Below are 41,449 nucleotides of genomic sequence, written 5' to 3' on the forward strand. Positions count from 1 at the left end.
CTGACCAAGAGCGCGGCGATGCGGGAGGTGGCCCGGCGTACGGGTGCGGAGCTCACGTTGGCCGCGGGGGACTCGCTCCTCGACGCGGATCTTCTGCTGGCGGCGGATCAGTCGTGGCGGCCGGGGCATGGGGAGCTGGCCGACGCGAACTGGTCGGCGCCGATGGTCAAGGCGCTGCCTGAGAGGGGGGTGCTGGCGGGGGAGCGGATCCTGCGGGAGTTCCTGCACAGGGTGGGAGCACCGCGCTGACGTTGCTGCGGGCCGGGGGTGGGTGACGCTCACCCGCGCCGGCGGGGTGCCGCTGCGCCCGCCCTCCCCCACTCTCGGCTTCGCTCGAGCGGGGGGACCCCCATCGCCCCAGCGGCATGACTGCCCGCAGCTACGCTGGTGTCAGGTGCACGACTGCCCGCAGCTGCGCGGGTGTCAGGTGTTCGCCTGCGGCGGCCCGTGCCCGGGCGGCGGATCGCGCGCAGGATGACGAACGTCAGGACCGCCAGCGCCGCGACCGCGAGGACCACCTTCGAGTAGGCCGACACGATCGTCGTCACCTCGTGCCAGTTGCCGCCCAGCAGATAGCCCGCCAGGACGAAGGCCGTGTTCCAGAGCGCGCTGCCCAGCGTCGTCAGCCCGACGAAGAGCGGGAGCCGCATGCGTTCCACGCCCGCCGGTACCGAGATCAGGGAGCGGAAGACCGGGATCATGCGGCCGAAGAACACCGCCTTCGTGCCGTGGCGCAGGAACCACGCCTCCGTGCGTTCGATGTCCGCCGCCTTGACCAGCGGCAGGCGCGCGGCGAGGGCGACCGTGCGGTCGCGGCCGAGCAGTGCGCCCACGCCGTACAGCGCGAGCGCACCGGTCACCGAGCCGGCCGTGGTCCACAGCAGCACGGAGAGCAAGCCCATCCGCCCGCTGCTCGCGGCGAAGCCCGCCAGCGGCAGGATCACCTCGCTGGGGAGCGGCGGGAAGAGGTTCTCCAGCGCGATGGCGAGCCCGGCGCCGGGGGCGCCGAGGGCGTCCATCATGTCGTTGACCCATGCCGGCCCGGTCTGCGCGTTCGCTGTCATACCGCCGACGCTAGGGAACCGGAGCTGAAGAGAACCTGAGGCCGGGCGTCAGCCGCAGCAGCCTCCGCCGCAGCAGCCGCCTCCGCCGCCCGCGGACGGGGCCGGGGAGGGGGCCGAGGTGGTGCCGCCGACGGCGACCGTGGAGAGGAGTTTGACCGTGTCGTCGTGGCCCGCGGGGCAGGACGCGGGGGCTGAGGACTCGGCCATGGGGCGGCTCAGTTCGAAGGTGTCGCCGCAGGTCCGGCAGCGGTACTCGTAGCGAGGCATGGGCAAAGGTTAACGCCGTCAGTGGGCGCCGGCGCCGCGTTCCTCGCGGATCTGGGCGACCACCTGGGCCACGGTGGCGCGCACCGCTTCCGTCTCGGTAAGGAAGTGCCAGTAGTCGGGGTGTCGGCCCTCCAGACCGGCGACGGCCTGTTCCAGCCGGGCCACGGCGGCGTCCAGGGGGCGGGCGTGGCGCGGGTCGGGGGTGTTGCGGCCGGCCATGGCGAGGCGCTGGGCGTCGCGGATGGCGAAGCGGGTGCGCTCGATCTCCTGGTCGGGGTCCTTCTGCACGGCGTTCAGCCGGCGCAGGCGGTCTCCGGCGGCGGACACGGCCTCGTCGGTGGTGTTCAGCAGCGCCCGCACGGTCGACAGCAGGGCGGTGGCGTCCGCCCAGCGCTGTTCGTCCCGTGCGGTACGGGCCTCGGCGAGCTTGATCTCGGCCTGGCGGACGTTCTCGCCGGCGACGCCGGGGACGCGCTGGAGGTCCTGCCAGCAGGCCACCGTGAAGCGGCGGCGCAGCTCGCTGAGGATCGGCTCGACCTGCTCGGAGCGGGTGGTGAGAGCCTGGGCGCGGGTGCGCAGGGAGACCAGCCGGTGGTCGATCTCGGCGGCCCGCTCCGGCAGCCGCTCGGCCTCCACCCGGACCGCTTCGGCCTCGCGGGTGACGCGTTCGGCCCGCTCCAGGGTCTGCGGTACGCCGTGCTGGCCGGCGCCCTGGTTCAGCTTGGTCAGTTCCGGGGAGAGGGCGGCGAGCCGGGCGGCGAGGTCGTCGGCCTTCAGCCCGGCGCCGCGGGCGGTGTCGAGGGCGTTGGAGGCGGCGAGCAGCGCCTGCCGGGCGCGTTCGACGGCGGGCGCCAGCCGGGCCAGCTGGGTCTCCGCCTTGCCGAGGAGGGGGCCGAGCCCCTCGGCGAAACGGTCCAGGTCCTGCTTCGCCCGGGCGAGCTCGTCCTTGGCGGCGGTCAGCTCGCCGCGGGCCCGGGAGGCGGCCGAGGCGTCGAGGTCGTCGTGGTCGAGGTCGTGGGCGTCGACGGCGCTGATGTAGCGGTGGCTGGCCTCGTCGATGCGCCGGCCGAGCGCCTCGAAGTCGGCGACGGCGCGGCGGGCGGCGGGGGAGTCGTCGACCGCGTTGATCGTCTCGATGGAGATGCGCAGGTCGCGCTGGGCGGTGTCGAGCTCGTAGAACGCGGCCGCCGCGGCGTCCTTGGCGGCCTGGGCCTCGGCCCGCTGGTTCTCGGCCCGCCCGCCGAACCAGCGCCGGGTGCCGCCGCCGGCGAACGCGGCCGGCAGCGCCAGCGCGGCGAGGAGCGGCAGCGCCATCAGCGTGAGGACGTCGCGCACGGCTGGAGGCGGAACAAGTCCGCGCGTGCGGCGCACGCGCGGCGTCGACGGCGAGTACGGCTGCGCTGGTGTCGCCGTCACATCCCTCTCCCGTACTGTCGTTCGCCCTGCCCGGTGTCATTCTCCCACCGGTACAAGACGAACACACGGGTCGGTCAGTTCGCCGTACGGACGGTGAGTTTGCCGTCGCCGGTGCGGGCGGTGACCTCGTGGGAGCTGGAGTCGTCGCGCGGCACGGACACCTGCTCGGCGCCGTCACCGGTGTCGGTGTCCACGCGGTAGGCGGCGCGGGGCAGCTCGATGGTCAGGGAGCCGTCACCGGTGCGGGAGTCCACCAGGTCGGGCACGGCGCCGAGTTCGAGGCGGACCGAGCCGTCGCCGGTCTGTGCGCGCACCGTGCGGGAGGAGACCTCCGCGCGCACCGAACCGTCGCCGGTGCGCAGCTCCAGGGGCCCGGAGGTGTCCGTGACATGGACGGACCCGTCCGTCGTACGGATGCTGAGCGCGTCGCGGAAGCCCCGCGCCCGTACGCTGCCGTCGCCGTCCTCGACCTTCACGGCGATGCCGCGGGGCACCTCGATGCGGTGCTTGGCGGAGCAGTCGGCCACGATGCCGGAGCAGTTCACCCGCAGCGTCAGCCGGTCGTCCTTCATGGACCAGGTGACCTCGGGGTCCTCGCCGACGGCGACGGTGCCCTGGAACCAGCGGGTGACCTCGACCTTCCCCGGCTCCTGATCGTCGGCGGCGACGATGTCGAGTGCGGAGTCGTCGGAGTCGACGGTGAGGGTGCGGCCCTGAAGGCCGAACGCCCGGCGGTCGGGGTCCTTGTCGTCCGCGGCCGAGGCCCCGCAGGCGGTGACGCCCGCGATCAGCAGCACGGAGACCCCGGCGAGTGCCAGCCGGGCGGCGCCGGTGCCGTGGGTGAGGCCGGCGGTGCGGCGGCTTGCGGTGGTGCGGCGGCTTGCGGCGGTACGGGACGTGCGGCTCGTGCGGGCCATGACGAATCTCCCCCTGGGGCGGACGACGGGCGCCTTCCAGCGCTCTTCGACCGTACGGATCCGGGGCCCGGCGGAGGATCCGGGCCGCTCCCGGATCCGGGGTGGGGATAACCCCAGGGAGAGCCGGACGCGGCCCCCCGATACGGGTTTGCCGGACCGTGCCCCGGGCAAGGTAGGCTGTCGACTCGTCCTGGGCACACGAAGTCCGGGCCCGGGTGCGTAGCTCAGGGGTAGAGCGCCTGCCTTACAAGCAGGATGTCGGCGGTTCGAAACCGTCCGCGCCCACACCGGCCGAAGGCCCCCTACGTGAGCACGTAAGGGGCCTTCCGCTGTTACGGCCCGTCCTGTGCCGCGTCCGCTACGGCCCGTCCTGTGCCGCGTCCGCTACGGCCCGTCCTGTGCCGCGTCCGCCGTGTCCTCGTGGGCGTGCTTCAACTGGGAGCGGGCGTGCACCCGGTCTGCGCCGGTGAGTTCGGCCCAGTAGCGGTGGGTGCTGACGAACACCGCGAGTTCGTGCTCGCGGCGGCGGAGCTTGTCCACCTCGGCCTGTTCGTCCTCGGTCCAGCCGGGCGAGGCGGGGCGCTCGATCTTGCGCCAGCCGCCCTCGTCGCTGAAGCCGTCGAGGGGTTCGACCGACCAGGGGAGTCGCTTCAGCAGGGCCGACAGCTCGGCCCGGACCTGATGCAGTTCCTCCTGACCGGCGAGGAGGTCACTCGGAAAGTCATAGGTCGCAGCCACAGCCCAATGATACGCCTGTTCGATTTTGGGTGGCGAGTTACTCGGGGGTCCGGTCCGGGGTTCACCCGATCGTGGATCGGGCGGCCGTCAGGGGCCAGACTGGGGGCATGTGCCGGAGTATCAAGACCCTGCGTCCGCCCGCGTTGCCCGAGGAGGCCACGGAGGAGGAGATCCGTGCCGCCGCGCTGCAGTTCGTGAGGAAGGTGTCCGGCTTCCGGGCGCCGGCCGCCCACAACCGCGAGGTGTTCGACCGGGCCGTGGACGCGATCGCCGAAGCCACCGCCGAACTCCTGGACGGCCTGGAGGTGCGCGGCGCCCCCGCCCGGCAGGCGGGCTAGCCGGCCCCGCGCGGGCGGGCCGGGGCAGTCCCCCGCCCGGCCTTCCCCGTGGCTACGACGCCTCGGACGTCCGTGGGCGCCTGCGCATCAGGAACGCCGCCCCCGCGCCCGCCCCGAACAGCGCGCCCACCGACACCGCCGTCGCGAGCCAGGTCGCGCCCAGCCAGTGGGCGCCGAAGTAGCCGAGGGCCACGCTGTACGCGGCCCAGGTCAGGCCCGCGAGGGCGGACCAGGGCAGGAAGTCGCGGGCGCGGCGGTGGGCGGCGCCCGCGCCGAGGGAGACGACCGAGCGGCCGGCGGGGGCGAAGCGGGCGAGCACGACGAGCGCGCCGCCGCCCCGGGCCAGTGCGGCGCCGAGACGTTCCTGCGCACCGGTCAGGCGCCGGGAGCGGGCTATCGCCCGGTCCAGCCGGGCGCCGCCGCGCCAGGCGAGGCGGTAGGCGACGAGATCGCCCAGGACCGAGGCCGTGGCGGCGCACAGTGTGAGGACCAGGATGTCCGGCACGTCGGTCGCGGTGCCCGCGGCAGCAGCCGTGGCCGCGGTGATCACCAGGACGCCGCTGGGCAGTACGGGCAGGAACACGTCGAGCAGAACCGAGAGGGCCACCACCGCGTAGATCCATGGGCTGCCGATCAGCGACCCGAAACTCTCCACCCGAACTCCCCATGGCTCCCCCGTGGGCCAGACCGTGCCGGCCTGTCGCGGGGGAGCGGCAGAAGGGGCAGGAGTGGCCGATGACAGCCATACAGCGTACGCGTGGCGGGTGACAGAAGGGTCACGGGGGGTTCGCGCGTCGGGTGCCGAAAGTTCAGCGCCCGGTCATCGGAGTCCTGTCACGAGGGCGGGGTACGCCCCGGAATCAGGCGGCGACGGGCGAGTTGTCCGTCCGCCGCTCCTCCTGCGCCGACGTGCGGCGGGCGAGCAGGCGGTCCAGGCCGAAGGCGCCGGAGCCCGTGAAGATCAGCAGGAACATGGCCCAGCAGTACATCGCCGCGCCCTCGCCGTTGTTCTCGATCGGCCACAGCCCCTCGGGCTGGTGGACCTTGAAGTACGCGTAGGCCATCGCCCCGGACGAGATGAACGCGGCGGCGCGGGTGCCGAGGCCGAGCAGCACGAGCGTGCCGCCGACCAACTCGATGACGGCGGCGTACCAGTTGGGCCAGGCCCCGGTCTCGACGGTGCCGCCGTTGCCGTCCACACCGTCGAGCGCGCCGAACAGGGCGACGGCGCCGTGGCAGGCGAACAGCAGGCCGACCACTATGCGGAACAGCCCGAGGGCGTAGGGCTGCGCGCTGTTGAGGCGTTCGGTCATGTGGGGGGTCTCCTTCGGTCAGGCCGGCCCGGGTGGCCGGTCCGGGGGAACACCGGAGTCCCGCCCACGTTAGGGGGACCTAACCTTTACTTGCAAGTTCAAGATTCGCCACGTGCAGGTTCCTGCCACGGCCGGATCCGTCCCGGCCTGGACACCCCTTCAGTACGGCCATGACCCCCTCCCCGTGTTCAGTGCTGTGACCGAACGCACACCCGTCGCTGTCGTCAGCGGCTCAACTCCGTTTCCCGCACGGTCCTCAGCCGCGCCTTCGCGTCCCCCGTCTTTTCCGCGTGCTCCAGGCGCAGCACCGCCGAACGCCCCCGCGTCGTCAGTGTCATGAGCTGATTGCCGAACCAAGGTCCGCCCGTCTTGCGCCACTTGACCGGGGGCCGTCCGCAGTCGCCGTGCCGGGCGAAGAGGCGGCCCAGCAGACGCGCGGGGGCGCTCCAGCCGAAGCGGAAGCCGAGCCGTATCGACAGCGGAATGGAGTTGTGGACGGGCGAACAGGTCAGCTGCACCACCCGCGCCTGCGGCTCGCGGCCCCCGGGCCAGCGCGGCTCGGCGACATACGCGTGGTGGACGTCGCCGGACAGCACGCACACCGTCGCCGGCGCGTCCGGGCCCGCACCGGTCTCGGCGATCAGCTCCGCCAGGTCGGCGAAGGACTCCGGGAAGGCCGACCAGTGCTCCAGGTCCGCCGCCCGCCGCAGTTTCTCGCCCAGCCGCGCCCAGCGCGGGCCCTTGGCGCCGTGGCACAGCACGGAGCTCCACGCCTCGACGTCGTGCACGAGGTGCGGAAGCAGCCAGGGCAGGGACGTGCCGACGAGGAGGTGGTCGTAGGAGCCGCGGCCCTCGCGTGCCTGCGTGCGCAGCCACTCCCACTCGCCCGGGTCGAGCATCGAGCGCTTGCCCTCCTCCAGGACGCGGGCCGCGCGGCTGTCCACCATCAGCAGCCGCACCCGGCCGAAGTCGCGCCGGTAGCTCCAGCGCACGGTGGCGGCGTCCGCCTCGGCGGCGGAGGCGAAGGCGCGCAGCGCGTCGGTGCCGTCGCGGTTCTCGCGCACGGCCGTGAACACCGGGTCGGCGGCCAGCTCGGCGGGGGAGAGGTTGCCCACGTGCTGGTGCACCCAGTAGGACATCAGCCCGCTGAGCACCCGCTCCCGCCACCAGGAGGTGGCGCGCATGTCCTCGACCCAGGACTCGGAGGTGTTCCAGTCGTCGATCACGTCGTGGTCGTCGAAGATCATGCACGTGGGGACGGTGGACAGCAGCCAGCGCACGTGCGGGTCGAGCCAGGACTCGTAGTAGAGGTGGGTGTACTCCTCGTAGTCCGCCACCTGGTCGCCCGGCGGGTCGCTCAGGTCGCGGCGGGCGGCGAGCCAGGCGCGCGTGGCGTCGGAGGTCTCGTCGGCGTACACCTGGTCACCGAGGAGCAGCAGCACGTCGGGCCGTTCGCCGCCCGGGTCGGCGGCGATGCGCGCGGCCAGGGCGTCGAGCGCGTCGGGGCCGACGGGGTCGGGCTCGCCGGCGGGCGGGGAGGCCCAGCGGCAGGATCCGAAGGCGATGCGCGCACCGTCGCCGGGGCCCGGTGTGGCGATGACCGAGGGCGGCAGGGACGGAAACGGCTCCTCGGGCAGCGGCCACACCCGGGTGTCGTCGACGAACACCTCGTACGGCGTGGCCGTGCCCGGGGTCAGGCCGGTCACCGGGACGAGCGCGTAGTGGTGACCGGCGACCTGGAAGGTCGTGGCGCTGCCGCCGCTGCCGTCGGCGCAGCGCACCTCGGCGGTGCCCGGGCGGCTCGTCTCGATCCAGACGGTCGCGGACGAACCGTCGATGTACCTCAGCAGCGGTCCGAGGCGCAAGTCGGCCATGGTGACCCCTTCCTCCGTCGCTGCGTACGGTACGCAGCGACGGAGGCCGACGGGGAGATCCCGGCGACGAGCCGTTTCGCGCGCCCCGCGGTCAGCAGCTCGCGAGGTGGCTCTGCAGGGCGGACTTCTCGGCGGAGTCGACGGACAGGCCGTAGTAGTACTTCACCTGCACCCAGGCGCGGACGTAGATGCAGCGGTACGCCGAGCGCGACGGCATCCAGGTGGCCGGGTCCTGGTCGCCCTTGGCCTGGTTGACGTTGTCGGTGACTGCGATCAGCTGCGGGCGGGTCAGGTCGTTGGCGAAGGACTGGCGGCGGGAGGTGGTCCAGGAGTCGGCACCGGAGTCCCAGGCCTCGGCCAACGGCACCAGGTGGTCGATGTCGACGTCGGAGGCGGCGTACCAGGTGGCGCCGTCGTAGGGGGAGTACCAGCTGCCGCTGGTGGCGGCGCAGGAGGAGTCGGTGACGACGCCCGAGCCGTCGCGCTTGAGGACGGTCTCGCGGGTGTTGCAGGTGCCGCTGACGGTGGTCCAGTGCGGGAAGAGGTCGCGGTTGTAGCCGGTGCGGTCCTCGGTGGCCACGGTGAGGCTGGCGAGATAGCTGCGGGCGGTGGTGGCGCTGACCGGGGTGGGGAGAGCGGCGGAGGCGGTCGGGCCGTTGAACAGCCCGACGGAGGCTATGAGTCCGGTGAGCGCCGCGAGTATGCTCAGGCGTCGACGCGCGTAGAACTTCGGCATGCGAACTCCCTTGTGAGGTGGGGGCGTTGAGGTGCGAGCAGGGGAATGCTCGCCACGCCGCATGACGGGGAGGGGTGTGTCCGGTAAGAAGCTAGTGACGCGTTCATGACACGTCCATGGTTCAGGTGTGGTTCAGCTGTGAAATTTCTCGCGCGGGGGCCGGCGCGGGCCTCGCGTACCATGGAGGGCGCAGAAGGGGAGTAGCTCTTCGCCGGACCGTCGACATACTGCTCAGCTCGCCTGAGCCGGCGCCCGGAGGCGGACCTCGGCAGGACCGGGGTCGGCCAGCGAGACCTTCGGCAAGCAGTGCACGCCCGTGCCGTACGGCAGGGGCACCGAGTGTGCTGCCGTGCCGAGGTGTCCGCGTCATGACCGCACAGCACTCTCGGTGGGGCAGCCCCGACCGATTGAGGAACCGTTGATCAGCCTGACCGTGACGGCCGTCGTCTTCGGCGTCGTCTTCCTCGCCGAACTGCCCGACAAGACCGCGCTCGCCGGACTCGTCCTCGGCACCCGCTACCGCGCCTCCTACGTCTTCGCCGGTGTCGCCGCCGCCTTCGCGCTGCACGTCGCCCTCGCGGTGGCCGCCGGAAGCGTGCTGACGCTGCTGCCGCAGCAGATCGTGCACGCGCTCACCGGTGTGCTGTTCCTGGCCGGTGCGGCGATGCTGCTGCTGAAGAAGGACGAGGACGAGGGGGAGGTGCGCAAGCCGGAGAACCAGAGCTTCTGGAAGGTCTCCGGGGCGGGGTTCATGCTGATCCTCGTCGCCGAGTTCGGTGATCTGACGCAGATCATGACGGCGAACCTCGCCGCCAGGTACGACGACCCGCTCTCGGTGGGCCTCGGCGCGGTGCTGGCGCTGTGGGCGGTGGCCGGGCTGGGCATCGTCGGCGGGAAGGCGCTGATGAAGCGGGTTCCGCTGCGGCTGATCACGCAGATCGCGGCGCTGCTGATGCTGGGGCTCGGGGTGTGGAGCCTGTGGGAGGCGATCGCCGGGTGACGTGCGCTCCGCGGAGGGGCCGGCCGTCGGTCGGCGGAAGCCTGCGTGAACGGTTGGCGAAGCCGGTGGCGCCGGGACCGGATCGTTTTGTACCGTGGATGAACAAAGTGGCTCCCGCCCGTTTTCCCTGACCGGCGGGCGGGGCCGCCTTGTCCCTCCGGGGGAGCGCCGTCGCGTTCCTCCACCTACGCGTTTGGGAGTTGCTGCCGATGTCGGCCACCGCCGTACTCACCGCCCGAGCCCTCCTGCTGGACATGGACGGCACCCTCGTCAACTCCGATGCCGCGGTCGAACGCGTCTGGCGGCGCTGGGCCGAGCGGAACGGGCTCGACGGGGACGAGGTGATGAAGGTCGTGCACGGGCGGCAGGGATACGCCTCGATGGCGCTGCTGCTGCCGGACCGGCCCATGGAGCAGAACTACGCGGACAACGCGCGGATGCTGGCCGAGGAGACCGCCGACACGGAGGGCGTTGTCGAGATTCCGGGGGCGCGGGAGTTTCTCGCGTCGCTGGTGGGGTTGCAGGTGCCGCATGCGTTGGTGACGTCGGCCGATGTCGCGCTGTCCACTGCGCGGATGGCCGCGGCGGGGCTGGAGATGCCCGCGGTGCGGGTGACCGCGGAGTCCGTGGGGGCGAGCAAGCCGGATCCCGAGGGGTTCTTGAAGGGGGCGGCCGAGCTGGGTGTCGATCCGGCCGAGTGCGTGGTGTTCGAGGACTCCGGGGCGGGGATCGCGGCGGGGCGCTCCGCGGGGATGCGGGTGGTCGGTGTCGGGCCTCGGGCCGGGGCGTACGGGCCGGATGTGGTCGTGCGGGATCTGACGCAGGTGCGGGTGGAGGCCGTGGGGGACGGGACCGTTCGGCTCTGCATCGGGGAGTGAGTGCGGAGACTGTGGGGGGCGTCTGAGGACCGCTGCCGGGTGCGGGTCTGATGTGGCTGGTCGCGCCCGCGCGGCGGAGCCGCATAGCGATACAGCCCCACGCCCCTGAGGGGCGCGCCGGTCCGGGCGTTCCTTTAAGGCTCCCTGGTCTCCGACTCCAGCATGGCCCGGGTCTGGGGGCCGTACACGCCCAGCTCCTCCCGGATGCCCCGGGACCACTGGTAGTTCTTCAGGGCGTCCTCGACCCGGCGGTTGAAGTAGCCGTTGATGTCGTCGTTGTAGAGGTAGAGCTGGCGTAGGCGCAGCTGGAGTTCGGTCACCTCGTCGCCGCGGTCGCCGCGGCGGAGGACCGGGGCCGGGGCCGTGCGTTCGCCGTCGTCCGCGTCCTCGGCGGATTCCGCGGGGGCGCTGGTCGTCGGGCCGGCGGGCTCGGTCGTCTTCGACGGGGTCGGGGTCGCGCTGGAGGCGGACGGGGACGGGGATGCCGATGCGCTCGTGCTCGGTGACGCCGAGGCGGACGGGGACGTCGACGGGGAGGCCGAGGGCGCGCTGGTGCTCGGGGCCGGCGACGGCTCGGTCGGTGTGACGTCCGGGACGCTCGCCCTGACCTCGTCCGGCAGGGCCTTGTCCCGGGACGGGGTCTCGTAGGAGAACAGGCCGCTCGCCCAGCCGGCTGCGCCGATCACCGCCACGACGGCTCCCGCGGCCCCGAGCAGCGCCGTACGGCGCAGCCGGCGCGGGGGCGTCGTGAGCGTGTCGTCGTCCGCGGCGGGGCGGGCCTCTCCGCTCGGGGGCGTGGCCTCGAAGAGGTCGAGGTCGTCCGCGTTCGGCCGGCTGGTCGGCGGGGCGAGCGGCGTGGGCAGTACGGAGGTCTCCGGCGGGACGGCACGCAGGGGCATGGTCGCGTCCGCCGGGGTGTCGTCCCTCTGTGCGCCGTCCGGCGTATCGGGCGCCGGGCTGCCGTCCAGCTCGACGTACGGCCGTATCCGTAGCGGATCGAAGTCCTCGGCCGCGGCCGCCTCGGCCGTGCGGGCGTCGCGGAGAGCGTCGGCCGCGCGGGCCGTGCACGTACACGAAGGGGTGTTGTCGCTGTTTCTGGGCGTGCCGCACTCCGGGCACGGGTTCCCCTCGGGCATCTCCACGCGTCGTCCCTCCCCTCGCGAACTCCAGAGATTATGCAGATCTTCTCCACACCATCGGTCGCACGCCCCCGGAATACGAACTTCCGGCAGGACTCAACAGGCCATAACGGGTCACACCGATCACGATGGAGGAGGGAATCGCGAATCTGTGGAGGTCTTCATGGCCGACGACGCGCACGGCGGGACGAGGAAGGTGAGCGACGCGCAGCCCTCACCCGGCGCCGGGCCGCCGGCCGTGCAGGACGCCGACGACCGGGAGCAGGTGTCCGGCAACGTGCTCGTCTCCATCGGCGCCCTGCTGCTCGGTCTGCTGCTCGCCGCCCTCGACCAGACCATCGTGTCCACCGCGCTGCCCACCATCGTCAGCGAACTGGGCGGCCTGGAGCACCTGTCCTGGGTCGTCACCGCGTATCTGCTGGCCTCGACCGCCGCGACACCGCTGTGGGGCAAGCTCGGCGACCAGTACGGGCGCAAGCGGCTGTTCCAGACGGCCATCGTGATCTTCCTGATCGGCTCGGCGCTGTGCGGGGCGGCGCAGGACATGTCCCAGCTGATCGCGTTCCGGGCACTGCAGGGGCTGGGCGGCGGCGGGCTGATCGTGCTGTCGATGGCGATCGTCGGGGATCTCGTGCCGCCGCGTGAACGCGGGCGGTACCAGGGCCTGTTCGGCGCGGTGTTCGGCGCGACCAGTGTGCTCGGGCCGCTGCTCGGCGGGCTGTTCACCGAGCATCTGAGCTGGCGCTGGGTGTTCTACATCAACCTGCCCGTCGGCATCGTCGCGCTCGCCGTGATCGCCACCGTGCTGCACATCCCGCGCCGGGCGACCAAGCACGTCATCGACTACCTCGGCACCTCCCTCATCGCGGCCGTCGCCACCTGCCTGGTGCTGGTCGCCTCCCTCGGCGGCACCACCTGGGCCTGGGGTTCCGTGCAGATCGTCGGGCTCGCGGTGCTGGGCGCCGTCCTCGCCGTCGCCTTCGTCGCGGTGGAGCGGCGGGCCGCCGAACCGGTGCTGCCGCTGAAGCTGTTCCGGATCCGCACCTTCACGCTGTCCGCAGTGATCAGCTTCATCGTCGGCTTCGCGATGTTCGGCGCGATGACCTATCTGCCGACCTTCCTCCAGGTCGTCCAGGGCGTCACCCCGACCATGTCCGGCGTGCACATGCTGCCCATGGTGGCCGGCATGCTGATCGCCTCCACCGGCTCCGGGCAGGTCGTCAGCCGCACCGGCCGCTGGAAGGTGTTCCCGATCGCGGGCACCGCCGTCACCACCCTCGGCCTGCTGCTGCTCCACCAGCTCGACGAGAACAGCCCCACCGGCGAGATGAGCGCCTTCTTCTTCGTCTTCGGCCTCGGTCTCGGCCTGGTGATGCAGGTCCTGGTGCTGATCGTGCAGAACGCCGTCTCCTACCAGGACCTCGGCGTCGCCACCTCCGGCGCGACGTTCTTCCGCTCCATCGGCGCCTCGTTCGGCGTCGCCATCTTCGGCACCATCTTCGCGAACCGGCTCGGCGACGAGCTCGCCGCCGCCTTCCGCGGCGTCCAGCTCCCGCCCGGCGTCTCCCCCCGCGCGCTCGAGGCCGACCCGCGCGGCATCGACGCCCTGCCCGCCGCGCTGCGCCCGGACGCCGTCCACGCCTACGCCACCGCCATCACCGACGTCTTCCTGTACGCCGTCCCCGTCGCCCTCGCCGGTTTCGTGCTGGCCTGGTTCCTCAAGGAGGACCGGCTGCGCGCCTCGGTCACCGCCCCCGACGTCACCGAGACGCTCGCCAGCAACCCCGTCGAGCGGTCGTCGTACGACGAGGTGTGCCGCGCGCTGTCGCTGCTCGGCACCCGCGAGGGGCGCCGCGAGATCTACCGGACGATCACCGCACGCGCGGGCTACGACCTGCTGCCCGCGGCGAGCTGGCTGCTGCTGCGGATCCGCAGGTACGGCTCGGTGGAACCGGCGGTGCTGGCCGAACGCAGCACCATCCCGCTGAACGTCGTGATGGAGGCCGCCCGCCAGGTCGAGGTGCGGCATCTGGCGGCGCGGCAGGGGCTCGACCTGGTCCTGACCGACGAGGGGCGTCAGGTCGCCGAACGGCTGGCGCAGGCCCGGGAGGAGTCCCTGGCCGAGCTGCTCGGCGACTGGTGGGGGCCGGACCGGCCCACCGATCTGGTGCAGCTGGTGCACGAGCTGTCCGGTGAGCTGTGCGGCTCGCGGGGCGAGCGCCCGCACGGCGAGCGCCCGGCGACGCGCGTGGGGTGAGGCAGGTCAGCCGAGCGCCTTGGCGAACCAGTGCTCGGCGTACGGATCGGCGTTGTGCGGCTCCGTCTCCGTGTAGCCGAGCCGGGCGTACAGGGCGCGCGCCTCGACCAGGTCGCCGCGGGTGTCGAGGATCATCCGGGTGGCGCCGCGGGCCCGCGCCGCGTCCTCGGCCGCTCCCACCAGCAGCGCCGCACCGCCCCGGCCGCGCATCCGCTCGTACAGGAACACCCGGGTCAGCTCGGCGGTCGTGCCGTCGGCCGTCAGCCGGATCCCGGCGCTGCCGGCCGGTTCGCCCGCGTACCGCGCGACCAGCAGCAGACCGCTCGGCGGCGCGAGTTCGGCCCCCGTGCTCGCGGCGATCTCGCGCTCCAGCTCCGCCGGATCGGTGCGGCGCCCCTCGTGCAGCAGGTACCAGCGGTCGCTGACCTCCGTGTAGTAGGCCCGCCAGAGCGCGGCGGCGATCGGGGAGTCGTACGGTTCCGGGGCGACGGTCCAGGTCATGCCCGCATTCTGTTTGTGGCCCCGGTTCCGGGCTACCCGTTTTCGCGAACCGGCTCGCGAGGAGTGCCGGTTGGGACGAGAACCCGGAAGGCATACATGTCCACTGGACTGATCATTGCGTTGATCGTGATTGTTGCCGTCCTCGTGGCCGTCGCGGCCGTCGTCACCCTGCGCGCTCGCGGCCCGCGGCACGGCACGAGCCTCAAGCGGCGCTTCGGGCCCGAGTACGACCGGGCCGTCGCGCGCCACGACGGAGACACCAAGGCGGCCGAGCGGGAGCTCGCCGACCGCGTGGAACGCCACGGTTCCCTGCACGAGCGGGAGTTGGAGCCCGCCGAGCGGCAGCGGTTCGAGGCGCGCTGGACGGCCGCGCAGGAGCGGTTCGTCGAGTCACCGCGGGACGCGCTCGCCGAGGCCGACCGGCTGCTCGCCGATCTCGCCGGCGCCCGGGGCTTCCCCGACGGCGGCCACTACGAGGAGCAGCTCGCCGCCCTGTCCGTGCACCACGCCCACCACGTCGACGGCTACCGGCGCGTGCACCGGGTGGCACAGGCGCACGCGAACGGCGCGGCGGACGGTGGCGCCGGCACCGAGGAGATGCGTGAGGCCATGGTCGAGGCCCGCGCCCTGTTCGACGACCTCCTGCGTCCGTCCCGGCACGACGGCGGACGCCACCGCACCGCCCCGGACGGCGAGCACGGCACGCGGCCGGCCCGCGGCTCCCACATGCCGTCGCTGCTGCACCGGCGCCAGACGAAGGAGAGCTGAGCCATGACCGACGCGACCCGGCACCCAGAGAACCCCACCGGCGGTACCGGACGTGCCGACGGCAGCGAGAGCCCGCTGGTCGCGGCGCACCCGCAGCCGGCCGACACCGGAACCGGTACCGGCCCCGACACCACCACCGGCCCCCGCGACACCCGGGCCTGGGAGACCGGCGGCACACCTGGCGCCCGCGACACCCGGACCGGGGAGGCCGCCGGCACGCCCGGCGCCCGCGACACCCGGACCGAGGACACCGCCCGCACGCCCGGCGCCCGTGACACCCGGGCCGGGGACGCCGCCGGCGCCGGGCAGCGGCTGCTCCCGCGCGACGACGGCGACAAGCTCGCCGCGCAGCTCCAGCACGCCGTGGCCGGCTTCGTCGACACCCCGCGCGATGCCGTGCGCGAGGCCGACCAGGTCCTGCAGGAGCTCACCGAGCGCGTCACCCACGCGGTGACCGAGCGGCGCCGCACGCTGCGCCGGTCCTGGCAGTCCGCCGACACCGGCGAGGGCGGGACCACCGCGGCCACCGACACCGAGCAGCTGCGGCTGGCCCTGCGGGACTACCGCGAGCTGGCGGAGAAGCTGCTGCACGTCTGAGCCGCCGGGCGGACACCCCCTAGCCGCCCGCCGCCTCCCGGCGCTCCCGCCACTGCCGTACGACGTCCTCGACGTCGTACGGCTTCTTGCCCAGCGGGGGGCCGGGCGGCGGCTTGAACATCATCTCGCGGATCCTGGCGTTGATCTCCGTGAGGATCTTCCGTGCGATCCGCTCCGAGGGCGCCGCGAGTGCCGCCTCCAGCGCGTCCTCGGCCTCCTTGCGCAGCGCCAGCGCCGGCGGGAGCACGGACAGGCCCTCGCGGGCCATCTTCCGCTTGACCCACCACAGTTCGTCGTAGGTGGCCTCCACGTCGCGCGGCAGCGGCTTGCCCGCCCCCGGCAGCCGGTCGAACTCCCCGCGCGCCTCCGCGTCACGGATCTGCTTGTCGGCGAACGACTCGAAGCTGACGCCGGGTGGCTTTCGCTCGGTCATGGCCCCATTGTGCCGGACGCCGCGCAGCCGGGCGTTTTATCATGCGGCGGGCTCTCGGGCCCTGCCCAGCCCGCCAGGACGTCTCAGGAGGAGCGCACGTGCTCGAACTCACCATGGCCGCCGTGTCCGCGGCGGAAGCGGGTGCCACGGCCGGCATGCACATGGCCGACGCGCCCAGCGAGCCGGGCGCCGTGCTGCGGGTGGGCCGCGACCGGTCGGTGTGCCGGCTGGCCACCCCGGACGACTGGCTGTTCGTCTCCCGGGTCCATCTGGAGTTCCAGTGCGGGCAGGACGGCAGCTGGCACCTGACCTGGCTGCGCGGCTCCCTGCCCGAGCCGTCCTCCGAGGTCCGCCTCACCATCGGCGAGTACGCCACCCCGGTCCCCTACGGCGGCACCGTCGCGCTGCCCCGGGGCGGCAGCGGCGAGGTCGTCATCCAGGACCGCACCGCCCCGCGCAGCGTCAACGTGGGCTTCTACCACGAGGTGTGAGCGCCACGGGGCTCAGGCCAGCACCCTGGCCAGCGCGAACCCGTCGTGGCCCTTGGCGCCGACCGTCTGGACCGCGGTACCGCTGAGCCGTGGATGGCTGCCGATCAGCTCCAGCGCGGCCCGGGTGCCGGCCACGTCCGGATCGGTGTTGTCCGGATCGGCGACCCGGCCGCCGCGCACGACGTTGTCGAGGACGATCAGGCTGCCGGTGCTGGTGAGCTTCAGCGCCCACTCCACGTAGTGCGCGTTGTTGGCCTTGTCGGCGTCGATGAAGACCAGGTCGAACGGCGGCGGGTTCTCGTCGGCCAGCCTCGGCAGCGACTCCAGGGCCGCCCCCACCCGCACCTCGACCAGCTTGTCCAGGCCGGCGCGGGCGAGGTTGCGGGCCGCGACCTCGGCGTGCCGGGGGTCGTACTCCAGGGTGATCAGCCGCCCGTCCGGCGGGAGCGCCCGGCCCAGCCAGATGGTGCTGTAGCCGCCGAGCGTGCCGATCTCCAGGATGTGCCGGGCGCCCTGGACCTGGGCGAGCAGCTGGAGCAGCTTGCCCTGGTTCGGTGCGACGGCGATGGACGGCAGCCCGGCCGCCTCGCTGTCCCGCAGGGCGGCGTCCAGGACCTCGTCGCCCGGTGCGAGGTGGGCGGTGAAGTAGTCGTCCACCTCGTGCCAGAGCCGCGCGTCGCTCATGCACCCGTACCTTTCGTCCGCTGGGTCAGGCGGAGCCGGCGGTCCCGGCCGCCCCGGCTTCCAGTGTCCTCGCCTCCAGCGACGGTGCCGAACCAGGCAGCGGCTTTCCGGCCGATTCCGCCATGCGCCACACCGCGAGACCGCCGATCACGGCCGCGGCCATCATGTAGTAGGCGGGCATCATCATGTCGCCGGTCGCGCCGATCAGCGCGGTGACCACCAGCGGGGTGGTGCCGCCGAACAAGGACACCGAGACGTTGAAGCCGATCGACAGGGAGCCGTAGCGCACCCGGGTCGGGAACAGCGCCGGGAGCGCGGCCGGCATGGCGGCGGTGAAGCACACCAGCAGCAGGCCGAGCGCGCCCATGCCGGCGGCGACCGCGAGCAGCGAGCCGTCGCGGATCAGCAGCAGCGCCGGGACGGACAGCAGCAGGAAGCCCGCGCAGCCGGTGGCGATGACCGGGCGGCGGCCGACGCGGTCCGTCAGCGCGCCGACGAACGGCTGGGCGAGCATCATCAGCGCCATCACGCCGAGCACCACGAGCAGGCCGTGCGTCTCGTCGTAGCCGAGCTCGCTGGTCAGGTAGCTCGGCATGTACGACAGCAGCATGTAGTCGGTGACGTTGAAGACCAGCACCAGGCCCACGCACAGCAGCAGCGCGTTCCACTGGCCGGTGACCATCTCGCGCAGCGGCACCTTCGGGCGGTCCGACTCGGCCTTCTCCACCTCGGCGGCGAAGGCGGGGGTCTCCTCCAGGCGCATGCGCAGATACAGGCCGATGAGGCCCATCGGGCCCGCGATCAGGAACGGGATGCGCCAGCCCCAGGAGAGCAGGTCCTCGGAGGAGAGCAGCGCCGTCATCAGGGTGACCAGGCCCGCGCCCGCGATGTACCCGGCGAGCGTGCCGAACTCCAGCCAGCTGCCGAGGAAGCCGCGCCGCTTGTCGGGGGCGTACTCGGCGATGAAGGTGGACGCGCCGGCGTACTCGCCGCCGGTGGAGAAGCCCTGCACGAGGCGGGCGGCCAGCAGCAGGATCGGGGCGCCGACACCGATCGCGGCGTAGGAGGGGATCAGGCCGATCGCGAAGGTGCCCGCCGCCATCATGATCATGGTGAGGGCGAGGACCTTCTGCCGCCCCACCCGGTCGCCGAGCGGGCCGAAGACCATGCCGCCGAGCGGGCGGACCAGGAAGGCCGCGGCGAAGGCGCCGAACGTCGACAGCAGCTGGGCGGTGGGGTTGCCCGAGGGGAAGAAGACCTTGCCCAGGGTGACCGCGATGTAGCTGTAGACACCGAAGTCGAACCATTCCATCGCGTTGCCCAGGGCGGCAGCCTTCACGGCGCGCCGGACGAGCGCGGGGTCGGTGACGGTGGGGGCCTGGGCGGCGGGATCGGGGGTCTGCGCGGCGACGGACTTGTGCGGGGACACGGGAGCGGCGACGGGGGCGGTCGACAAAACGACGCTCGCCTACCTTTCGACGGGGACAGGGACGGGCTCCGCGCGGCGGCGCTGTCGGGCAGAACCAAGCAAGCGACGATAGGCGCCGCCTGTCCCTGTACGGGTGGTATGCGTGTCGTTGCAGGGTGCATATAAATGGGGGATGTGCAGGCACGCAGCACTCCCGGCGCGCCCGGTCCACCGCGCCCCGACGTGATCCTTCTCGCGCCCCGGACGCGCAACCGAAGTCCCGGCCGTCTATCGTCGACCGGACAAAAGCGCAAAGGACGTCAGGTGAATCGGGGGTGGCCTGCGTCTTGGCTCAGGGGCGGTGCGAACTCATAGGGTTCGCAGAGTGACCTTCCATGCACACAGCGCATGGACCAAGGGGCGGGAGGCCGACGAGGCGTGGCGAATGCGGAGCACAGCGGGCGACCGACGGAGGCTCTCGGGGCGACGGCCGTCGGCGGAACCCAGGCACGGCTGCGCGCGGCGCGCCTCGGACTGTGGCTGGTCGCCGCCGTCCTCGCCGTGCGGCAGGTCGCCGTCGTCCTGAGCACCCCGCGCGGTGAACGGCTCACCGACCTGGAGACCTGGGTCGGACCCGAGGGCGTGCTGCACGTCAGCGGCTCGCTCTACGACTCCACCCGCTTCACCGGCACCCCCTTCGGCGGGCTGGTCCTCAAACCCCTCACGAGATCGGCCGAGCAGGCGCTCGGCTGGGGCTGGACCTTCGGCACGCTGCTGCTGGTCGTCGCGCTCGGACTGGTCGCCGCCCGCGCCCTGCCCCAGCCCGTCGGCCGCCGCACCGCGCTGCTCGCCGCGCCGGTCGCCGTCAGCCTCCTGATGCTGTCGCTGCCGGTGCGCAACGCCCTGTGGCTCGGCCAGACCAGCATCATCCCGGTCCTCCTCGTCCTGCTCGGTTGCTTCGTCGCCCACGGCCAGCGCGTCAGCGGCGCCCTCATCGGCCTCGCCGCCGCCCTGCAGCCCACGCTGCTGCTGTTCGCGCCGCTGCTGTGGTTCACCGGCCGCCGCCAGGCCGCCCTCGCCGGTGGCGTCACCTTCGTCGGCCTCACCGGGCTCGCCTGGGCCGTGATGCCGCACGACTCCTACACCTACTGGGTGCACCACATGGCGGGCGTCGGCCTCGGCGGACGCGCCGACGACCTCGCCAACCAGTCCCTGCACGGCGCCCTGCTCCGCCTCGGCCTCGAAGGCACCGTGGAGATCGGCCTCTTCCTGCTGCTCGGCGCGACCGTCGCCGCGCTGGCTGTCAGACGCGCCGTGCGCTACGCCCGCGACGGCCAGCTGCTGCTCGCGGTCGGCATCACCGGCTGCGCCGTCATCGTCGTCTCCCCGACCGCCTGGCAGCACCAGCTGCTGTGGGTGCTGCTCACCGTCGTCGGACGGGTCGGGCGGCGCGCCTCCGACCGGCCGGTGTGGCCCGTCGCCGTCGTCCTGGTGATGACGCTGCCCGCCAAGATGATGCTGCCGAACATGGCGGTGCTGTACCCGCTGCGCGACAACGTCGTCCTGCTCGCCGCGCTGGCCGCCGCCACGGCCGTACCGTTCCTGTCCCGCACCTCGGAGTACTACCGCTCGCCGATCCCCACGCGGTACGCCGCCCCGGTCCCGGCCCGCTTCTCCTGGATCCCGCTGCTGCCGTTCCTGCGCAGGGTGCTGACCCGCCCGAACCTGCTGCTCGAGCTGCTGCTGATCCGCGTGACGTACGCGGCGTACGCCAAGGTGCGGCTCGCGGCGACCGGCGGCAGCAACTCGGCCGGACGGGCACGCGCGGAGGAGCACGGCCACCAGATCCTCGACCTCGAACGCTTCCTCCACCTCGACATCGAGTACGCGGTCAACCACGCCGTGGTGAAGATCGGCTGGCTGCGGGAGTTCTTCGACTTCTACTACACGTCGTTCCACTTCGTCGTGCCGCTGACCGTCCTCGGCCTGCTGTACTGGCGGCGCCCCGTCGACTACCGCTGGGCCCGCGCGAGCCTCGGCTTCGCCACCCTGCTCGCCCTCGTCGGCTTCTGGCTCTACCCGCTCGCGCCGCCGCGCCTGATGCCGGAGCTCGGCATCATCGACACGGTGCACGGCGTGCAGGACTTCACCCAGCCCGACTACGGCACACTGACGGCCCTCACCAACCAGTACGCGGCGATGCCGTCGCTGCACTTCGGGTGGTCGCTGTGGTGCGGGGTGGTCATCGCGATCGTCGCGCCGAAGGTGTGGATGAAGGCGCTGGGCCTGCTCCACCCCCTGTTCACGGCCGCCGCGATCGTGGCCACCGGCAACCACTGGATCCTGGACGCGGCGGGCGGTGCGGTCGTCGTCGGCGCCGGCTTCGCCCTGACGTACGTGCTGCAGGGGCCGCGCGCCCGGACGGTCACGGCCGCGGCCGAGCTCAGCAGCGAGCGGGCGGTGCCGGAGAAGGACCGTACTCCGAGCTGATCCGGTACTCGCCCGGCGCGGGCACGGTGAGCCGGGTGAACTCGCCCGCGCGGCTCAGACACCCGCCGTCGCTGCGCAGCCAGGGCGAGTAGGCGATCCGCACGGTCACCTCCCCGGGCCGGGACACCCGCAGCACGACCTCGGCACCGGAGGTGCGGACGACGGTGCCGGGGGCGGAGACGAGGGGCACGGCGTCGCGGACCCGGAACACCTGCCAGTGCGCGTCGTGCCACACCGGCAGGAGCCAGTCGGGCCGGGTGCGGCTGTCCCGTATCAGCCGGGCCTCCTCCTCGGCGAACCCGTCGGGCTTGCCGTTCGGCAGGACGACGAACCCGACCGCCCAGCGGTCCAGCCATGCGCGGTAGGTGTGGGCGGAGAAGGACCCGTCGTAGAAGAGCCGGGCCCGTTCCATGTCGAGCTGACGGTTCCAGCCGCGGGCGAGCGGGACGTGCGGGGCGAGCAGCGTCGCCTCGCGGTGGTTGCGGGCGGGCACGACCTCGACACGGGAGCGGTCGGCGCCCAGCCCGTCGAGGGCGCGGACGACGCCGTGGGTGTGCGCGGCCCAGGCGGGCACGGTGGTCGACACGGCGAGGTCGTCTGCGGTCTTCTTGCCGAGCCAGGCGACGGAGAAGACGAGGACGGCGACGAGGAGGGTACGGCGCAGCGGTCGGGTGCGTGGCGTACGCAAGGACGGCTGGGCGAGGAGTGCGGTGAGGAGGACGACGGGGGCGGCGTACTCGGCGAAGCGCTCGATGTTCGTGCCGATGGGGGAGGGGACGAGATACGCGAGGACGGTCCCGGCGGCGTAGACGGCGCCGCTCCACCGGGCGACCGTCCAGGTGCGCGGGGCGAGGGCGGTGATCGCGAGACCGAGGAGGACGGGCGGCCATATCCGGGAGGCGGGCATGAGCTGCTCGCCGCTGAAGGGGAAGAACAGGCTGGTCGTGCCGACGACGGCGGCGGGCGGCAGGGTGAGGACCAGCGCGGAGGCGGTGTGCCGGCGGCCGCTGAGCAGGAACCCGGCGCCGACGACCGCGAGGAACAGCCCGGCGACCGGGGACGCCATGGTGGCGAGGGCGGCGTAGGCGCCGGCGAGGACGAGCCGCGCGCCCCTGACGTCCCGGACGAGATGAAGAGCGGCCGCGAGCCCGAAGGCGACCCCGAGGGCGAAGGTGGTCCGCCCGGAGGCGACGTTGCACCACAGGGCGAGCGAGGCGAGGAGGGCGGGGCCGAGGGGTCTTCGGACCCCGGTACGGCGGACGAGGACGCCGGCGATCCAGGAGGCGGCGATCCCTGAGGCGACGGTGATGGTACGGACACCGAGGGCGGCCATCAAGTACGGCGAGACGAGGCTGTAGTTGGCCGTGTGCATCCCGCCGTACCAGAAGAGGTTGTACGCGGAGTCCCCGTGCCGTTCGGCGAACCCGGCCCAGGCTTCTTGGGCCGCGAGATCGCCGCCGCCGGTGGCGAGGAAGGCCCACCAGACCGCGTAGAGGGGGAGGACGGGGAGGGTGGCGAGGAGAGGAACGCGGTGGCGTCGGAGAAAGCTGCGGAGGGGGTGGTTCCGCTGGAGGGTGTCGGCCGGGTCCGCTTGCTGGGTGGCGAGGGCGAGGTCGGCAGGGGGCACGGTGAGGTAGACGTGGAACGGGGCGCGGGCGTTTACCTGGAGGGCGCTGAAAAGTCACCGTGAAGTACGGCACCGGCGTGGGGTGCTGTCCCGCCTCGTCGTCTACAGCGAGGACTACGAGACTGAGCTGGACGGCTACAACCGCTGAATGATCGTGCCGGTGGCCAGCCCACCCCCCGCGCACATCGTGATCAACGCGAACTCCTTGTCCGCGCGCTCCAGTTCATGAAGCGCCGTAGTGATCAATCGCGCCCCCGTCGCCCCCACCGGGTGGCCCAGCGCGATCGCACCGCCGTTCACGTTCACCTTCTCCAGGTCCTGGTCGAAGACCTGCGCCCAGCTCAGCACCACCGACGCGAACGCCTCGTTGATCTCCACCAGGTCGATGTCCCGGAGGGTCATCCCGGCCCGGCCCAGCACCGCGTTGGTCGCGTCGATCGGGCCGTCCAGGTGGAAGTGGGGGTCTGAGCCGACCAGGGCCTGGGCGACGATCCGTGCCCTCGGCTTCAGCTTCAACGCGCGAGCCATCCGCTTCGACGCCCACAGGATCGCCGCCGCGCCGTCCGAGATCTGGGAGGAGTTGCCCGCCGTGTGCACCGCTGTCGGCATCACCGGCTTCAGGCCCGCCAGCGCCTCCATGGACGTGTCGCGCAGGCCCTCGTCCCGGTCCACGAGGCGCCACATGCCCTGACCGGCGTGCTGCTCCTCCTCCGTCGTCGGGACCTGGACGGCGAAGGTCTCCCGCTTGAAGCGTTCCTCCGCCCAGGCGTGCGCCGCCCGCTCCTGGGAGAGCAGGCCCAGCCGGTCCACGTGCTCACGCGTGAGGCCCCGGTGGCGCGCGATGCGCTCCGCCGCCTCGAACTGGTTCGGAAGGTCGACGTTCCACTCGTCGGGGAAGGGCTTGCCCGGCCCGTGCCTGGAGGCCGATCCCAGGGGCACCCGCGACATCGACTCCACGCCGCACGAGATGCCCACGTCGATCACCCCTGCCGCGATCATGTTCGCGGTCATGTGGGACGCCTGCTGGGAGGACCCGCACTGCGCGTCGACCGTCGTCGCCGCCGTCTCGTACGGCAGGCCCATCGTCAGCCAGGCCGTGCGCGCCGGGTTCATGGACTGCTCGCCGGCGTGGGTGACCGTGCCGCCGACGATCTGTTCCACGCAGTCGGCGGGGATGCCGGTGCGACCCAGGAGCTCGCGGTAGGTCTCGCCCAGGAGGTAGGCGGGGTGGAGGTTGGCGAGCGCGCCGCCGCGCCGGCCGATGGGGGTGCGTACGGCTTCGACGATCACGGGCTCCGCGGCCATGGGGGGTCCTCTCCGCAAACTAGTACCCGGAACTAGTACGCGTTCTAGTTCTGTGGGCAGTCTGCTGACTCGGAGGCCGGTGCCGCAAGGGTCGTGCAGCGGCTGAGGTCGTGATCCGCCCCAGAAAGGCGGGCAATTGGCCGCGGTCCGTCCCTTGCGGGTTGTAGAACTCGTTACTACGGTCCCCCCAGCTCCGTAACTGATGAGCCGTCAAAAACCGACGCTGCTGGAGTGACCATGCCCTGTCCAGCGCTCCCCGACGGGTTCGACTTCACCGACCCCGATGTGCTGCACCGCCGCGTGCCCCTGCCGGAGTTCGCCGAGCTGCGCCGGGCCGAGCCGGTGTGCTGGGTCGCCCAGCCGGCCGGAGTGGCCGGCTTCCGGGACGAGGGGTACTGGGCCGTGACCCGGCACGCCGACGTCAAGTACGTCTCCACGCACCCCGAGCTGTTCTCGTCGTACGAGAACACGGCGATCATCCGCTTCAACGAGGACATCGAGCGCGACGCGATCGACGCGCAGCGGTTCATCATGCTCAACATGGACCCGCCGGAGCACACGCGGGTGCGGCAGATCGTGCAGCGCGGGTTCACTCCCCGGGCGATCCGTGCGCTGGAGGAGCGGTTGCGGGCGCGGGCGGTCGCGATCGTGGAGGGGGCGCGGACGCGCTCAGGGCCGTTCGACTTCGTCACCGAGGTGGCCTGCGAGCTGCCCCTGCAGGCGATCGCCGAGCTGATCGGGGTACCGCAGGAGGACCGGGGCAAGATCTTCGACTGGTCCAACAAGATGATCTCGTACGACGACCCGGAGTACGCCGTCACGGCCGAGATCGGCGCGCAGTCGGCCGCCGAGATCCTCGCGTACGCGATGAACATGGCGGCCGAGCGGAAGCGGTGTCCGGCGCAGGACATCGTCACGCGGCTGGTGGCGGCGGAGGACGAGGGGAACCTCAGCAGCGACGAGTTCGGCTTCTTCGTGCTGCTGCTGGCAGTGGCCGGCAACGAGACGACGCGCAACGCCATCACGCACGGGATGCACGCGCTGCTCACGCACCCGGACCAGTGGGAGCTGTACAAGAGGGAGCGGCCGGCGACCACGGCGGAGGAGATCGTGCGCTGGGCGACGCCGGTGGCCGCCTTCCAGCGCACGGCGACGCAGGACACGGAGCTGGGCGGCAAGACGATCCGCAAGGGCGACCGGGTCGGCCTGTTCTACTCCTCCGCCAACCACGACCCCGAGGTCTTCACCGCCCCGGACGCCTTCGACATCACCCGCGACCCCAACCCCCACCTGGGCTTCGGCGGCGGCGGCCCCCACTACTGCCTCGGCAAGTCCCTGGCCGTCCTGGAGATCGACCTGATCTTCAACGCGATCGCGGACGCGATGCCGGGACTACGCCTCGTCGGTGACCCGCGGCGGTTGCGCTCCGCCTGGATCAACGGCGTCAAGGAACTCCTGGTGAGCGTGTCCTGACGGCACGGCGAAGGCGGCGCCCCCGGGGATCTGGGGGGCGCCGCCTTCGGTATCAGGGGGTGGGGAGCCGGCTCAGTACCAGTTGTTGGCCTGCCAGAACTTCCACGCGTCGCACGGGCTGCCGTAGCGCTCGTTCATGTAGTTCAGGCCCCACTTGATCTGCGTGGCGGGGTTGGTCTTCCAGTCGGAGCCGGCCGAGGCCATCTTCGAGGCGGGGAGCGCCTGGACCAGGCCGTACGCACCGCTGGAGGCGTTGGTGGCGGTCGGGTTCCAGCCGCTCTCGTGCTGGACGATGTTCGAGAAGCACTGGAACTGGGCCGAGTTGCCGATCATCTTCTTCGCGGTCGCCTGGGCCGAGGAGGCCCCGGTCGTCGCGGCGTGCGCGGGAGCCGCGGCGATCAGCGTGCCGCACGTGACGGCGGCGAGGGCGGTACCGGCGAGGGCCTTCTTCGGGGCGGCGAGGGTGCGGAGGAAGGAAGCGGCGGACACAGGCGGCCTTTCGGTCGGAAGCAGGATGGTCGCGGCATGCCGGTGCCGCACGAGTCATGAGTGCGGCGGGGGCATGCGTCGGCGCCGCGGCCCTGGTGGGCACGTCGGCGCCTGGCGACGTCGTCCAGACAAGCAGGCGGCGGAAGTGTCCGCAAAGGTCCCTTTTACTAGCGCTCGTCGCATGAGCGGAGCTCGTCCGCTGCTGTGCCCCACGGGCCCAAGGGCCCTGACTACGAGCCTGCTTCGTACGTGACCCGCGTCATGTGGGGCGCTTCACCTGGGCGGGGTCCGCGAATGTGACCGGCGCCTCGAAGGCGGCGCGCCGGGTGGCTCTGCGTAGTGCCTTCAGCACAGGCGTGCCGAGCGCCAGCGTCAGCGCGACCGTGACCACGGCCCGGCCCAGGTCCCACCCGAGGGACGTCGCCAGGCAGTAGGCGAGGAAGCGGGCCAGGTTGGCGGGCGGCGACGCGTCCGGGTCGAAGGCGATGTTCGAGGCCAGGGCCGACATGAAGGGCCAGCCCGCCATGTTCATCACCGTGCCGTACGCGAAGGCCGCCAGGAAGCCGTACGCCGCGAGCATCCACACCTCCGCGCGGCCCCGCAGACGGTCCGGGCCCGGCAGCAGGCCCGCGCCCATCGTGAACCAGCCCATCGCCAGCATCTGGAACGGCAGCCAGGGCCCCACCCCGCCCGTGAGCAGCGCGGACGCGAACATCGTGAGCGAACCGAGGACGAAGCCGAAACCCGGGCCGAGGACCCTGCCGCTGAGGACCATGAGGAAGAACATCGGCTCCAGGCCCGCCGTGCCCGCACCGATGGGCCGCAGAGCGGCACCCGTGGCGGCGAGGACGCCCAGCATCGCCACCGCCTTCGGCCCGAGGCCCGACTCCGAGATCGTCGCCGCCACCACCGCGACCAGCAGCACCAGCAGACCCGCGAACAGCCACGGCGCGTCCTGGGCGTGCGCGTTGAGGGTGGAGGCGGGCGGGGCGAGGAAGGGCCAGGAGAACCCGGCCACGCCCACCGCGCTCACCAGGGCCAGCGCCGCCAGTGAGCGGGGGCCCAGTCGGATGGCTCGGGCCTGGCGATCGGTCACCGCAGGGCCTCCCGTACCTGGCTCACCGTGAGCCACTGCTGCGGGGCGAGGATCTTGGCGACCTGCGGGGCGAAGGACGGGGACGCGACGACCACCTCCGCCGCCGGACCGTCCGCGATCACCTCGCCCTCGGCGATCAGGACGACCCGGTGCGCGAGCTCCGCGGCCAGCTCCACGTCGTGCGTGGCCAGGACGATCGCGTGACCCTCCGTGGCCAGGCCGCGCAGGAGGGTGACCAGGCGGGCCTTCGCCGCGTAGTCGAGGCCGCGGGTCGGTTCGTCCAGCAGGAGCAGGGGCGGCCGGGCCGTGAGGACGACCGCGAGGGCGAGGGTCAGACGCTGGCCCTCGGACAGATCGCGAGGGTGGGTGTCGTCGGCCACGCCCGGCAGCAGTTCCGACAGCAGCGCGCGGCAGGTGCCCGGCTCGGCGCCCGCGTCCCGGTCGGCGGCGGAGCACTCGGCGGCCACCGTGTCGGCGTACAGCAGATCGCGCGGCTCCTGCGGGACCAGGCCCACGCGGCGCACCAGGTCACGGGGGCGGGTCCGGTGCGGGACCGCGTCTCCGGTGCGGACCGAGCCGGAGGAGGGTGCGACCAGGCCGACCAGCGCGCCGAGCAGGGTCGACTTCCCGGCGCCGTTGCGGCCCATGAGGGCGATCGTCTCGCCGGGAGCGACGGTCAGGTCGATGTGGCGCAGGGCCTGGACGCGGTCGCGGCGGACGGCGAGGGAGCGGACCTCGGCGACGGGGGCGGTGGCGGGGGCGCCGGACGTGCGGCCTGCGAACAGACGCCTGCGGGCGGGAGACCGCGTGGAGGCTGCGGTCTCCTCGCGCGGCTGCTGCCGGTCCGCGAGGCGTTCCCGCAGCGGGGCCGCACGGCGGCGGGCGTCGCGGACCGTCAGCGGCAGCGGGGACCAGCCAGCGAGGCGGCCGAGGTCCACCACCGGCGGGCTCACGGGGGAGACGGCCATGACCTCCGCCGGGGTGCCCAGGAGCGGGGGCTCGCCCGGGGCCGGGAGCAGGGCGACCTGGTCGGCGTACTGGACGACGCGCTCCAGGCGGTGTTCGGCCATGAGGACCGTCGTACCCAGGTCGTGGACGAGGCGCTGGAGGACCGCCAGGACCTCCTCGGCCGCCGCGGGGTCGAGGGCGGACGTCGGCTCGTCCAGGACCAGGACCCGGGGGTGCGGGGTGAGGACCGAGCCGATGGCGACGCGCTGCTGCTGGCCGCCGGACAGCGTGGCGATGGGGCGGTCGCGCAGATCGGCGAGGCCCAGCAGGTCCAGGGTCTCCTCGACGCGGCGGCGCATCACGTCCGGGGCGAGGCCCAACGACTCCATGCCGTAGGCGAGTTCGTCCTCCACCGTGTCCGTCACGAAGTGGGACAGCGGATCCTGGCCCACCGTGCCGACGACATCGGCGAGTTCACGCGGCTTGTGGGTGCGGGTGTCGCGGCCGGCGACCGTGACCCTGCCGTGCAGGGTGCCGCCGGTGAAGTGCGGGACGAGACCGCTGACCGCGCCCAGCACGGTCGACTTGCCGACACCGGACGGGCCGACGAGGAGGACGAGTTCGCCCTCCGGGACCTCGAAGTCGACGTTCCGGACGGTGGGTTCGCTCGCGCCGTCGTACGTCACCGACACGTTCTCGAAGCGGATCACGACGGCTCCTTGCGGGTGTTCCCGGTGTTCCGGGTGTCCTCGGGGGCGGGGGCGACGAAGGCGGGGAGCAGGCCGATCAGGACGGCCGCCGCGGGCCAGAGGGGGAGGGCGGGAGCGACGAGCGGGACCACTCCGGGGTGCAGCGCCGCCGGATCGCGGGCGGCGGCGAGCGCGAGCAGGGCCGCTACGGCCGCACCGGAACCGGCGACCAGCCAGGCGCGTACGTCCCAGCGGTCCGGGCGGTACCGGGTGCGCGGGGAGCGCCGGCCGCCGAGCCACAGACCCGCGAGGGCCGCGGTGAGACCGGCGAGGAGAACGGGGATGCCGTACGTGGCACCCGCGGCCGTGAGCAGCCCGTACGTTCCCGCGCAGACGCCGAGCAGACCGCCGAGCGTGAGGGCGGCGGTGGTACGGCGGACCGCGGGCGGGACCTGGGCGGTGCGGCCGTAACCGCGGGCGTCCATCGCGGCGGCGAGCGCGACGGAACGCTCCAGGGCGCCCTCCAGGACGGGCAGGCCCACGTGCAGCAGGCCCCGGATGCCCTTGTCGGGACGGCCGCGCAGGCGGCGGGCGGCGCGCAGGCGCTGGACGTCGGCGATGAGGTTCGGCGCGAAGGTGAGGGCCACGACGACCGCCACGCCCATCTCGTACAGCGCGCCGGGGAGGGACTTCAGGAGGCGGGAGGGGTTGGCGAGGGCGTTCGCGGCACCGACGCAGATGAGGAGGGTGGCGAGCTTCAGGCCGTCGTAGAGCGCGTACGTGAGGGCCTCGGCGGTGACCCTGCCGCCGAGGCGGATGCCCTGCGCCCAGTCAGGGAGGGGGACTTCGGGGAGGGTGAGGAGCACGTGCGTGCCGGGGATGGGGGAGCCGAGGACGACCGCGAAGAGGAGGCGGATGAGGAGGACGGCGAGGGCGAGCTTGACGAAGGCGCCGTAGGAGCGGGCCCAGGGGGCGTCGGGGCGGCGGGTGGCCACGACGTACGCCGAGACGGTGATGAGGAGGGTGAGGAGGAGGGGGTTGGTGGTGCGGGTGGCTGCGGTGCCGAGGGAGAGGGACCAGAGCCACCAGGCGCCGGGGTGGAGTTGGGTGCGGGTGCGTGGGGGCTGGGCGGGGGTGGGGACGCTTGCCGGCGCTGGCAGGGTGCCGCTGCGCCCACCCGTGCCGCCCCAGCGGCACGACTGCCCGCAGCTGCGTGCGTCAGACATTCCGGTTGCGGCGGCGGGTCTGCCAGAGGGCTGCTGCTCCCAGGAGGGCGACCGCTCCGATTCCGGCGATCAGGCCCAGTGAAGGGCCGCTGTCCGAGGCGGGCTTCTCCTTCGCCGGGGTCTGCTTCGTGTCGCCGCTCGACACCTGCTCCCCGCAGCCCTTCTCCGGGTACCCCGCTATCGCGCACAGCAGCGCGTTGGTGTTGTAGCGGAGGGGCTTGGCGACCGAGGCCAGGGCATCGGCGGTGGTGGCGTCCTCGGAGACCTGTGCGCACGCCGTGCGGTGCGCCGGCGGTCGTTCGCCCGACGGGGCGTCGGCCGCGGTGCCGAAGTCGATGACCAGGGCCACGCGCTTCGTGCCGTCCTTCGCCGGGGTCTTCGCGCAGATCGTGTCGAAGCCGGCGGTGCCTCGTGGCTTCGCCGCGTCCGCGGAGTTCTCGCTGACGGAGAAGCGGAAGCCCTGGACGTCGCCGTCGTAGGGGCGGGTGGTGGACGGGCCCTGCGTGGCGTACGTCCACTGCTCGCCGTCGCGCTCCCAGAACGACCAGTAGCGGTAACCGGCGGCCTGGGCCTGGCCCGCTCCCGCCAGTACGGGCAGGAGCGCGGCCAGGAACAGCGGCAGGGCCCGGCGGATCACGGCTGCTGCCTCTTCCCGCGGCCGCTGATCAGGAAGCCGATGCCGATGCCGGCGATCAGGCACACGCCGACGTACCACCACACCCCGAAACCGGAGTCCGAGTCGGAGTCGGATTCGGAGGCCGAGTCGCCGGCCTTGTCCTTCGTCTGCGCGGAGTCCCCGGAGGGACCCGTCGCCGTCAGCTGCTTCACCAGGTCCGCCCCGCCGAAGTCGCGCGGGTCCGCGCCCGTCGCGTGGGCGGCGAGGATCAGCTGGGAGAAGGCGGCGGGGCCGCTCTGGGCCGCCCAGTCGCCGGAGTTCTTCTCCAGCCAGGCCAGGGACTTCTTCGCCGGTTCGACGGCGCCCTGCGCGGCGAGCGCGACCACCGCGTCCGCGGTGTTGCCGTAGTCGGGCTGCTCTGAGCCGCCGAGCGCGGAGACGAGGTGACCGTCCTTCGCCAGCGCGTCCGTGAGGTGGGCGGCGCCGTTCGCGGCGGCCTGCTCCGGGCTGTCGGCCTTCTTGCAGGAGGCCTTCGCCGTACCCGACGTGCCGGGCTCGACGACCAGACCCTTGCCGAGCGAGCCGAGCACTCCGGCCGCGGTGGCGTCCCCGTTGGCGACGAGCTTGCCCTTCTTGTCGGGCTGGAAGGCGAACGCGCCCGCGCCGTCGCCCTCGCAGGGCAGCGCCAGCTTCAGCAGGGCGTCGTAGGGGGACTTGCCGTTCTTCCTCACCTCGGCCGGCTGCTCGCCGGCGGCGGCGAGCGCGCCGATGACGACGGACGTGGAGTTGGTGTCGCTCGCGCCGCCCGCCGCGTAACCCCAGCCGCCGTCCTTGTTCTGGACGGACTTGAGCCAGTCGACGGCCTTGTCGGTCACCGCGTCGTGGCCGCCGAGCGCGGCGAGAGCCTGGACGGCGGCGCCGGTCTGGTTGGTGTCGACCATCGTCTTCGCGTCGCACGCCTTCGCGGTGTCGGCCCGGTAGGGGGCGAACGAGCCGTCGGCGCACTGCTGGCCGACCAGCCAGTCCACGGCCGCCTTAGGCGGCTCGACACCGGCCGTGTCCTGGGCGAGCAGGGCGAGCGACTGGCGCCAGACGCCGTCGTACTGCGGGTCGCTGTCGCCGTACAGGGCGGAGGGGAGGGCCTTCGACGGCTCGGGGGACGGGGACGAGTCGGCGGCGGCCGGGGTGGCGGCGCCGATCACGGCGACGGCGGCCAGGACCGCTGCGCTGCGGCGGACGTTCATGATCGGCGGGTGCCTCTCTCCCTTTGGTGCCGGTGCAGGGAGCTGGGCGGCAGGGGAGACCCCGGCGGCTCGGCTCCGTATACCTCGACGGTGCCGTGCTCCGGCGGACTGCCGGGCACGTGAGCCGGTCACGATCCGTCCGGGGCATTCCGGCTGACCGTCCCGAGGGACGGCTCACGGTTGCGGGTCAGCGCCGGAATTGCACCGGCTTCCCCCCGTACGGCGTGATGACGACGCCGCCACTTTACCCGCACGTAGGGAGACGGCCGGGTGGGGTGCCTCACCCTCGGCCCTCGCCGGGGTCACACCGCCACGTACGTCACCGGATCGCTGCCCGGCACCGCCTCCGCCTGCCCCAGCTTGACCAGGCGCCGCAGGTGGGACTCGGCCTCCGAGACGGCGATGGTGCGGGAGGAAGGGGGGATCTGCGGCCAGGGGCGGTTCCACGTCATGCGTTCCGCCAGTTGCCAGGGGGTGAGCGGGGTGGTGAGGAGGGCCAGCAGGCCGGCGAGGCGGGCGGCGTGGTGGGCGAGGAGACCGGCGACTCGGGCGGGGGCGTCGGTGAAGGGATGCTGGTGGGCGGGGAGGATCTCGGCGGGGGAGAGGCGGGCGACGCGTTCGAGGGAGTCGAGGTAGTCGCCGAGGGGGTCGGTGGGGGTGGCGTCGTCGGGGTCCTCGTAGAGGCCGATGTGCGGGGTGATGCCGGGGAGCAGGTGGTCGCCGGAGAACAGGCGGCCGCTGCCCGGGAGACCGCCCGGGTGTTCCTCGTCCAGGTGCAGGCAGACGTGGCCGGGGGTGTGGCCCGGGGTCCAGACGGCGCGCAGGCGGCGGCCCGGCAGATCGAGGAGTTCGCCGGGGACGATCTCGCGGTCGGGGAGGGCGGGGGCGAGGCCGGGGAGGGTGCGGCGGCCGGTGGCCGTGCGCAGGGGGGCCACGTGGGTCTCGGGCGCGCCGGCGGCGGTGAGTCTGTCGGCCATGTAGGAGAACCAGCGCTCGGGCGGGGCCTCGCGGGTGCGGCGGACGACGGCGGTGTCCGCCGGGTGCATCGCGATCCAGGCACCGGATGCCTCGCGGACCTTCCCGGACAGACCGTGGTGGTCGGGGTGGTGGTGGGTGACGACCACGCCGTGGATCTCGGTGACCGAGGTGCCGCAGGCGGTCAGGCCCTCGGTCAGGGTGGTCCAGGCGGCCGGGTCGTCCCAGCCGGTGTCGATCAGGACGGGCCCCGCGTCGGTGTCGAGGACGTGGACCAGCGTGTGGCCGAGCGGGTTGTCCGGGATGGGCACCCGGAGCGAACGGACGCCGCCGCCGTGGTCGTACGCCTGCGCCATGGGTACCCCCGTCGTCGCCGGGTTCCGGCCAGGCCACTATAACTAGAACGCGTTTCGACGGTAGCCCCGGACGACTTTCCCCAGCCCTCGCCGCTCCCCGCCCGTGGACTGTGGTGACCGGAACTGGTATCAGTGCCAGTATCTGATGATGCGTCAGAGACGCGGCTCCCGGGGAGGCGGTCGGCCATGACCGAGCTCGTGGAACACGGACAGCTGTTCATCGGCGGGGAGTTGACCGATCCCCTGGGCCGCGAGGTCATCGAGGTGATCTCCCCGCACACCGAGGAGGTCATCGGGCGGGTGCCGCACGCGTCGGCCGCGGATGTGGACCGGGCGGTGGCGGCGGCACGGCGGGCCTTCGACGAAGGGCCCTGGCCGCGGACGAGCCTCGCCGAGCGGATCGAGGTCGTCGGCCGGATCAAGGACGGCATCGCCGCCCGGCACGACGAGATCGCGCGGCTGATCTCGTCCGAGAACGGATCGCCGTACTCCTGGAGCGTGCTCGCGCAGGCGCTCGGCGCGGTGATGGTGTGGGACGCGGCGATCACGGTCGCGCGGGGCTTCGCGCACGAGGAGACGCGGGACGGTGTGCTGGGCCGGATCCTGGTGCGGCGGGAGCCCGTCGGGGTCGTCGCCGCCGTCGTGCCCTGGAACGTCCCGCAGTTCGTGGCCGCCGCGAAGCTCGCGCCCGCGCTGCTCACCGGCTGCACGGTGGTGCTCAAGCCGTCGCCCGAGGCGCCCCTGGACGCCTATCTGCTGGGGGAGATCGCAACGGAGGCCGGGCTGCCCGAGGGCGTGCTGTCGATCCTGCCCGCCGACCGGGAGGTCAGCGAGTATCTGGTCGGGCACCCCGGCGTCGACAAGGTGGCGTTCACCGGTTCGGTCGCGGCGGGCCGGCGCGTGATGGAGGTGGCCGCGCGGAACCTGACCCGGGTGACGCTGGAGCTGGGCGGCAAGTCGGCCGCCGTGGTGCTGCCGGACGCGGAGGTGGAGGCGACGGTCGCCGGGATCGTGCCGGCGGCCTGGATGAACAACGGGCAGGCGTGCGTGGCCCAGACCCGCATCCTGCTGCCCCGGTCCCGCTACGACGAGTTCGCCGACGCCCTCGCGGCCGCCGCGAGCGCGCTGGTCGTCGGCGACCCGCTGGACCCGGCCACGCAGGTGGGCCCGCTGGTGGCCGAGCGGCAGCGGCGGCGCAGCCTCGACTACGTCCGCATCGGCCAGGAGGAGGGCGCCAAGATCCTCACGGGGGGCGGACGCCCGGCCGGCCTGGACCACGGCTGGTACGTGGAGCCGACCCTCTTCGGCGACGTCGACAACAGCATGCGCATCGCCCGCGAGGAGATCTTCGGCCCGGTGATCTGCCTGCTCCCCTACGACGACGAGCCCGACGCGCTGAAGATCGCCAACGACTCGGACTACGGCCTGAGCGGCAGCGTCTGGACGGCCGACACCGAGCACGGCATCGAGATCGCCCGCCAGGTCCGCACCGGCACCTATTCGGTCAACACCTTCAGCCTCGACATGCTCGGCCCGTTCGGCGGCTACAAGAACTCCGGAATCGGCCGGGAGTTCGGCCCCGAGGGCTATGGCGAGTACCTGGAGCACAAGATGATCCATCTGCCGCCGGGAGGGGAGGGCTGAGGATGGGCGCGTCTCCCGCGCGGGCGAATCCGGGCGCCGGGACGGGCGACCGCTGGCACGTGCAGGTCGACCGGGCCGTGTGCATCGGCTCCGCCACCTGCGTCCACCACGCCCCGCGCGCCTTCCGCCTCGACCCCGCCCGCCAGTCCCGTCCCACCGCCGACCGGACCGACGCCGACGAACACATCCTCACCGCGGCCGAGAACTGCCCCGTCGAGGCCATCGTCATCACCCTGCTGGACAGCGGGGAGCCGGTGTTCCCGCCCGAGGAGTAGTGCGGCGGGCGAGGGCCGGCCCGCACCCGTCGGCGGGGGTGCGGGCCGGCCGGGGGTGGGTGGTCAGGAGGCGGTGCAGGCGCTCAGCTGCGGGGGTGTGCTGGTGCCGTTGCGCTGGGCCGTGAAGCCGAACGTCGTCGAAGTGCCGGGCTGCAGGGTGCCGTTGTGGGTGGAGCGGACCGTCATGACGTTCCCGGAGGTGTCCCAGCCTGCCGCGCCGTTCCAGACGGCGACGACCTTCTGCGGAGGTGTCATGGTGACGTTCACGCTCCAGGCACTGATCGGTGAACTGCCCGCCGTGATGGTGACCTTGCCGTTGTAGCCGCTGCCCCAGTCCTCCGCCGTGGTGTAGGTGGCGGTGCAGGTCGCGCCCGGGTTGCCGGGGCCGCCGGGGTCGGTGGAGCCGCCGAGTGCGCTCAGTACGGCGTGGTAGGCGGGCTTCTTGTTGTAGTTGTCGTCGAACAGCAGGGGCGTTCCGCTCGCCCGCCACGAGTACTTGTCCGGGATGCCCCACACCGTGATGCCGGTGCAGCGCGTCACCGCGAGACAGGCCCGCACGACATTGCCGTAGTTCGTCGCCTGGGCCGTGCCCGAGCCCTCGATGTCCAGCTCGGTGATCTGCACCTCGACGCCGAGGTCGGCGAAGCGCTGGAGGTTGGCCCGGTAGTCGGAGGGGACCGGGGAGGCGCTGTTGAAGTGGGACTGGAAGCCCACGCAGTCGATCGGCACGCCCCGCGCCTTGAAGTCCCGGACCATGGCGTAGACGGCATTGCTCTTCGCGTTGACGCCGTCGGTGTTGTAGTCGTTGTAGCAGAGCTTGGCGTCGGGGTCGGCCGCGCGGGCCGTGCGGAACGCCTCCTCGATGAAGCCGTCGCCGAGCTTGTCCTGGAAGGGCGAGCTGCGCCGGGCGCCGCTGCCGCCGTCCTGGAACGCCTCGTTGACCACGTCCCAGGAGTGGATCTTGCCCTTGTAGTGGGTCATGACCTGGGTGATGTGGTGGTTCATCGCCGAGCGGAGTTCCGTGGCGCCGAGGCCCGCGACCCAGCCGGGCAGCTGGGAGTGCCAGACCAGGGTGTGGCCGCGGACCTTCATGCCGCGGCCGAGGGCGTGGTTCACGATCTGGTCGGCCGCGCCGAAGGTGAACGAGTCGCGGGTGCGCTCCACCGCGTCCCACTTCATCTCGTTCTCCGGGGTCACCGAATTGAACTCGGTGTTCAGTGTGGCGGCGTACTGTGCCTCGCCGAGGTGGCTGGCGGCGACCGCGGCGCCGAAGTAGCGGCCCTTCTCGGCCGCCGCCGCGCCCAGGGTGTCGGCCGCGTGGGCCGGGGTCTGGGGGAGGGCGGCGAGGGCGGTGAGGGTGAGCAGGGCGGTGGCGGCGGCGCTCAGGGCGGCCCGTAAGGGTCTGACGGGTAGAGACCTGGAGATCATGTGCATGTCACCTTCTCTCGAAAGTTTCGCTCATGTTTCCGAATGGGTGCACCGACGATACGAAGGGCCGCAGGGGTGGTCAACCGTCCGTGCATGGAGGCATGGAACGGCTTCAGCCAGATTCGGTGGGCGAAACTTTCGCTAGTGACGGGGGTCCGTCAGGTCGATCAACCGGCACACCGTCTCGATGTCGATCCTGACCTGGGCGATGGAGGCGCGCCCCGAGAGCCAGGTGATCAGCGCCGAGTGCCAGGTGTGCTCGATGACGCGGACCGCGGAGAGCTGGTCCGGGGTGGGATCCTCCAGGCCCATCGCGTCCAGGATGATCGCCGTGGTCTGACGCGAGACCTGGTCGACCTCCGGGCTCACGCTGCGGTCGGCGAAGGTCAGCGCGCGCACCATGGCATCGGCCAGATGCGGCTCGCGCTGCAGCGCGCGGAACGCCCGCATCAGGGTCTCCGCGACCCGCTCGGCCGCGGTCTCACCGGCCGGCGGCTTCTTCCGCAGCGTGCCGTGCATGTGCTCCAGCTGGTCCTGCATCGTCGCCACCAGCAGGTGGATCTTGGACGGGAAGTAGCGGTACAGGGTCCCCAGTGCCACCTGGGAGGACTCCGCGACCTCCCGCATCTGCACCGCGTCGAACCCGCCCCGGCTGGCCAGCTGGGCGGTCGCGTGCAGGATGCGGCGCCGGCGCGCCTCCTGCCGCTCGGTGAGCGGCGAGGCCGGAGAGGTCCGTGTGGTGCCGGCTTCGGTCTTTGCCACCTTGTTCCCCTTGCCTGCCCTGCTCGTCCCGCCTGCCTTGCCTGCCTTGCCCGTCCCGCCTGCTGTGCCCGTCTTGCCCCTGCCGGTCCGCGCGGGTGCGGGCCCGCTTCGTGACCGTCGGTGAGGGCGAGTGATCAGACAGCATGGCACGCCGTCCGCCGTGGCGTGAATCACCTGATCCACTGCTCACAGCACCCCTACCTGCCGGTAGATTCGAGGTCTCCGAACGATCAACTCTGAAACTTGTTCTAGATTAGCGTCCCGTCGTAGTCTCGCGGGACAGTGCAGGGAGAAGGGGGCCCAGGGTGACCGCTGAGGCCAGTCAGGCCGGGCCCTTCGAGGGCCGTGCCGCCGACGGCTTGCGACCGCTGCGCATCGCACTCCTCACCTACAAGGGAAACCCGTTCTGCGGCGGGCAGGGCGTCTACGTACGCCATCTCTCCCGTGAACTCGCCCGCCTCGGACACCGCGTCGAGGTCATCGGCGCCCAGCCCTACCCCGTCCTCGACGAGGGCTACGACGGTCTGAGCCTCACCGAGCTGCCCAGCCTCGACCTCTACCGCCAGCCGGACCCCTTCCGCACCCCGAAGCGCGGCGAGTACCGCGACTGGATCGACGCACTCGAGGTCGGCACGATGTGGACCGGCGGCTTCCCCGAGCCGCTCACCTTCTCGCTGCGCGCCCGCCGCCATCTGCGCGCCCGCCGCGGCGACTTCGACGTCGTCCACGACAACCAGACCCTCGGCTACGGTCTGCTCGGCGACATCGGCGCGCCCCTGGTGACCACCATCCACCACCCCATCACCGTCGACCGGCAGCTGGAGCTGGACGCCGCCCAGACCTGGCAGCGGCGGTACTCCGTGCGCCGCTGGTACGCCTTCACCCGGATGCAGAAGCGCGTCGCCCGCCGGCTGCCGTCCGTGCTCACCGTCTCCGGCACCTCCCGCCAGGAGATCGTCGATCACCTCGGCGTACGCCAGGACCGGATCCACGTCGTCCACATCGGCGCCGACACCGACCTGTTCTCGCCGGACGCGTCCGTGCCGGTCGTGCCGGGCCGGATCGTCACGACGTCCAGCGCGGACGTGCCGCTCAAGGGGCTGGTGTTCCTCGTCGAGGCGCTGGCGAAGGTGCGCGTCGAGCACCCCGGCGCCCACCTCGTCGTCGTCGGCAAGCGGCCCGCCGAGGGGCCCGTCGCGCAGGCGATCGAGCGGTACGGGCTGGAGGGCGCCGTCGAGTTCGTCAAGGGCATCTCCGACGCCGAACTGGTCGACCTCGTGCGCTCGGCACAGGTCGCCTGCGTGCCGTCGCTGTACGAGGGCTTCTCGCTGCCCGCCGCCGAGGCCATGGCCACGGGCACGCCGCTGCTCGCCACGACCGGCGGTGCGATCCCGGAGGTCGCCGGACGCGACGGCGAGACCTGCCTGGCCGTACCGCCCGGTGACGCGGGAGCGCTGGCCGCCGGGCTGAACCGGCTGCTGGGCGACGCCGAGTTGAGACGGCGACTGGGCGCGGCGGGCCGTGAGCGGGTGCTACGGCACTTCACGTGGGCGCGTGCCGCGGAGGGCACGGTGGCCCGCTACCGCGAGGCGATCGCCGGCCTGCCTCCCGGCCGCTCCGTGGCCCCGGCCACGGCTCCCACCCGGACGACCACCCCCGTGGAAGTGACCGCCTCTTCTCACCCCGAAAGCAGGGCCACGTGCTGACCGTCGACTTCTCCCGGTTCCCGCTCGCCCCCGGCGACCGTGTCCTGGACCTCGGTTGCGGAGCCGGCCGGCACGCGTTCGAGTGCTACCGGCGCGGTGCGCGCGTCGTGGCGCTGGACCAGAACGCGGACGAGATCCGCGAGGTCGCCAAGTGGTTCGCGGCGATGAAGGAGGCCGGCGAGGCGCCGGAGGGTGCCAGCGCCACCGCCATGGAGGGCGACGCGCTCGCGCTGCCCTTCCCCGACGAGTCCTTCGACGTCGTGATCATCTCCGAGGTGATGGAGCACATCCCGGACGACAAGGGCGTCCTCGCCGAGATGGTCCGCGTCCTCAAGCCGGGCGGCCGGATCGCCGTCACCGTGCCCCGCTACGGCCCCGAGAAGGTGTGCTGGGCGCTGTCCGACGCCTACCACGAGGTCGAGGGCGGCCACATCCGCATCTACAAGGCGGACGAACTGCTGGCGAAGATCCGTGAGGCAGGGCTGAAGCCGTACGGCACGCATCACGCGCACGCGCTGCACTCGCCGTACTGGTGGCTGAAGTGCGCGTTCGGCGTGGACAACGACAAGGCGCTGCCGGTGCGGGCGTACCACAAGCTGCTGGTCTGGGACATCATGAAGAAGCCGCTGGCCACCCGGGTCGCCGAGCAGGCGCTGAACCCGCTCATCGGCAAGAGCTTCGTGGCGTACGCGACCAAGCCGCACCTGCCCCCGGTGGACGCCGCGTGACCACTCCCCGCACGGAACACCTGGTCCTGCCCGGGGTGCTGACCGCCGGGCAGGCCGCCGCGACCGTGCGCGGCATCCTCGGGGTACAGCGGGCGGACGGCGCGATCCCGTGGTTCCGGGGTCACCATCTCGACCCCTGGGACCATGTCGAGGCCGCGATGGCGCTGGACGCGGCCGGTGAGCACGAGGCCGCCGAGCGGGCATACCTGTGGCTGGCCCGGCACCAGCAGCCCGACGGCTCCTGGTTCGCGGCCTACGCCGACGGCGACCCGTGCGACGTCACCGACCGGGGCCGGGAGACCAACTTCGTCGCGTACATCGCCGTGGGGGTGTGGCACCACTACCTCTCCACCGGCGACGACACGTTCCTGGACCGCATGTGGCCCGCCGTGTTCGCGGCGGTGGAGTTCGTCCTGCGGCTCCAGCAGCCCGGCGGGCAGATCGGCTGGCGGCGCGACGACGACGGCACGGCCACGGCGGACGCGCTGCTCACCGGCTCCTCCTCCATCCACCACGCGCTGCGCTGCGCGCTCGCCATCGCCGAGCAGCGCGAGGAGCCGCAGCCGGACTGGGAGTTGGCGGCGGGCGCGCTGCGGCACGCGATACGGCACCACCCGGAGCGGTTCCTGGACAAGGACCGCTACTCCATGGACTGGTACTACCCGGTGCTGGGCGGCGCGCTGACCGGTGCGGAGGCCAAGGCACGCATCGAGGAGGGCTGGGACCGCTTCGTCGTCCCCGGCCTCGGCGTGCGCTGCGTGGTCCCCAACCCGTGGGTGACCGGCGGCGAGTCGGCCGAACTCGCCCTGGCCCTGTGGGCGATGGGCGAGTCCGACCGCGCGCTGGACATACTCCAGTCGATCCAGCACCTACGGGACCCGGAGACCGGCCTGTACTGGACGGGCTACGTCTTCGAGGACGACGCCATCTGGCCGCGAGAGCTGACGACATGGACCGCGGGCTCCCTGCTCCTCGCGGTCGCGGCCCTCGGCGGCCACGAGGCCACGTGCGCGGTCTTCGGCGGCGACCACCTGCCGCGGGGCCTGGACCCGGACTGCTGCACCGAGACCACCTGAGCCCGCGGGGCTCAGTGGCGGCGCCCCAGACCCCCGGGTCGCGCGACCTGCGACCACGCGCGTCCACGCCTCGTCGAAGGTGCTGTGTTCGCTGGGGGGGTGCCCCCGGACCCCCGGGTCACGAGACCAGTCGGCATCGGGGGCTCTGGAGCGGGTTTCCGCCTCGTCCGGGAGTCCGCGGAGCGGGTCAGTGGCGGCGGAGGCGGTTGGCGATGGCGTGGCCGATGAAGAGGTAGACGATGGCTGCCAGGCCGTAGCCGGCGACCACGCGCGCCCACGCCTCGTCGAAGGTGCTGTGTTCGCTGGGGGGTACCCCCAGACCCCCGGGTCACGGGACCAGCTGGTAGGTGGCGCGGGGCCCCGGGGGCTGCCGCCTGGGTTGGGGAGTCCGCGGAGCGGGTCAGTGGCGGCGGAGGCGGTTGGCGATGGCGTGGCCGATGAAGAGGTAGACGATGGCTGCCAGGCCGTAGCCGGCGA

The 41,449-nt window shown here is 72.7% G+C and carries 40 protein-coding genes, 1 tRNA gene and 1 riboswitch (1 of these 42 running past the window's edge); of the genes, 16 read left to right on the forward strand and 25 right to left on the reverse strand.

From position 1 onward, the window contains the following. A protein-coding gene (locus AB0412_RS01525) for an HAD family hydrolase (protein ID WP_366400399.1) crosses the window boundary here: on the forward strand, positions 1-249 show its 3' end. Its footprint begins 564 nt before the window's first position; 249 of the gene's 813 nt are visible here — the last part of the coding sequence; its start codon lies beyond the left edge, outside the window; the stop codon is at positions 247-249. Between the two features lie 29 nt (positions 250-278). Here the strand turns inward: AB0412_RS01525 and AB0412_RS01530 are convergent, their stop codons facing one another. From AB0412_RS01530 to AB0412_RS01545, 4 genes are all read right to left on the reverse strand, one after another. After that, the gene (locus AB0412_RS01530) at positions 279-1,064 is read right to left on the reverse strand and encodes a DedA family protein (protein ID WP_366400400.1); all 786 of its coding nucleotides are present in this window, start codon (positions 1,062-1,064) and stop codon (positions 279-281) included. Positions 1,065-1,112: 48 nt separating this feature from the next. Beyond that, a complete protein-coding gene (locus AB0412_RS01535; protein WP_366400401.1) occupies positions 1,113-1,331 on the reverse strand; it encodes a zinc ribbon domain-containing protein in 219 nt (72 codons plus the stop codon). A gap of 18 nt (positions 1,332-1,349) precedes the next feature. Next, positions 1,350-2,645 carry a hypothetical protein gene (locus AB0412_RS01540; RefSeq protein WP_366400801.1) on the reverse strand — a complete coding sequence of 432 codons (1,296 nt, stop codon included), beginning with the start codon at positions 2,643-2,645 and terminating at the stop codon, positions 1,350-1,352. A 176-nt stretch (positions 2,646-2,821) separates the two neighbouring features. After that, entirely contained in the window at positions 2,822-3,664 is an 843-nt protein-coding gene (locus AB0412_RS01545) for a DUF4097 family beta strand repeat-containing protein (protein WP_366400402.1), read from the reverse strand. Positions 3,665-3,877: 213 nt separating this feature from the next. Between AB0412_RS01545 and AB0412_RS01550 the strand changes: the two genes are divergently transcribed. Then, a tRNA-Val gene (locus AB0412_RS01550) sits at positions 3,878-3,949 on the forward strand. A gap of 99 nt (positions 3,950-4,048) precedes the next feature. Here AB0412_RS01550 and AB0412_RS01555 read toward each other — a convergent pair. Beyond that, entirely contained in the window at positions 4,049-4,402 is a 354-nt protein-coding gene (locus AB0412_RS01555; RefSeq protein WP_366400403.1) for a hypothetical protein, read from the reverse strand. A 107-nt stretch (positions 4,403-4,509) separates the two neighbouring features. Here AB0412_RS01555 and AB0412_RS01560 point away from each other — a divergent pair, with 107 nt between their 5' ends. Continuing rightward, on the forward strand, positions 4,510-4,740 hold the full coding sequence (locus AB0412_RS01560) for a DUF2277 domain-containing protein (protein WP_366400404.1): 231 nt from the start codon (positions 4,510-4,512) through the stop codon (positions 4,738-4,740). Between the two features lie 52 nt (positions 4,741-4,792). On the opposite strand, the gene AB0412_RS01565 is transcribed toward AB0412_RS01560, so the two are convergent. The 4 genes from AB0412_RS01565 to AB0412_RS01580 all read right to left on the reverse strand — a co-directional run bounded on the left by AB0412_RS01565 (position 4,793) and on the right by AB0412_RS01580 (position 8,663). Next, positions 4,793-5,395: a VTT domain-containing protein gene (locus AB0412_RS01565; RefSeq protein WP_366400405.1), complete on the reverse strand. Its 603-nt coding sequence runs from the start codon at positions 5,393-5,395 to the stop codon at positions 4,793-4,795. A 205-nt stretch (positions 5,396-5,600) separates the two neighbouring features. Then, entirely contained in the window at positions 5,601-6,053 is a 453-nt protein-coding gene (locus tag AB0412_RS01570; protein ID WP_366400406.1) for a DoxX family protein, read from the reverse strand. Positions 6,054-6,277: 224 nt separating this feature from the next. Continuing rightward, positions 6,278-7,927 carry an alkaline phosphatase D family protein gene (locus AB0412_RS01575; protein WP_366400407.1) on the reverse strand — a complete coding sequence of 550 codons (1,650 nt, stop codon included), beginning with the start codon at positions 7,925-7,927 and terminating at the stop codon, positions 6,278-6,280. A gap of 91 nt (positions 7,928-8,018) precedes the next feature. Next, positions 8,019-8,663: an HNH endonuclease family protein gene (locus AB0412_RS01580; RefSeq protein ID WP_366400408.1), complete on the reverse strand. Its 645-nt coding sequence runs from the start codon at positions 8,661-8,663 to the stop codon at positions 8,019-8,021. A 418-nt stretch (positions 8,664-9,081) separates the two neighbouring features. Here AB0412_RS01580 and AB0412_RS01585 point away from each other — a divergent pair, with 418 nt between their 5' ends. Both AB0412_RS01585 and AB0412_RS01590 read left to right on the forward strand, forming a co-directional pair. Next, on the forward strand, positions 9,082-9,663 hold the full coding sequence (locus AB0412_RS01585; protein ID WP_366400409.1) for a TMEM165/GDT1 family protein: 582 nt from the start codon (positions 9,082-9,084) through the stop codon (positions 9,661-9,663). A gap of 209 nt (positions 9,664-9,872) precedes the next feature. Continuing rightward, entirely contained in the window at positions 9,873-10,541 is a 669-nt protein-coding gene (locus AB0412_RS01590) for an HAD family hydrolase (RefSeq protein ID WP_366400410.1), read from the forward strand. 134 nt (positions 10,542-10,675) lie between these two features. Here AB0412_RS01590 and AB0412_RS01595 read toward each other — a convergent pair whose 3' ends face one another. Further along, complete coding sequence (locus tag AB0412_RS01595) at positions 10,676-11,677, reverse strand: peptidoglycan-binding protein (RefSeq protein ID WP_366400802.1); 1,002 nt, start codon at positions 11,675-11,677, stop codon at positions 10,676-10,678. Positions 11,678-11,843: 166 nt separating this feature from the next. Here AB0412_RS01595 and AB0412_RS01600 point away from each other — a divergent pair, with 166 nt between their 5' ends. After that, entirely contained in the window at positions 11,844-13,937 is a 2,094-nt protein-coding gene (locus AB0412_RS01600) for an MFS transporter (RefSeq protein ID WP_366400411.1), read from the forward strand. Between the two features lie 6 nt (positions 13,938-13,943). On the opposite strand, the gene AB0412_RS01605 is transcribed toward AB0412_RS01600, so the two are convergent. Then, positions 13,944-14,438, reverse strand: a complete 495-nt coding sequence (locus tag AB0412_RS01605; protein WP_366400412.1) for a GNAT family N-acetyltransferase — start codon at positions 14,436-14,438, stop codon at positions 13,944-13,946. A 96-nt stretch (positions 14,439-14,534) separates the two neighbouring features. On the opposite strand from AB0412_RS01605, the gene AB0412_RS01610 reads away from it, so the two are divergent. Further along, positions 14,535-15,206, forward strand: a complete 672-nt coding sequence (locus AB0412_RS01610) for a hypothetical protein (protein WP_366400413.1) — start codon at positions 14,535-14,537, stop codon at positions 15,204-15,206. Between the two features lie 3 nt (positions 15,207-15,209). Further along, positions 15,210-15,803 (forward strand): hypothetical protein, encoded by a 594-nt coding sequence (locus AB0412_RS01615; protein ID WP_366400414.1) that lies wholly within the window; start codon positions 15,210-15,212, stop codon positions 15,801-15,803. Between the two features lie 19 nt (positions 15,804-15,822). Here AB0412_RS01615 and AB0412_RS01620 read toward each other — a convergent pair whose 3' ends face one another. Further along, on the reverse strand, positions 15,823-16,236 hold the full coding sequence (locus AB0412_RS01620; protein WP_366400415.1) for a DUF1992 domain-containing protein: 414 nt from the start codon (positions 16,234-16,236) through the stop codon (positions 15,823-15,825). A 98-nt stretch (positions 16,237-16,334) separates the two neighbouring features. Here AB0412_RS01620 and AB0412_RS01625 point away from each other — a divergent pair, with 98 nt between their 5' ends. Next, complete coding sequence (locus AB0412_RS01625; RefSeq protein WP_366400416.1) at positions 16,335-16,727, forward strand: hypothetical protein; 393 nt, start codon at positions 16,335-16,337, stop codon at positions 16,725-16,727. Between the two features lie 12 nt (positions 16,728-16,739). On the opposite strand, the gene AB0412_RS01630 is transcribed toward AB0412_RS01625, so the two are convergent. Together AB0412_RS01630 and proP are read right to left on the reverse strand one after the other, a co-directional pair. After that, a complete protein-coding gene (locus AB0412_RS01630; RefSeq protein WP_366400417.1) occupies positions 16,740-17,411 on the reverse strand; it encodes an O-methyltransferase in 672 nt (223 codons plus the stop codon). Between the two features lie 25 nt (positions 17,412-17,436). After that, a complete protein-coding gene (proP, locus tag AB0412_RS01635; protein WP_366400418.1) occupies positions 17,437-18,867 on the reverse strand; it encodes a glycine betaine/L-proline transporter ProP in 1,431 nt (476 codons plus the stop codon). A gap of 390 nt (positions 18,868-19,257) precedes the next feature. Here proP and AB0412_RS01640 point away from each other — a divergent pair, with 390 nt between their 5' ends. Then, positions 19,258-21,309 (forward strand): bifunctional glycosyltransferase 87/phosphatase PAP2 family protein, encoded by a 2,052-nt coding sequence (locus AB0412_RS01640; protein ID WP_366400419.1) that lies wholly within the window; start codon positions 19,258-19,260, stop codon positions 21,307-21,309. Here the strand turns inward: AB0412_RS01640 and AB0412_RS01645 are convergent. Both AB0412_RS01645 and AB0412_RS01650 read right to left on the reverse strand, forming a co-directional pair. Next, a complete protein-coding gene (locus AB0412_RS01645; protein ID WP_366400420.1) occupies positions 21,263-22,936 on the reverse strand; it encodes a hypothetical protein in 1,674 nt (557 codons plus the stop codon). The genes AB0412_RS01640 and AB0412_RS01645 overlap by 47 nt on opposite strands. A 135-nt stretch (positions 22,937-23,071) precedes the next feature. Continuing rightward, the gene (locus AB0412_RS01650; RefSeq protein ID WP_366400421.1) at positions 23,072-24,241 is read right to left on the reverse strand and encodes a steroid 3-ketoacyl-CoA thiolase; all 1,170 of its coding nucleotides are present in this window, start codon (positions 24,239-24,241) and stop codon (positions 23,072-23,074) included. Between the two features lie 237 nt (positions 24,242-24,478). Between AB0412_RS01650 and AB0412_RS01655 the strand changes: the two genes are divergently transcribed. After that, positions 24,479-25,714 carry a cytochrome P450 gene (locus AB0412_RS01655; protein WP_366400422.1) on the forward strand — a complete coding sequence of 412 codons (1,236 nt, stop codon included), beginning with the start codon at positions 24,479-24,481 and terminating at the stop codon, positions 25,712-25,714. Between the two features lie 72 nt (positions 25,715-25,786). Here the strand turns inward: AB0412_RS01655 and AB0412_RS01660 are convergent, their stop codons facing one another. From AB0412_RS01660 to AB0412_RS01690, 7 genes are all read right to left on the reverse strand, one after another. Next, a complete protein-coding gene (locus AB0412_RS01660) occupies positions 25,787-26,203 on the reverse strand; it encodes a transglycosylase SLT domain-containing protein (protein WP_366400423.1) in 417 nt (138 codons plus the stop codon). Positions 26,204-26,462: 259 nt separating this feature from the next. Next, complete coding sequence (locus tag AB0412_RS01665) at positions 26,463-27,299, reverse strand: ECF transporter S component (protein WP_366400424.1); 837 nt, start codon at positions 27,297-27,299, stop codon at positions 26,463-26,465. Then, entirely contained in the window at positions 27,296-28,957 is a 1,662-nt protein-coding gene (locus AB0412_RS01670; RefSeq protein WP_366400425.1) for an ATP-binding cassette domain-containing protein, read from the reverse strand. Before AB0412_RS01670 ends, AB0412_RS01665 begins: the two co-directional genes overlap by 4 nt. Further along, positions 28,954-30,162 carry an energy-coupling factor transporter transmembrane component T gene (locus AB0412_RS01675; protein WP_366400426.1) on the reverse strand — a complete coding sequence of 403 codons (1,209 nt, stop codon included), beginning with the start codon at positions 30,160-30,162 and terminating at the stop codon, positions 28,954-28,956. Before AB0412_RS01675 ends, AB0412_RS01670 begins: the two co-directional genes overlap by 4 nt. Continuing rightward, on the reverse strand, positions 30,155-30,799 hold the full coding sequence (locus AB0412_RS01680; RefSeq protein WP_366400427.1) for an SCO2322 family protein: 645 nt from the start codon (positions 30,797-30,799) through the stop codon (positions 30,155-30,157). The genes AB0412_RS01675 and AB0412_RS01680 overlap by 8 nt, the downstream gene beginning before the upstream one ends. Further along, positions 30,796-32,022, reverse strand: a complete 1,227-nt coding sequence (locus tag AB0412_RS01685) for a prenyltransferase/squalene oxidase repeat-containing protein (RefSeq protein WP_366400428.1) — start codon at positions 32,020-32,022, stop codon at positions 30,796-30,798. The genes AB0412_RS01680 and AB0412_RS01685 overlap by 4 nt, the downstream gene beginning before the upstream one ends. A 142-nt stretch (positions 32,023-32,164) precedes the next feature. Beyond that, positions 32,165-32,237, reverse strand: a riboswitch (cobalamin riboswitch). 87 nt (positions 32,238-32,324) lie between these two features. Next, a complete protein-coding gene (locus AB0412_RS01690) occupies positions 32,325-33,353 on the reverse strand; it encodes an MBL fold metallo-hydrolase (protein ID WP_366400429.1) in 1,029 nt (342 codons plus the stop codon). 186 nt (positions 33,354-33,539) lie between these two features. On the opposite strand from AB0412_RS01690, the gene AB0412_RS01695 reads away from it, so the two are divergent. Both AB0412_RS01695 and AB0412_RS01700 read left to right on the forward strand, forming a co-directional pair. Continuing rightward, complete coding sequence (locus AB0412_RS01695; protein WP_366400430.1) at positions 33,540-34,997, forward strand: aldehyde dehydrogenase; 1,458 nt, start codon at positions 33,540-33,542, stop codon at positions 34,995-34,997. 2 nt (positions 34,998-34,999) lie between these two features. Continuing rightward, positions 35,000-35,272 (forward strand): ferredoxin, encoded by a 273-nt coding sequence (locus AB0412_RS01700; protein WP_366400431.1) that lies wholly within the window; start codon positions 35,000-35,002, stop codon positions 35,270-35,272. Positions 35,273-35,335: 63 nt separating this feature from the next. On the opposite strand, the gene AB0412_RS01705 is transcribed toward AB0412_RS01700, so the two are convergent. Further along, positions 35,336-36,700, reverse strand: coding sequence for an endo-1,4-beta-xylanase (locus AB0412_RS01705; RefSeq protein ID WP_366400432.1), 1,365 nt, complete (start codon positions 36,698-36,700; stop codon positions 35,336-35,338). A 141-nt stretch (positions 36,701-36,841) separates the two neighbouring features. Further along, on the reverse strand, positions 36,842-37,462 hold the full coding sequence (locus AB0412_RS01710; protein ID WP_366400433.1) for a TetR family transcriptional regulator: 621 nt from the start codon (positions 37,460-37,462) through the stop codon (positions 36,842-36,844). A 305-nt stretch (positions 37,463-37,767) separates the two neighbouring features. On the opposite strand from AB0412_RS01710, the gene AB0412_RS01715 reads away from it, so the two are divergent. From AB0412_RS01715 to AB0412_RS01725, 3 genes are read left to right on the forward strand one after another with little or no spacing between them, the layout of a single operon-like run. Further along, positions 37,768-39,168: a glycosyltransferase family 4 protein gene (locus tag AB0412_RS01715; protein WP_366400434.1), complete on the forward strand. Its 1,401-nt coding sequence runs from the start codon at positions 37,768-37,770 to the stop codon at positions 39,166-39,168. After that, on the forward strand, positions 39,162-39,896 hold the full coding sequence (locus AB0412_RS01720; RefSeq protein ID WP_366400435.1) for a class I SAM-dependent methyltransferase: 735 nt from the start codon (positions 39,162-39,164) through the stop codon (positions 39,894-39,896). Before AB0412_RS01715 ends, AB0412_RS01720 begins: the two co-directional genes overlap by 7 nt. Further along, a complete protein-coding gene (locus AB0412_RS01725) occupies positions 39,893-40,972 on the forward strand; it encodes a prenyltransferase (RefSeq protein WP_366400436.1) in 1,080 nt (359 codons plus the stop codon). Before AB0412_RS01720 ends, AB0412_RS01725 begins: the two co-directional genes overlap by 4 nt. The last annotated feature ends 477 nt before the right edge of the window (positions 40,973-41,449 follow it).

Origin of the sequence: Streptomyces sp. NPDC052012, from assembly GCF_040689265.1 — a bacterium.
Classification (GTDB): Bacteria; Actinomycetota; Actinomycetes; order Streptomycetales; family Streptomycetaceae; genus Streptomyces.

Coding starts and splice junctions, on each gene's coding strand:
- AB0412_RS01530 (WP_366400400.1), bottom strand. CDS start 1,064: ATGACAGCGAACGCGCAGACCGGGCCGGCATGGGTCAACGACATGATG.
- AB0412_RS01535 (WP_366400401.1), bottom strand. CDS start 1,331: ATGCCTCGCTACGAGTACCGCTGCCGGACCTGCGGCGACACCTTCGAA.
- AB0412_RS01540 (WP_366400801.1), bottom strand. CDS start 2,645: ATGGCGCTGCCGCTCCTCGCCGCGCTGGCGCTGCCGGCCGCGTTCGCC.
- AB0412_RS01545 (WP_366400402.1), bottom strand. CDS start 3,664: ATGGCCCGCACGAGCCGCACGTCCCGTACCGCCGCAAGCCGCCGCACC.
- AB0412_RS01560 (WP_366400404.1), top strand. CDS start 4,510: ATGTGCCGGAGTATCAAGACCCTGCGTCCGCCCGCGTTGCCCGAGGAG.
- AB0412_RS01570 (WP_366400406.1), bottom strand. CDS start 6,053: ATGACCGAACGCCTCAACAGCGCGCAGCCCTACGCCCTCGGGCTGTTC.
- AB0412_RS01575 (WP_366400407.1), bottom strand. CDS start 7,927: ATGGCCGACTTGCGCCTCGGACCGCTGCTGAGGTACATCGACGGTTCG.
- AB0412_RS01580 (WP_366400408.1), bottom strand. CDS start 8,663: ATGCCGAAGTTCTACGCGCGTCGACGCCTGAGCATACTCGCGGCGCTC.
- AB0412_RS01590 (WP_366400410.1), top strand. CDS start 9,873: ATGTCGGCCACCGCCGTACTCACCGCCCGAGCCCTCCTGCTGGACATG.
- AB0412_RS01595 (WP_366400802.1), bottom strand. CDS start 11,677: ATGCCCGAGGGGAACCCGTGCCCGGAGTGCGGCACGCCCAGAAACAGC.
- AB0412_RS01600 (WP_366400411.1), top strand. CDS start 11,844: ATGGCCGACGACGCGCACGGCGGGACGAGGAAGGTGAGCGACGCGCAG.
- AB0412_RS01605 (WP_366400412.1), bottom strand. CDS start 14,438: ATGACCTGGACCGTCGCCCCGGAACCGTACGACTCCCCGATCGCCGCC.
- AB0412_RS01610 (WP_366400413.1), top strand. CDS start 14,535: ATGTCCACTGGACTGATCATTGCGTTGATCGTGATTGTTGCCGTCCTC.
- AB0412_RS01615 (WP_366400414.1), top strand. CDS start 15,210: ATGACCGACGCGACCCGGCACCCAGAGAACCCCACCGGCGGTACCGGA.
- AB0412_RS01620 (WP_366400415.1), bottom strand. CDS start 16,236: ATGACCGAGCGAAAGCCACCCGGCGTCAGCTTCGAGTCGTTCGCCGAC.
- AB0412_RS01630 (WP_366400417.1), bottom strand. CDS start 17,411: ATGAGCGACGCGCGGCTCTGGCACGAGGTGGACGACTACTTCACCGCC.
- AB0412_RS01650 (WP_366400421.1), bottom strand. CDS start 24,241: ATGGCCGCGGAGCCCGTGATCGTCGAAGCCGTACGCACCCCCATCGGC.
- AB0412_RS01655 (WP_366400422.1), top strand. CDS start 24,479: ATGCCCTGTCCAGCGCTCCCCGACGGGTTCGACTTCACCGACCCCGAT.
- AB0412_RS01675 (WP_366400426.1), bottom strand. CDS start 30,162: ATGTCTGACGCACGCAGCTGCGGGCAGTCGTGCCGCTGGGGCGGCACG.
- AB0412_RS01685 (WP_366400428.1), bottom strand. CDS start 32,022: ATGAACGTCCGCCGCAGCGCAGCGGTCCTGGCCGCCGTCGCCGTGATC.
- AB0412_RS01690 (WP_366400429.1), bottom strand. CDS start 33,353: ATGGCGCAGGCGTACGACCACGGCGGCGGCGTCCGTTCGCTCCGGGTG.
- AB0412_RS01695 (WP_366400430.1), top strand. CDS start 33,540: ATGACCGAGCTCGTGGAACACGGACAGCTGTTCATCGGCGGGGAGTTG.
- AB0412_RS01700 (WP_366400431.1), top strand. CDS start 35,000: ATGGGCGCGTCTCCCGCGCGGGCGAATCCGGGCGCCGGGACGGGCGAC.
- AB0412_RS01705 (WP_366400432.1), bottom strand. CDS start 36,700: ATGATCTCCAGGTCTCTACCCGTCAGACCCTTACGGGCCGCCCTGAGC.